General features: G+C 56.2%; 42 protein-coding genes (1 of these 42 running past the window's edge). 21 read left to right on the forward strand and 21 right to left on the reverse strand.

The features are described 5' to 3' along the window. Positions 1-29 precede the first annotated feature (29 nt). From PMI31_RS03640 to PMI31_RS03655, 4 genes are read right to left on the reverse strand one after another with little or no spacing between them, the layout of a single operon-like run. Complete coding sequence (locus tag PMI31_RS03640; RefSeq protein ID WP_008016309.1) at positions 30-1,643, reverse strand: MFS transporter; 1,614 nt, start codon at positions 1,641-1,643, stop codon at positions 30-32. Next, entirely contained in the window at positions 1,640-2,836 is a 1,197-nt protein-coding gene (locus tag PMI31_RS03645; protein ID WP_008016310.1) for a xanthine dehydrogenase family Fe-S subunit, read from the reverse strand. The genes PMI31_RS03640 and PMI31_RS03645 overlap by 4 nt, the downstream gene beginning before the upstream one ends. Continuing rightward, positions 2,833-3,675 (reverse strand): FAD binding domain-containing protein, encoded by an 843-nt coding sequence (locus PMI31_RS03650; RefSeq protein WP_008016311.1) that lies wholly within the window; start codon positions 3,673-3,675, stop codon positions 2,833-2,835. Before PMI31_RS03650 ends, PMI31_RS03645 begins: the two co-directional genes overlap by 4 nt. Beyond that, a complete protein-coding gene (locus PMI31_RS03655; RefSeq protein ID WP_008016312.1) occupies positions 3,672-6,056 on the reverse strand; it encodes a xanthine dehydrogenase family protein molybdopterin-binding subunit in 2,385 nt (794 codons plus the stop codon). Before PMI31_RS03655 ends, PMI31_RS03650 begins: the two co-directional genes overlap by 4 nt. A gap of 350 nt (positions 6,057-6,406) precedes the next feature. Between PMI31_RS03655 and PMI31_RS03660 the strand changes: the two genes are divergently transcribed. From PMI31_RS03660 to PMI31_RS03675, 4 genes are read left to right on the forward strand one after another with little or no spacing between them, the layout of a single operon-like run. Then, positions 6,407-6,715 (forward strand): non-heme iron oxygenase ferredoxin subunit, encoded by a 309-nt coding sequence (locus PMI31_RS03660; RefSeq protein WP_043302191.1) that lies wholly within the window; start codon positions 6,407-6,409, stop codon positions 6,713-6,715. A gap of 4 nt (positions 6,716-6,719) precedes the next feature. Then, positions 6,720-8,012 (forward strand): NAD(P)/FAD-dependent oxidoreductase, encoded by a 1,293-nt coding sequence (locus tag PMI31_RS03665; protein WP_008016315.1) that lies wholly within the window; start codon positions 6,720-6,722, stop codon positions 8,010-8,012. Continuing rightward, positions 8,005-9,294 (forward strand): aromatic ring-hydroxylating dioxygenase subunit alpha, encoded by a 1,290-nt coding sequence (locus PMI31_RS03670; RefSeq protein ID WP_008016316.1) that lies wholly within the window; start codon positions 8,005-8,007, stop codon positions 9,292-9,294. Before PMI31_RS03665 ends, PMI31_RS03670 begins: the two co-directional genes overlap by 8 nt. Continuing rightward, the gene (locus tag PMI31_RS03675; RefSeq protein ID WP_008016317.1) at positions 9,294-9,836 is read left to right on the forward strand and encodes an aromatic-ring-hydroxylating dioxygenase subunit beta; all 543 of its coding nucleotides are present in this window, start codon (positions 9,294-9,296) and stop codon (positions 9,834-9,836) included. Before PMI31_RS03670 ends, PMI31_RS03675 begins: the two co-directional genes overlap by 1 nt. A gap of 121 nt (positions 9,837-9,957) precedes the next feature. Here PMI31_RS03675 and PMI31_RS03680 read toward each other — a convergent pair whose 3' ends face one another. The 6 genes from PMI31_RS03680 to PMI31_RS03705 all read right to left on the reverse strand — a co-directional run bounded on the left by PMI31_RS03680 (position 9,958) and on the right by PMI31_RS03705 (position 14,833). Beyond that, a complete protein-coding gene (locus PMI31_RS03680) occupies positions 9,958-10,461 on the reverse strand; it encodes a MarR family winged helix-turn-helix transcriptional regulator (protein WP_008016318.1) in 504 nt (167 codons plus the stop codon). A 130-nt stretch (positions 10,462-10,591) separates the two neighbouring features. Beyond that, positions 10,592-11,209 (reverse strand): N-carbamoylsarcosine amidohydrolase, encoded by a 618-nt coding sequence (locus PMI31_RS03685; protein WP_008016319.1) that lies wholly within the window; start codon positions 11,207-11,209, stop codon positions 10,592-10,594. Then, entirely contained in the window at positions 11,206-12,252 is a 1,047-nt protein-coding gene (locus PMI31_RS03690; RefSeq protein WP_008016320.1) for a hypothetical protein, read from the reverse strand. Before PMI31_RS03690 ends, PMI31_RS03685 begins: the two co-directional genes overlap by 4 nt. 2 nt (positions 12,253-12,254) lie before the next feature. Continuing rightward, positions 12,255-13,094: an alpha/beta fold hydrolase gene (locus tag PMI31_RS03695; RefSeq protein WP_008016321.1), complete on the reverse strand. Its 840-nt coding sequence runs from the start codon at positions 13,092-13,094 to the stop codon at positions 12,255-12,257. Positions 13,095-13,103: 9 nt separating this feature from the next. Beyond that, complete coding sequence (locus tag PMI31_RS03700) at positions 13,104-13,856, reverse strand: maleate cis-trans isomerase family protein (RefSeq protein WP_008016322.1); 753 nt, start codon at positions 13,854-13,856, stop codon at positions 13,104-13,106. Positions 13,857-13,909: 53 nt separating this feature from the next. Continuing rightward, positions 13,910-14,833 carry an amidohydrolase family protein gene (locus PMI31_RS03705; RefSeq protein ID WP_202949431.1) on the reverse strand — a complete coding sequence of 308 codons (924 nt, stop codon included), beginning with the start codon at positions 14,831-14,833 and terminating at the stop codon, positions 13,910-13,912. A gap of 981 nt (positions 14,834-15,814) precedes the next feature. On the opposite strand from PMI31_RS03705, the gene PMI31_RS03710 reads away from it, so the two are divergent. Then, positions 15,815-17,158 (forward strand): site-specific integrase, encoded by a 1,344-nt coding sequence (locus PMI31_RS03710; RefSeq protein ID WP_008016325.1) that lies wholly within the window; start codon positions 15,815-15,817, stop codon positions 17,156-17,158. 73 nt (positions 17,159-17,231) lie between these two features. Continuing rightward, positions 17,232-17,771, forward strand: a complete 540-nt coding sequence (locus PMI31_RS03715) for a hypothetical protein (RefSeq protein ID WP_008016326.1) — start codon at positions 17,232-17,234, stop codon at positions 17,769-17,771. Between the two features lie 213 nt (positions 17,772-17,984). Here the strand turns inward: PMI31_RS03715 and PMI31_RS29420 are convergent, their stop codons facing one another. Then, positions 17,985-19,040 (reverse strand): YagK/YfjJ domain-containing protein, encoded by a 1,056-nt coding sequence (locus PMI31_RS29420; protein ID WP_052037641.1) that lies wholly within the window; start codon positions 19,038-19,040, stop codon positions 17,985-17,987. A gap of 271 nt (positions 19,041-19,311) precedes the next feature. After that, positions 19,312-19,650 carry a helix-turn-helix transcriptional regulator gene (locus PMI31_RS31685; RefSeq protein ID WP_338010031.1) on the reverse strand — a complete coding sequence of 113 codons (339 nt, stop codon included), beginning with the start codon at positions 19,648-19,650 and terminating at the stop codon, positions 19,312-19,314. A gap of 150 nt (positions 19,651-19,800) precedes the next feature. Here PMI31_RS31685 and PMI31_RS30690 point away from each other — a divergent pair, with 150 nt between their 5' ends. The 5 genes from PMI31_RS30690 to PMI31_RS03740 all read left to right on the forward strand — a co-directional run bounded on the left by PMI31_RS30690 (position 19,801) and on the right by PMI31_RS03740 (position 32,193). Continuing rightward, the gene (locus tag PMI31_RS30690) at positions 19,801-20,154 is read left to right on the forward strand and encodes a hypothetical protein (protein ID WP_157213258.1); all 354 of its coding nucleotides are present in this window, start codon (positions 19,801-19,803) and stop codon (positions 20,152-20,154) included. A gap of 68 nt (positions 20,155-20,222) precedes the next feature. Next, complete coding sequence (locus tag PMI31_RS03730; RefSeq protein ID WP_008016331.1) at positions 20,223-21,191, forward strand: DUF932 domain-containing protein; 969 nt, start codon at positions 20,223-20,225, stop codon at positions 21,189-21,191. A gap of 264 nt (positions 21,192-21,455) precedes the next feature. After that, positions 21,456-21,626, forward strand: a complete 171-nt coding sequence (locus PMI31_RS31025; protein WP_008016332.1) for a hypothetical protein — start codon at positions 21,456-21,458, stop codon at positions 21,624-21,626. Between the two features lie 428 nt (positions 21,627-22,054). After that, positions 22,055-29,521, forward strand: a complete 7,467-nt coding sequence (locus tag PMI31_RS03735) for a sacsin N-terminal ATP-binding-like domain-containing protein (RefSeq protein ID WP_008016333.1) — start codon at positions 22,055-22,057, stop codon at positions 29,519-29,521. Positions 29,522-29,541: 20 nt separating this feature from the next. Beyond that, positions 29,542-32,193 (forward strand): DEAD/DEAH box helicase, encoded by a 2,652-nt coding sequence (locus tag PMI31_RS03740; protein WP_043302180.1) that lies wholly within the window; start codon positions 29,542-29,544, stop codon positions 32,191-32,193. 232 nt (positions 32,194-32,425) lie between these two features. On the opposite strand, the gene PMI31_RS03745 is transcribed toward PMI31_RS03740, so the two are convergent. Beyond that, positions 32,426-33,082, reverse strand: coding sequence for an inovirus Gp2 family protein (locus tag PMI31_RS03745; protein WP_008016335.1), 657 nt, complete (start codon positions 33,080-33,082; stop codon positions 32,426-32,428). A 439-nt stretch (positions 33,083-33,521) separates the two neighbouring features. On the opposite strand from PMI31_RS03745, the gene PMI31_RS03750 reads away from it, so the two are divergent. The 9 genes from PMI31_RS03750 (at position 33,522) to PMI31_RS03790 (ending at position 44,593) form a co-directional block, all read left to right on the forward strand. Further along, a complete protein-coding gene (locus PMI31_RS03750) occupies positions 33,522-33,797 on the forward strand; it encodes a transposase (protein WP_008016336.1) in 276 nt (91 codons plus the stop codon). 308 nt (positions 33,798-34,105) lie between these two features. Beyond that, on the forward strand, positions 34,106-37,930 hold the full coding sequence (locus PMI31_RS03755; RefSeq protein ID WP_202949432.1) for an AAA family ATPase: 3,825 nt from the start codon (positions 34,106-34,108) through the stop codon (positions 37,928-37,930). Positions 37,931-38,452: 522 nt separating this feature from the next. Continuing rightward, the gene (locus PMI31_RS03760; RefSeq protein WP_008016340.1) at positions 38,453-38,782 is read left to right on the forward strand and encodes a hypothetical protein; all 330 of its coding nucleotides are present in this window, start codon (positions 38,453-38,455) and stop codon (positions 38,780-38,782) included. Between the two features lie 71 nt (positions 38,783-38,853). After that, complete coding sequence (locus tag PMI31_RS03765; RefSeq protein ID WP_008016342.1) at positions 38,854-39,822, forward strand: DUF932 domain-containing protein; 969 nt, start codon at positions 38,854-38,856, stop codon at positions 39,820-39,822. 80 nt (positions 39,823-39,902) lie between these two features. After that, the gene (locus PMI31_RS03770; protein WP_008016345.1) at positions 39,903-40,907 is read left to right on the forward strand and encodes a YqaJ viral recombinase family nuclease; all 1,005 of its coding nucleotides are present in this window, start codon (positions 39,903-39,905) and stop codon (positions 40,905-40,907) included. 105 nt (positions 40,908-41,012) lie between these two features. Further along, on the forward strand, positions 41,013-41,933 hold the full coding sequence (locus PMI31_RS03775; protein ID WP_008016346.1) for a recombination directionality factor: 921 nt from the start codon (positions 41,013-41,015) through the stop codon (positions 41,931-41,933). 52 nt (positions 41,934-41,985) lie between these two features. Continuing rightward, on the forward strand, positions 41,986-42,483 hold the full coding sequence (gene radC / locus PMI31_RS03780) for a RadC family protein (protein WP_008016347.1): 498 nt from the start codon (positions 41,986-41,988) through the stop codon (positions 42,481-42,483). Positions 42,484-42,695: 212 nt separating this feature from the next. Continuing rightward, the gene (locus PMI31_RS03785; protein ID WP_008016348.1) at positions 42,696-43,448 is read left to right on the forward strand and encodes a YaaW family protein; all 753 of its coding nucleotides are present in this window, start codon (positions 42,696-42,698) and stop codon (positions 43,446-43,448) included. After that, entirely contained in the window at positions 43,445-44,593 is a 1,149-nt protein-coding gene (locus PMI31_RS03790) for a hypothetical protein (RefSeq protein ID WP_008016349.1), read from the forward strand. Before PMI31_RS03785 ends, PMI31_RS03790 begins: the two co-directional genes overlap by 4 nt. Positions 44,594-44,693: 100 nt before the next feature. On the opposite strand, the gene PMI31_RS03795 is transcribed toward PMI31_RS03790, so the two are convergent. The 8 genes from PMI31_RS03795 to PMI31_RS03825 all read right to left on the reverse strand — a co-directional run bounded on the left by PMI31_RS03795 (position 44,694) and on the right by PMI31_RS03825 (position 57,117). Next, positions 44,694-45,389, reverse strand: a complete 696-nt coding sequence (locus PMI31_RS03795; RefSeq protein ID WP_008016350.1) for an OmpA/MotB family protein — start codon at positions 45,387-45,389, stop codon at positions 44,694-44,696. 6 nt (positions 45,390-45,395) lie between these two features. Continuing rightward, on the reverse strand, positions 45,396-47,543 hold the full coding sequence (locus PMI31_RS03800; protein WP_008016351.1) for a hypothetical protein: 2,148 nt from the start codon (positions 47,541-47,543) through the stop codon (positions 45,396-45,398). Next, a complete protein-coding gene (locus PMI31_RS03805) occupies positions 47,540-48,784 on the reverse strand; it encodes a hypothetical protein (protein WP_008016353.1) in 1,245 nt (414 codons plus the stop codon). The genes PMI31_RS03800 and PMI31_RS03805 overlap by 4 nt, the downstream gene beginning before the upstream one ends. Further along, positions 48,784-49,746 carry an ATP-binding protein gene (locus PMI31_RS03810; RefSeq protein WP_043302182.1) on the reverse strand — a complete coding sequence of 321 codons (963 nt, stop codon included), beginning with the start codon at positions 49,744-49,746 and terminating at the stop codon, positions 48,784-48,786. The genes PMI31_RS03805 and PMI31_RS03810 overlap by 1 nt, the downstream gene beginning before the upstream one ends. Before the next feature lie 187 nt (positions 49,747-49,933). Beyond that, positions 49,934-50,065, reverse strand: coding sequence for a hypothetical protein (locus tag PMI31_RS31615; RefSeq protein ID WP_008016356.1), 132 nt, complete (start codon positions 50,063-50,065; stop codon positions 49,934-49,936). 116 nt (positions 50,066-50,181) lie between these two features. Then, a complete protein-coding gene (locus PMI31_RS03815; protein WP_238539266.1) occupies positions 50,182-53,838 on the reverse strand; it encodes a helicase-related protein in 3,657 nt (1,218 codons plus the stop codon). 73 nt (positions 53,839-53,911) lie between these two features. Continuing rightward, a complete protein-coding gene (locus PMI31_RS03820) occupies positions 53,912-55,906 on the reverse strand; it encodes a hypothetical protein (RefSeq protein ID WP_008016358.1) in 1,995 nt (664 codons plus the stop codon). Continuing rightward, positions 55,903-57,117: a hypothetical protein gene (locus PMI31_RS03825; RefSeq protein WP_008016359.1), complete on the reverse strand. Its 1,215-nt coding sequence runs from the start codon at positions 57,115-57,117 to the stop codon at positions 55,903-55,905. The genes PMI31_RS03820 and PMI31_RS03825 overlap by 4 nt, the downstream gene beginning before the upstream one ends. 222 nt (positions 57,118-57,339) lie before the next feature. Here PMI31_RS03825 and PMI31_RS03830 point away from each other — a divergent pair, with 222 nt between their 5' ends. Continuing rightward, on the forward strand, positions 57,340-57,671 hold the 5' end (the start) of the coding sequence (locus tag PMI31_RS03830) for an AAA family ATPase (RefSeq protein WP_008016361.1). It continues 1,756 nt past the right edge of the window; 332 of the gene's 2,088 nt are visible here — the first part of the coding sequence; its start codon is at positions 57,340-57,342; its stop codon lies beyond the right edge, outside the window.

The following is a 57,671-nucleotide window of genomic DNA, read 5'->3' on the forward strand; positions in this document are numbered from 1 at the left end:
TCAGACATCGCCACTCTCCCGGGTCATGTTCAGTGGATGGCTGCGCCATCGTCTTCAAGGGATCGGCCCCGGGTTTCCGGTGCAAAAACCAACGTCACCCACAACCCGAATGCGATGATCGATACGGGAAACCACAGGCCAAAATAAGGATCGCCGTAGGCCACGTTCAGGGCCGAAACGATAAAAGGCAACATGCCGCCAATCCAGCCCGCGCCCAGATGGAATGGCAGTGAGAGCGAGGTATAGCGGATGCGCGCGGGAAACAGCTCGACCATAAACGCCGCCATCGGCCCATAGATCATCGCCAGATAAACCACCAGCAAGAGCATCAACACAAACAGCATCGGCCTGTTGACCTGCGCCGGGTCCGCGGTCGCCGGCCAGCCAGCGCTCACCAATGCCCGATGCAGATCCTCAGCGCCAGGGTCTACCAGCCGTTGCTGGCCGATGGTCACGATGACCGTCCCGGTGACCTCGGCGGATTGAGCCCGATAACCTACCCCTTGATCGGTCAGGTAACTGCGGGTGCGATCGCAGGCGCTGACGGGTGCAGAGAACAAGCGAAACTCACAGCCATCGGCAGCGACACTGATGGGTGTTTCCAGAAAGGTCTCCAAGGCCGGATTGGCGTAATGGGTCAGACCTTTGAAAATGGGATAAGTGGTCAGCGCTGCCAGCAGGCAAGCCGCCACCAGAATAGGCTTGCGCCCCCAGCGATCAGACAGCCAGCCAAAGAACAGATAGAGCGGGGTCGCGCATAACAACACGCAGGCCAGAATCAAATGGACGGTCTCAAGTGGCAACTTGAGCGTGCGATTGAGAAAGAACATCGAGTAGAAATGCCCGGTGCCGAAAATCGCCCCCAGTGCAGCGGCCACACAAAACAGCATCAACACCAGGCGCAGGTTACTCCAGCGCAGGAAGCTCTCGCGGATCGGCGAGCGGGAAGTACGCCCAGTGGCTTTCATGCGCTGGAACGTCGGCGACTCCTCAAGTTTGCCACGCACGTAGACCGAGATAGCCAGCAGCACCAATGACAACACGAAGGGCAAGCGCCAGCCCCATGCGCGAAAATCCTCTTCATTGATAAACCCCTTGAGGCTGTAGACCACCGCCAGCGACAGCAACAATCCAACCCCTGCGGTAATTTGCAGACTGCTGGTGTACAGCCCCCGACGAGCCATGGGCGAATGCTCGGCAACGTACGTCACCGCGCCGCCGACTTCCCCCCCCAAGGCCAGTCCTTGCAACAACCGCAACAGCACCAGGCAGATAGTCGCGGTGATACCGATGTGCTCAAAGCTCGGCAGCAAACCGATGCCGACGGTGGCCACTCCCATCAGTACGATGGTGACCATGAACGTACGTTTACGCCCCAGGCGGTCACCCATCTGCCCGAACAGCAAAGCCCCCAACGGGCGAACCAGAAAACCCGCACCGAAGGTTGCCAGGCTGGCGAGAAACGCCGCCGTGGCGTTTCCGGGGGGAAAAAACAGTACGCTAAAGTAGCCGGCCAACGCCGCATAAATGTAGAAGTCATACCATTCAAGCAATGCCCCGAAGGAAGAGGCAAGAATGACTTTACGCTCTTCACGGGTCATGCCGCGCGCCTGAGAAACCTTGGCAAGGGTCGCATTGTTCATCGGCCGAACCACCCTTTGATGCGATTCCAGATGATGCTCATCCCCAAGGCAAAGACATTCAGTTTGGCCGGTTGCGTCGACGGCTTGGCATTGGGATCCATGCGTCGTTCGACGTTGCGACCGAAGTCAAGAATCATCCGGGCCACGAAGTCCTTCACCAGGCCAGAGCGCGAAAATTGCGCCAAAGGCCCCTGCAACGAGTAGAGCATTTCGACTTCGACCAGCGTGGCCCCAGCGTTATCGGACAACACCCGGTAGGTAATCTCGCCATTGGCCCGCGATTGACTGATGGTGTCTTGACCGCCCCCCTTGAGCATGCCCGAACGCTGTTCCTCGTTACGCGTCAAGCGTGCCGCCCCGGCGAATTTGGCAGCCATCGGGCCGAACTTGATGGCAATGAAGCCCTTGACCCGCTCGCCGTCGTTTTCTTCCAGGTTGGCACCGGGAAGACATCCGGCAACCGCTTCCAGGTCGGCCATGAAAGCCCAGACCTGTTCTGGCGGATAGCCGACACTGAAGCGTCCATCCATCCGGGTTCCGCCCTTGATTCCAGCAGGCGCACGCTCGCTCGAGGGTTCTGGCGCAGGGCTGGCGGAAAGCTCGACAGCGGGTGTCTGCGCGCTGTGCTCGGCGGTAAAAGAAGCGAAAGACCCGCCACTGGTGGGTATCGCAACGCCATGGCCCGCCAGGGCCTGTGCACGGGCGGACTCGATCACTGGATCGGGCTGTTCACGTAACTGCGCAAGGACGCTGCGAATGGCTTCGACTATGCCCATGTAGCCCGTACAACGACAGATGTTGCCGGACAGCTCGACACGAATCCGATGCTCATCGGCCTCGGGCAAGCGCAGCACAATGTCGCGGGCAGTGGTCAACATACCCGGCGTGCAGTAACCACACTGCAAGGCATGATGTTCGGAGAACGCCTCACGCAGGAGCGCCATCACCGGGTCTTGCTCAAAGCCCTCGACAGTTGTCACCTGTCGGCCTTCACAGGCCACCGCGAATGTCGTGCACGAACGTACCGGCTGGCCGTCGAGCAATACCGTGCAAGCACCACACACGCCATGTTCGCAACCCAGGTGAGTGCCGGTAAATCGACCTTCTTCGCGGACGAAGTCGCCCAGGTGCATTCTCGGCGCGACCTCACGCTCGAGCAGATTACCGTTGACGTTGATACATACAGAAGTCATACCCGAGGTTCCTTGAATACTGAATCGAGACACCGGCGCAAGGCGGTGAGGCTTTGTTGTCGGTCTACTGCGTCTTTACCGGGTGTCACGCTTGCCACGGCTTTTGCCAACGCGGCAGGTTCAAGTGCTGCTGCTCCCAGTCGGGCGACCGCCACCGACAACTCCCCAAGCAGTGAAGGTGGGCCATCCAGCGCGCCGAGGACAATCCTGGCCAGGCCACGATCCGGGTCAAACACCGCCGCACAACTGGCTTCGGCGAACTCGCCGGTTTTTCGGCAAAGCTTGTGATAGCCCCAGGTCGCACGCGGCCCCAGACGCGGAATGCGCAGTCCGGTAATCAGCTCATCTTCAGCCAGCACAGTGGTATAGGCACCGAGCATGAACTCGGCCATGCTCAACCGACGTTTTCCACGAACACTGCGCAACTCCACTTCGGCGCCCAGGGTAAAAGCCACCAACACCCAGTCGGCCGCCGGGTCTGCATGGGCCAGGCTGCCAGCGAGGGTTCCGCGGTTGCGAATAGCCCTGTAGGCGATCTGCGGAGCCACTTCGGCAAGCAAGGTTCCACGCAGTGCGGCGAACACGCCATCTTCAATCTGCGAGTGGGTAATCGCTCCGCCGACCAGCAGCCACTCGCCGTCCTCGCTCACCTGTTGCATCTCGGTAAACCCGCTGACATCCACCACCTTGTTCGGACGTGCCAGACGCAGGTTGAGCATGGGGCCCAGCGACTGACTGCCACCCATGACCTTGACGATTCCCGCAGACTGATCGGCCAATGCCTCCAGCCCGACCGACAGGGTTGCGGGACGTAGATAATCGAACGCAACGGCTTTCATGCGGCCACCTCCTGCTTGTTGCTTGCTGTCCGGGCGTTGGCCAGCGCCTGTAGCAGCCGGCGCGGCGTCAATGGGGTTTCGGCGACTTCAACGCCAAGATCCGCGAGGGCATCGTTGACCGCATTGAAGATGGCGGCAGGCGGGGCGATAGCACCGCCCTCTCCCATGCCTTTGGCGCCAAATTCGGTATGCGGCGATGGCGTCTCCATGTGGTGAATCCGCAAGTTGGGTACTTCGGTGGGACCTGGCAGGATGTAGTCCGCCAGTGTCGAAGCCAATGGCTGACCATTGACGTCATAGGGCGTTTCTTCGTACATGGCAGTGCCGATACCTTGGGCGATCCCGCCATAGGTCTGCCCCTCGACCAACATGGGGTTGATCATCGTGCCGCAGTCCTCGACCACCACGTAGTCAAGGATTTCGACCTCACCGCTGTCGGTGTCGACGGCAACCAGTACCGCGTGAGTGGCGTAGGTAAAGGCACCGGTATCGACGGCTGGCTTGAAGCCCGTGGTGACTTCCAGCCCGGCAGGGTTAACGTCAGCCGGTAGCGTATGAGGTCTGATGTACCAGGCCGCCCCTACGTCATCCAGCGACACCGAGCCTTGATCACACACCACCCTGCCACCTTGCAGCATGACCTGCGCATCGGACACACCCAGCAAAAAAGCGCCTATATGGGTCAAGCGCGGTAACAACTCACGACAGGCGCGCGCGATGGCGCCGCCAGCCATGACCATCGACCGCGATGCATAGGTACCGGTAGAGAACGGTGTCTGTCCCGTATCGCCATGCAGCACCTTGATCCTTGCAATATCGATCCCCAGTACCTCGTGGGCCACCTGGGCGAAGCTGGTTTCCATGCCCTGACCGTGGGAATGCACACCTACCCGCACTTCAAGACCGCCATCCGGCGTCATGCGCACAGTCGCCTGCTCGTGGCCGGGTATGACAGGCGTACCCCAGGTCGCGAACACCGAAGTACCGTGGGCCGACTGCTCGGTGTAGGTGGCGTAGCCAAGACCGATGCGGCGACCGTCCGCTTCGCCCAGACGCTGGCGCTCACGAATCGCCGACGCTTTGATCAGCTCGGCAGCCTTGCGCAGGCTGGCCGGATAGTCACCACTGTCGAGATGCTTGTTGGCGACGTTGATGAAGGGCATTTGCTCAGGACGCACCAGGTTGTCCAGGCGCACGTCCAGCGGATCGCGCCCGACGGCTCGAGCCACCGCATCCATGGTCAGCTCCATGGCGAAGCAGACTCCGGTGCGAGCCACGCCGCGGTAAGGGACAAAGCCTGGTTTGTTGGTTGCCACGCATTCGGTGACGCAGCGATAACCCTGAAACGCATAGGGGCCTGGCAAATTGCCAACCGCCTGGCCCGGCTCCAGACCGATAGTGAACGGCCAGACCGAATACGCACCGCCATCGATGACGATCTTGGCATCGAGCGCCAACACCCGCCCCTTGGCATCCGCATGAGCGGTCATGACATATTCATGCTCGCGACTATTGGCCCCCGCCGTAAGGTGCTCCCGGCGATCTTCGATAAAACGGAACGGCTGCTTGAAGGTCATGGCCAGCCAGGCGATACATAGCTCTTCCTGCTGCAACACGCATTTGTAGCCAAAGGCACCGCCGACATCCGGCGAGATGACCCGCACCTGCCCCTGATCCAGCTTCAGACACTGGGCCAGGATGGTGCGAATCATGTGCGGCACCTGGGTGGCAGTGACGACCACCAGTTGATCCAGGCTGTGATCCCAGTAAGCCAGAACCGCCTTGCCTTCCATCGGCACCATGCATTGACGTGCCAGCTTCATTCGGCGCGTGACCGTCACGCTCGCCGTCGCCGCACGCTCGGTAAATTCCTTGTCGGCATACAAGGTGACGAAGCGATTGTCGTGCCAGTTGTCATGGATGAAGTCACCTGTAGCAGTGACGCTGCTGGCAGCGTCGGCATACACGGGCAGGTCTTCGTAATCGACCATCACCTGTTCGACCAGGTCTTCGGCCTCGGCACGGGTCGCCGCGCAGACCATTACCACGGGCTCGCCCACAAACCGTACCTTGCCACTGGCCAGCGGCGGCTGGACAGAGGGTTGATAGGTAGGAAGCGTCGAGTCGGCCACGATGTCGCTGGCACTGTTCAAGTCAGCGCGCACAAATGCTCGCCCCTTCAAGGCTGCCGGCACGTCTATCGAGGTGATCAGGGCGTGAGCCAGAGGGCTGCGCAGAAAAGCCACTTCCCGAAGCCCTGGCATGTGGTAGTCGGCAACAAACTTACCGCGACCGTGCAGGTGCCGTTCATCTTCCTTGCGCTTCACTCGGGCGCCAACACCCTGACCCGATTTGCCAGGGTACTCATTGACTTCGCTCATACCTTGCGGACTCCTGAGTTTGCGATGTTCAACCGGTCGGCATGCGCCACGAAATGACGAGGGCACTGACACTCGGCACCCAGATTTTTCAGGAAACGGCGAAGCTGCATGATCAGTGTCCTTTAAGGCTGTTTTTATAAAGTCGTCAGCTAACGTATGAAATTAATCAGTACACTTACATAATAATCATCCCCCAAGCCACGTCAACGACTAGCCGCTAAAAATTCACAGGCGGGCGTTTTCTTCCGTTCACGGGCTCAATGAGAATGTCGATACGGCGCTCAAATCATTTGACATATTAGTCAGTACACTGAATATTATTTGTGGGCATACTGACAAAGGGCAACCTAATGAGCTGGATAAAAATAACAACGGTGGACGTCCTTCAGGACGACCAGGTAATGGCCTTCAAATTACCCGAAGCGCACCTGGCGCTGTATCGCTGCGATGGGGAGTTTTTTGCAACGGACAACATTTGCACCCACCAGCATGCCTTGCTATCGGAGGGCTATCTGGAGGACGGCTGCATCGAATGCCCGCTGCATCAGGCGACATTCGATGTGCGCACCGGCGCGGCCCAATGCGCGCCCGCCACCGCCCCCCTGAAAACCTACGCCGTAAAGGTCGAAGGTAACGCTGTACTCGTGAACCTGGGTTAACGCCATGACCATTGAATGCATTCTTATCGTCGGTGCCGGTCAATGCGGCGCCATGGCCGCAGCATCATTGCGCCAGCGTGGTTTCAGTGGACGGATTGTGCTGGTGGGCCGAGAGTCTCATCCGCCCTACGAGCGCCCCCCTTTGTCCAAATCGGTGCTGACAGAGTCCACGCAAACGGTCAGTGGCCTGCACAAAACCGACTTTTATCGCGAACATGAAATCGAACTGCACCTGGGAACCGCCGTCCAGTCACTGGACCCGCTCAAGCGTACGGCTTTACTGGACGATGGTACCCTGATCGAGTGGGATCGCTGCCTGCTGGCGACCGGTGGACAGCCGCGTGTCCTGGAAAAATTCCCACGGACAATGGCCAATGTTCATTACCTGAGAACGGCCGACGACGCCTTCAAACTGCGCCAGACTCTCCAGGAGTCTAAAGGTCGACTGTTGATCGTCGGCGCCGGATTCCTTGGCCTGGAGGTGGCGTCTACTGCCCGCTCGCTGGGGGTCGAGGTGACTCAACTGGAAGCCGGGGAGCATCTGCTCAAACGGGCACTGCCCAGCGACATCTCGATCTGGCTGGCGGCGCGCGTGCGTGATTACGGCGTGGACTTGCGCCTGGCAACCAGCATCGATCAGCAGCACTCTGGCGAGCCAGGCGTGTACCGCTTGAGCGACGGTACCGACATTGCGCCCAGCACTATTCTGGTCGCCGCCGGCATGCAACCCGAGACCACACTGGCCAAAACCATTGGCCTGGAGATGGCCGACGATGGCGGCATCGCCGTCGACCCCCAATGCGCCACCAGCATTGCCGGCATTTATGCCGCGGGCGACTGTGCCACCCAGAAGGTCGCTCACTGCGGTCAACCCATGCGCCTTGAGTCCTGGCAGTACGCCAACGAGCAGGCACGCGTCGCTGCGGCCGCCATGCTGGGAGAGGACGACAGCCCCACCCCCCTACCCTGGTTCTGGAGCGATCAATTCGATTGCAACCTGCAGATGCTCGGGCTTCCCGAACCGGGCCTGACCTATGTCCAACGCACCCTGAGCACGACTGCCGAGGCCCCGAAATGGCTGAGCCTGGGTCTACGCAACGGTCAACTGAGGCATGTGGTGTGCGCCAACGCAGGCGGCGAACTACGCCCGCTCAAGAGCCTCATGGAGGCTGGCATCGCGTGCTCGGCCCAAGCACTGGCAGACATCAACCAGCCGCTGCGGCAGCTGGAAAAACAATTCAGGACCTCGATCCAGTCCACCTCTTCAGCCCCCTCTCAGGAGCCGCTCCATGTATAACTCGCAAGATGTCATTGCCCGCACCGGGGGCAACAAGGACCTCGCCCTGGCCGATTGTAAGTGGCCCAACGATGACCTTCACTATATCCCCGACTGGGTCTACACCAGCCATGCCGTCTACGATCGTGAAGTCGAACGCATCTTCCACGGCCGCACCTGGAACTTTGTCGCGCTGGAAGCCGAGCTCCCCAACACCGGGGACTACAAGCGCTCATTCGTCGGCCCGACCCCGGTGGTGGTGGCGCGGGCAGAAGACGGCTCGGTCAATGTCTTCGAGAACCGTTGTGCGCACCGCGGTGCAGAGTTCTGCCGACACAGTCAAGGCAATGCCAAGGAGTTTGTCTGCCCGTACCATCAGTGGTCCTACGACCTCAAGGGCAACCTGCAGGGCATACCCTTCAAGCGCGGCGTGAATCGACAGGGCGGCATGCCCAAGGATTTCCGCAACGAAGACCACGGCCTGAAAAAGCTCCACGTCACCACCTGGAACGGTGTCGTCTTTGCCTCCTACCACGCCGATGTCGAACCCATCGAAGAATACCTGACGCCGGAAATCATCGAAGATATGGGCAAGGTTTTCGATGGCCGCAAACTCAAAGTGCTCGGTTACTACCGCAACGAGTTGCCCTGCAACTGGAAGATGTACCACGAAAACCTGAAAGACCCTTACCACGCCACCTTGTTGCATTCCTTTCTGGTGGTCTTCGGTCTGTTGGTGGCAGGCAACAAGTCCGCCATGATTGCCGACCCGGTTCACGGCCGTCACGGCACCATGGCCTCGGCCAAGAGTGAAGACAAATACGCGGCCGTCAGCGACGCCAACAAGGCCGAAATGCGCTCCTACCATGAAGGCATGCGCCTGCTCGACGAGCGCTTCCTGGATTACATCAAGGAATCCGACTCGCCATGGTCGGTGACCATGCAGACCATCTGGCCGAACCTGATCGTGCAGCGGGAAATGAACACCCTGGGCGTACGGCAGATCGTACCCAACGGCCCGAACAGCATGATCATGCAATGGACGATGTTCGGCTATGAAGACGACACCGAGGAGATGACGCGCCATCGATTGCGCCAAGGCAACCTGATGGGCCCTGCCGGATTCCTCGGCCTGGAAGATAATGAAGCGATGAAGTACGTCCAGGAAGGGCTACGCCGTTCCAGCAGTGACGTCAACATCCTCAAACTTGACCACGGTCAGGTGGGTACCACCAACTCCCTTATTTCAGAAGCCGCGATCCGCGCCCTCTACCGCCACTACCGCGAAATCATGGAGCTGTAATGAACGCCTTTGCCAACGAACTGAACCGCCCCTACCCCCTTTATCGCCCCTGCCGGCTTGACCGGGCCACCGCCCTGCGCCTGCGACTGGAGATCGAGACCTTCAATGCCGACTACTGTGCCGTGCTGGACGACGGCCTGATCGAGCAGTGGCCGGATTTCTTCACCAGCGATGCGTTGTATCGCGTGACATCAAGGGAAAACGCCGAGATGGGCATGCCCGTCGGCCTGATCTACGCCGAGGGCCGCAACATGATGCATGACCGCGCGGTGGCCATCTCTCGCACGCAAATGTTCGCACCACGCTATCACCTGCACCTGCTGGGCAATACCCGCGTGATCGATGAGTCAAGCAGCGGCATTATCACCGCCCAGGCCAACTTCATACTGCTGCAGACACTGGTGGAAGGCCCGACAACGACTCACATGGCCGGCACCTACCACGACCGCTTCCAGCGAGTCGACGGCGAGCTGCTACTGCTGGAGCGCCAGGTGATTTATGACAGCACACTGATCGCCAACGACCTGGTGTACCCACTGTAATGCAGGAGCGAGCTTGCTCGCGAAAAACTCGAGGGCACCGCGTTCATCCCGGTAGCCCTCGTCATCGTTAACGTCCATCGCGAGCAAGCTCGCTCCTACATATTCCCGAGCCAGCCACCCATCAAAGCCCGCGCAATACCGTTCGACTGTACTGGTTGTTGGATTCCACCAGGATGGCCAGCAACCCCATGAACTGCTTCTTCTGCGCCGGACGCAATGGCTGGAGCATTCGCTCCTGAGCCCTTGCCATGCTTTCATGCATGACGGCCACAACCTCTCTACCCTGCGCAGTCAGAAAAACGTTGCGCGTACGCCGATCGTGGGGATCCGGCTGGCGATAAAGCAACTCGTTGGTTTCGAGACGCTTTACCACATCAGCGGTATTGGTCCGATCAAGACCGACCTCCTGGGCCAGCGCTGTCTGATCCAACCCGGGCATGACCGAAAGGGTCGTGAGAATGGCATATTGAACGGGGGTGATATTCATCCCTTTGCATTCTTCGAAGAACAATGCGACATGGATCTGGTGCAGGCGGCGAACGAGAAAACCCGGACGCCCCCAAAGAAGCTCTTTGGCCGGATCGTCCAGCTCAGAGTCGGGTGTCGTATTACCAGGGGCTGTCATGAAATTTCCTAGTCATAAATGACGCAAGCATAACCGTACCATGGGGTTGTTGGCACGGTCACGTTGCTAGCAGGGTCTGTCATCAAGTCATTTTGCACGAGGCTATGATAGATGACAGCCCCCTGTTCGATCAGCCCACTGTCGCCAGCGCTTCCTCCAGCGTCATCACTGCCGCGTACTTTTGCGCCATGTCGAAGAGGTTGGCCTCATGGGGCTCCAGCGCCCGATCACCGACGCAATCAGACACCACGAGCGGGCGAAAGCCATGGCTCATGGCGTCGACCACACTGGCGCGTACACAACCGCTGGTGACAGCCCCGGCCACCAGCAGCGTACGCACGCCATTAAAGTTGAGCCAGGCGGCCAGGTCCGTACCGAAAAAGGCTGAAGGCAGGGTCTTGCGCACCACCAATTCGCCCTCGACCGGCGTCAACGACGGCACAATGGCACTTCGATGCGCATGTTCGAGCAAGGTCAGCATCGAAGGCACTTTCAGCGTAAATACATTACGGTCGGCCCCATCATCGGCGAAGACAATGCGGCTGTGGGCTACCGGCCAGCCTTTATCGCGCGCGTAGTCCAATAGCGGCCGGGTACGCTCAATCGCCTCGGGAATATTGCCGCCGCCGAAGATTGCCGGGTCGGCAAAGCCTTCAACTAGGTCAATGATCAACAGCCCATAGGGCCCCGGCAGCCCCATCGGCGTGCCAAACCCCTGGCGCTCGTAGGTGTGTAGTTTTTCGTTCATTGCATGTCCTCTCGGTCCATTACCCGGCCTTTGTCGACGACCACCCGATCATCCAGATGCACTGTGCAATTACGCAGCGGTATATCGATGTGACAAGCCGTGGTGCGCTTGCCGCCTGCTTCGTTATTCGGGCCCATGGAGAACAGGAAGTTGCCTTCGTAGGCTCGGGCATCCATCCCGATATGGGCCTCCCGATCGAGCAGGCCCAGGGTCGACCAGCGTGCACGGGGTTGCAGGCCCCAGCCGATATGAGACAGCGCATACGCCTCAGGATCGTTGAACACTTCCATGTAGTCGCGCAACAACGCAGCCTCCACGCCACCCTCGATGCTGGTCACGTAGCCATTTTTTACCTGCAGCTCAATCGGATCCTGCACATAGGACTTATGGGGCAACAGGATATCGCCGCGATCGATCACAATCCGCCCATTGGCCCCTAGTTCGTTGGGCCAGGTCAGCACGAAACCGCTGGGCCAGTGATCCCAGCGGCCAGGGGCATCGACAAAGCCGTATTCACTGATCGCCGGGAACTCACCCAATGGACAGGTCAGCGTTGTACCGGCCGCCGAGGTAACGTGCATCTGACTGGCGCGTTCAATCAATGCCGCCGCCTTCAGTACACGTTCTCGATCCGCGACGGTGGGCAGCAGACGCACCAGAATTTCCGGAGGTTCCACCGCCAACAGTATTCGGGTACCACTGGCAAGAATTTCGTGTTGCTCGGGTGAGAACAGCAACGTCATCAGGTCCAGTACCAGATCGCTGGCTTTCAATGCCGCCAGCGCTGGCGCATTTCCAGTCAATGGAGTGACCCCCAGGTACGCCAGGGAATCCCGGCTAAGCGCCTTCTCCCCGTTTACCGGTGGCAGATCGAGCCGATTGACAATCGCCCCCAGGGCCTGGCAGGCCACTTGAGCCGTGCGCAACGTTTGCGGATGAGTATCGGCCCCCGTCAGGATGGTCACACTCTGACCACGCTGCAGATCGCTGAGGGTGAGCACGTGCTTCCAGGCTTCGATCAAATCATAATCGCTGACAGCCATGTTTATTCTCCACTGACTGAGGGCAGCGAAGCCCCCAGAAAATTGTCGAACGCCCGATAGAAACCCTCTTCGTTGTCCCAAGGGATCATATGCCCGGCATCGGCCACCCGGACGACTGCCACATCGCTCATCAACCCCTGGATTTCAGCGATATCCTCATCCAGTATCACCCCGCCTCTCTCGGCAACCATCAGCAGTGCCGGGCAGTTGACGTGGCGCAGATCGGCATGGAAGTCTTCGCTGTGAAAAGCCTCGAAGCTGGCTTTGATCGCGCGCTCGTCACAGGTGTGCAGCCACTCGGCGCGCAGTGACAATTGCTCATCGGTCCAGGTCGGGCAGAAGCTGCGCATGTCATCAGCACTCATTCCGGCTTGAGACAAGCGAATCGAGTCGACATACCACGGCAATTGCGACGGGTAGGCGCGTCGACCAGGGCCCGAGACGGGTGGGTCGACCAGCACCATGCGCGCCAGACTAGCGCCACTTTTGCGCGCCATCCGCGCGGCAATGCGCGCGCCCATGGAGTGCCCGATCAAACTGAAGCGGGAAAAACCCATGGCTTCGGCGAAAGCGCTGACATCAGCAGCCTGCGCCTCGACGCCATAGTCCAGATCCGCACCGGACTCGGAAAGGCCCCGCCCCCGCACATCCAGCACATAGGTGTCGAATGCCTGGCCGAAGCGCTCGGCGACGAAAACCCAGGTCACCGCCGGACTGGTAATACCGGGAATGATGATGACCGGGTCACGTGTGGCCCGCTCACCGCTGGCGCCGCCAAAGCGCAAGTAATGTTGACGGATATCATTGGCGCGGATGTTGGCGCCATAGAGAAATTGGCTCATGACACTTCCTCAGTAGGCACCGGACAGTAGAGCACCGGCACCGGGAACGATCGGCTCGAGGTCAAGCGCCTTGAGCATGGCGTAGGTCGTGGCGATGGCTGCGGTCACCACCGGCTTTCCGGTTTGCGCCTCGACCGTAGCCACCGCGCTCAACGAAGGCATTTGCACACAGGCCGACAGGACGATGGCATCCACACCCGTGAGGTCCAGATTGGCAACGATGCCTGGAAGGTTGGCCGGATCATGGCGAGCGACCGCGAGGTTGTCCTGGATTTCCAGCGCGTGCCAGACTTTGACTTCGATGCCTTCGTGCTCGATATAGTCGACCACCAGTTCCGTGAGTGGCCGCATATAAGGCGCCACCAAAGCGATGCGCTTGGCGCCGAGCACTTTGATTGCGTCCACCAGGGCACCGGCACTGGTAATCACCGGTGCCGGCGCATCGTTATCCTGGGTCACCTTGCTCAAGCGTTGTTGAGACTCGCGGTGGTAACCCTTGCCCATGGACATGATTGCCACCAGGCAGGCGTAGCCGAGGACATCGACACGGGCATCGGACAACTCAAGGGCGCAGCGGTCGGATTGAGCATCCATCGCCGCCAACTCTTCCTTGCGCACATGCTTCATGCGCATCCGGCTGGAATGAAAAGTGAAGCGCTCAGGCCGGATCAACTGGCGGGCGGCGAGCATCGCAGGGATTTCGGTTTCCATGGTGGTATTGGAGCTGGGCACAATTTGCCCGATGCGCAGGAGCTTGGTCATGATTAAGGTCTCGGTATTAGCTGATTGACGTGGTCAGAGTGGCGTTGGCAGATTCAGAGCTTGAATAGGTGTTCGGCGTTGCCATGACAGATCTGGGCACGCACCTCTTCCTCAATATCAACCGAATCGATGAACTCGACGGCAACGGCAGTAGACTCATAGGGGTAGTCGACGGAGAACATCACCGCTTCTGCGCCCAACTCCGCCAGCGCACATTTCAAGGCAGACGGAGAGCAAACCCCTGATGTCGTTATAAGGATATTGCTGCCGATGTATTCCGACGGCGCTCGCTCCAGATGTACGCCATGGGGGTAAACCGCGAAGCGATTGTCGAGGCGCCACGGGATAAACGGCAGGCCTTCGCCCATATGGCCCAGAATGACCTTGAGGTCAGGAAAACGATCGAACACACCACCGAACAGCAGGCGTAAGGCATGACTGGCCGTTTCAACACCCCAGCCCCACGCCGCTCCACGCATTTGCGGATGGCCGTCGAACACCTGGGGGAAGACGAAGGCGTCTGCAGGATGCAGATAAAAAGGTACGTCAAGCGCCTGCATGCACGCCCAGAACTCGTCATAGGAACGATCGTCGTAATACATGCCCTGGGTATGACCATTTACCAATGCACCCTTGAACCCCAGGTCCTTGACCGCACGGGTGAGCTCGGCTGCCGCCAGTTTCGGGTCGTGCATGGGCAAACTGGCGAAACCGCCAAAACGCATAGGATGACGTTGTACCTGTTGAGCCAGGTAATCGTTGCTGCGCTGGGCTTGGGCCAACGCCAGCTTGAAGTCCTGCTCACCTTGGACCCCGGGACCGGTCTGCGACAAGATGCTGAAATCGATGCCGTAGCGATCCATTTCACTGAGTCGAAGCTCATCGAAATCGCTCAACTGCGCGCTCAGCCTGGCGAGCATTTCAGGTTTCATATGTTGAATGAAGCTTTTGGAGTACCCCTCGAAACCCGGGGTCATGAAATGCTCTTCGAAAGTTATCTTTCGGGGTTTAGTGGTTTTCATTGTAAGGCCCTGTCAGAAGGTTCAGAACTCACCGCTGCTTCGCCTCGCATCCCGGCAAATTATGATCAGCATGCTGATCATTTAAGCCAGCCGGATTGATGCATTGATCGACTCTGGAGGCGGAGCGTTCCCAGCTATCAGATGTTTTTTAGCAAATGCCAATGTGCTAAATTCAATCAGTACACTGACGAAATTATCGTTGCAGATGACAGATTGATTGTCAAAGTATTTGGGATATGAAGGTGCTGAAAAGCCAGGCTCTCAAGGCTGTCTTTAGACTTGAACCAGGTGGGCACGTCGCGGCAGGAATACGGCGTGGTGCCCAACAACGAGCGCGGGAAGTGCATCAATAGCTAGATTCGATGCGAGCGAGCAAAGTAGCATTTCTCTCGGGCAAATCCGAAGTGCTGCCACCAGGGAAACAAGCACTTGCGCTTACAGCTCGGCGGGCCGCTTGGACGGCTTCTGCAGGCGAGAATAAAGTCCAATCAGCACCGGCGAGAGCCAGCTATCGGCCAATTAGCGTCGGCAACGTGCGACAGGAATGTACCTAAAAAACCGTCGGCAACTCGGTTATCAATCTGATGCTTAAGCCCTGCTGGGGACTAATCCCAACCCCGACCCAAGCTGAAAATTCCACCCAGAGCCAGTCGTTTTGCTGGGGCAAAAAAGACTTAAAATAAAAAAGGGTCGCGAGATAAAATCTCGCAACCCTTTGAATTATATGGTCGGGACGGAGTGATTCGAACACTCTACCCCTAGCACCCCATAAAGGTGAATATTTATCCAAAGCAGTCCTGACAAATCTAGAAACACCCTCACAACCCTCTAATATAGAGGACCTTAGCTATTTGACAGTCCAAACGCATCCGATAAAATTCCGTAGAAGCCAATCTCAATTGGCAACGAATTGGCAACTGGAGCAGCGGATAGACAATGGCAAAGATCACCGACCGGCAGATGACCGCAAAGCCGGGCAGCAATGATAAATGGCTGAGCGAGGTTGCCATCTGGGGGCATGGTAGTTTGGTCGCACGCATCACGCCCAGCGGTGAGCGTCTTTTCTACTTTCGTTACTCAAACAGCAGCGGTGACCGCGTCACCTACCCAATTGGTACCTACAGCCGCGATGGACTGGAAGGCACCATGACACTCGCCGAAGCAGGCCAGCGAGCCAAAGAGCTCGCTGGCCTGCATAAAGCTGGATCTCGTGATATCCGTGAGCATCTGGCCGCTGAAGAGGCCTCCCGCATTGCTGCCCGCGATGCGGAACTTGACCGTCTAGCCTCAGAAAAAGCTGATAAAGAAGCAGAGCAAGCTCGGCAGGCTGCGAGGAAAAGCGTCACCGAGCTATTCGAGCATTGGGCCAAGGTTGATCTGATCAACCGTAAGGATAAAGGCGCAGAGGTACGTCGTATGTTTGAAAAAGACGTCCTACCGCTCTTAGGAAGTTTGGCTGTAGCTGACATTAAAAAAGGTCACATCACAGTAGTCACTGACACCATGCTGGCTCGCGGAGTCAATCGCGCGGCGAAAATTGCCTTTTCTCTGATGCGCCAAATGTTCCGTTTTGCAGTAGATCGCGACTTAATTGAATACGACCCTACCGCCAGCATCCGTAAAGCCAAGATCGGCGGCAAGGATGTCGAACGCGACCGAGTTCTAAGTGATGAAGAAATTCACACCTTAGCCAAGGTAGCCCCTGAAGCCGGTTTGCTGCGCTCTACCGAGGCGGCGATTTGGATTGCGCTTTCCACCTGCTGTCGTATTGGGGAGCTTCTTACCGCGCGCTGGATACATTTAGACCTTATCAAAGGCACTTGGCTAATTCCTGCTGAGAATAGCAAGAATGGCAAACCTCACAGCATTACTCTGTCGTCGTTCGCCATCAAGCAGTTCGAGCTTGTTCGAGCAATTAACGCTAACTCCACCTGGTGTTATCCCAACACCGATGACAGCGGACCAGTTTGCTCTAAAACAGTAACCAAGCAACTCGGTGACAGGCAGCGCCAGCCAGAACAGGGCACAATGAGTCGACGAAGCTCTAAAGCCCAGGCATTGCTGTTGCCAGGCGGAAAATGGACGCCTCACGACCTACGACGCACTGGCGCCACGGTTATGACCGCACAGGGAGTCCTACCTGAGGTAGCAGAACGCTGCCTGAACCACACGGAAGAAAACAAAATAAAACGCACCTACCAGCGCCACAGCTATACAACGGAGATGGCAGAGGCTTGGTATAAGCTTGGCAAACATCTGGAGCTGTTGATGCCCCTCTGACTTTCGCTCTAGCAGTAGTGGTGGCACTATTGGTTAAACCAGTAAATCACCGCCAAAAAATCTAAGGAAGAACATGCCAGTCCGTGATCAAAATTTTGAAACCCATAACTTGAATTCCACAATCGAGAAGACACTTGGCATATTGAGTTTATTATTCCACCGACTAGAATCAAAGTTTGACCTATCGGGACACATGTCAGGTATACACCAAGCCATCATGGATGGCACCATCAATACTGAGACCATCGATCAAGAACAAGATAACCATACCATCCAGAGCAAAATAAGAGCTCCTTACAAAAGCCATTTTCATCATGCCTGCGTTTACACGGAACTCGCAAAAATTAAACAAAGAGAATGTGATGAAAATGCTGCCTGGTCGTTTATTGCGCAGGCAAACTACCAAGCCGGATTGACCTTCGGGATTCTGAGTACATATCTAGGAGTAGATGAGGAGGAGGTACTGAGCAAACATTGCAGCAAAGCCGCCCGTTCAAGACATTCGATACATGACCCTGAGCGCAAGGAGGTTGTCAAACTACTCTCCTACCCTTCTTCTGGCGGATGGAAAAGCGAGAAGGAGGCATTGGAATGCCATCATCGGACCACTTAAGAACATCACTCTCCAAAGTTTAAAGACACTAGGTGGGGAACGCTTTCGCCTAGTAGAGCCCGAAGAGCTTGAATCCGCAGTCAGGCGCTGGCTCAGGTACGACAAGAAAAAAGCGAAAAAAGGTGAACCTCAAGACATGGTTCGCCAGACGTATGAAAAATACTCGTACGATTGGCTGACGAACCCTAATAATCAATGAGCAAGGACACAGTATCAGGCCACTACTCGTGGCCTTCCACGGCGTATGGAAGGTTTTTTCGGACGCATGCTCTTTCCAAAGCATCTGACTCCTGGCACTGATAGCTTGAAGTATTCATCGAGCTTGGTCATGTATAAGACGATTTCCCTTATCCCTTCGCGCGCCAGCACATTGGTGTGAGATACCATACCAATTCCACAGCGCTCGTAGTTCCCCTTGGAAGCATTACAGTTGTAATAGCTCCCGCGCCCTTCGGTGACTACCGTATTCCAGTGCTCACCGATCATCCGAGCAAGCACGACATCTTGTCGAACCTGCGCCCCATCAAAAAACAAGAGCAGATGGTAGTGCAAGCCTTTGCGCTCCCCTTTTTCAAGTTTCCATGCATAGCCCAATAGATGGCCAAAGCCCCCCTTATTCAGATCCTTCAGCAGACTGCTGCGATGCTGCCAGGCATCATCGAAAGTGATACCACCCTCTCCACGAAACGTCTTCAGGTAACTTAAATCAACTCTCAGCACTAGCATGCGCGCATGGAGATCGAACAGATCGTTCACATATGAACTCAGTTCCTTGTAGTTTTCCGTTACGGATCGTCGATAACTCTTAAGTCGCTTCTTGAACGCAACACTCTTAACCTCGCGCCTTATATCGTCTACGCAAGCATTGAGCACGCGCACAACTTCCTTTACGCGCCCTCCCCACACACTGTCAATCAAGCCAATATTATTAAGTAAATCGTACCTATTAACACATGAGCTGAAGACCTCAAAATAGGGATTCAGGCAATATTCCGCATTATCAGCGATTTCCAAATACTCATTGCGGATATACCTGAGGAAACGTCGACCTAGTAACGTCGACTTGAGTTCATCCCAACGATCATCATCCGAATCAATCGAAAACAATCCCTCATCAGAGGCGATTACCTCTCGAACCAATGGAAGTATCTTAAGAGCCAGACCAACCCTGCGATCATACTCAACACCTGACACTAAGTCTCCGCTTCTTGTTCGATCGTAGCCCTCTATCAAAAAATAGCTTTCGACAAGCTTCCTATCTTCATCCACTGGAACCCCCCACACACTCTAAATTATTTCAACAAGAGCCATTACATCGACCTACTTGGTCGCATCACACGCAACACTTAAATATATTCACTTCATATTGATATATTATAAACTCCATTAATATTTAGACAACAAAGATCCCTCAACCCCTTACAGAGACCGAGACACAGAACAGAAAGCTCATTATCAACTCCGAAAAGTTAGTGTATTTTTAATACCACAATATTCAATGCATGCCACCGAGGACATCCTGACCATTGTCGAAGATCCACTACGCAGCGAAGCAACTTTCAATCCATTCATTAATGCTGCTTTCTAGCCAACCGATGGCCGACAAGCCAATTTTCATGGGCTTAGGAAAGGTACAGTCATAGCGTGGCGAACGCGGATTCAATCGATCATAAATCGTCGACCGGCTTAGCCCTGTCCGCTCCTGTACCTGCCTGATGCGTAACACTTTCAGCACACGATTTCTATCTGCCATTTCGTCTCTCCAGACCTGCCTGAACGTAGGATTAGTTTGGCAAATGTAGGTATGCGGTGCATTTGCGCCTGCATGCAGAAATCTGTCACATGCGCGCATTTTATGCTTGACAGCACTTAGATGCATGGTTTGAAGACTGTTCTTTCTCGCCCTAACCGAGCACAGGAGGTGCTGGGAACTAACTTCCTGGTGGTGGGTACCAACTTTTGCCCTTCCCCCCCTTAGTCTCTCGATTGCACTTTCTTTCACATCTATATCACTGCACTGAACCCACTCATGGAACCCCAAACCATGTCATTACAGTGCTTCAAATACTCTCCCCCCAAGACCTTTCCGCTCGCTGCCGCTGTGAAAATCGCCTGCGCCATCGTTCCACTCTGCATCACTCTCCGCAGTCTCGGGCGCCCACCACTCGGCAACCCGCTCGTGTCGACCGCAGGCTTGCTGGCCGATCCACTCCGCATTGCGCTGGACGTGTTGTCCAGCACACTCCACGACCACCTGGCTAACCGCGTTAACCGTCAGCAGGTCGGTGTTCAATCGCTCACTACTTCGGCGAATCGTGTCTTGGCAGATAGCCTCTGGCTGAGTGACGACTATCACTTCAGCCAGCTTTATCACACAACCTGAGCGAACCTCCCCCCTACAGTCTGCTGTGCTGCGCTTACGCCTGCTCGCCCCAATAAGGAATAACAACCATGGCTCATCAAATCGAACAAATAGCCTATGTCGGCACCACCCCATGGCACGGTCTGGGTAACAACCTTCCCCCAAAACAGCCCATCGAAATTTGGCAACGTGAAGCCGGCATGAACTGGCAGATCAAGGAAAGCCCGGTTCATTTCCAATCGGGCACCGCTGGCCACTTGGGCACCATCCACACCTTCCCCGAACAGAAAGTGCTCTACCGCTCCGACACTAAAGTGCCGCTCTCAGTGGTATCTCAGCGCTATCAGATTGTGCAGCCACGGGAGGTGCTGGAGTTCTACCGGGACCTCACCGAAGTCTCCGGCTACAAGCTGGAAACTGCTGGTGTATTAAAGGGCGGTCGCAAGTTCTGGGCGCTAGCGCGCACGGGACAAAAAGCAGTGCTCAAAGGCAATGATCGGGTCAACGGTTACCTGCTGCTGGCCACGTCCTGCGACGGTACCCTGGCCACGACGGCAACGCCAACCACCGTACGTGTAGTCTGCAACAACACCCTTACTGTCGCCCTGGACGGCGCTGCCCATGCGATTAAGGTGCCTCATAACACACGTTTCGATCCTAAAGCAGTGAAAAAGCAACTCGGCATCGCTGTCTCGCAATGGGACGACTTCATGTACCGAATGGGCGCGCTGGCCGAGCGCAAGGTGCAGTGGCATGAGGCACTGGGATTTTTCATGAGCGTACTATGCGAAACCAGCCCCACTGCCCAGATGCCGGAAGTGCTGCCCAACGAACGCGCCCTGCGCAAAGTGCAAAGCTTGTACGAAGGGCATGGACGAGGCGCCACCTTGGCATCAGCCAATGGCACCGCCTGGGGATTGCTCAATGCCATGACCGAGTTCGTTGACCATGAACGCCGAGCACGCAGTACAGAGTATCGCCTGGACTCGGCTTGGTTCGGCCAGGGGGCGCAGATCAAACAACGTGCTCTGGACGCTGCCCTGCAACTGGTTGCATGACCGCCTCTATTTTTCTCAATCCACAGAGCCCGGTCAGTCTCGCGCTGACCGGGGTTCTCTAAACACGCAAGGTGAGCTCTATGAAAGAAAATCCATTAAACAACAAGGACAAAATTGTTAGTCAGCATAAAAGAGGCGGATGACCGCACGCCAAAGGATACGCTCTATCTGCTTAGTATCCGGGGGCATCTAGCACCTCCTTCCGGAACTCTTCCGCTCTCAGCCAGAGCTCAATATTATTAAACGGTTACAGGAATAAATTACATGGCCACCCTACGCGCTCTAACTTCAATATTCGCCTTCACCGGGGTTCTTGCAGGCTGCATCGCAGCCGTTTTGTTACTGGCCTTGATGTGGCGCTTCCCAGCTCTGTTGCTGGCTGTCCTCGCAGCGCTATGGCTTTTCAGCCTGCTGCCTGAACAAAGCGGGAGCTGAACCATCTGCGCAGGATAGCTACCCCCTCTTACAAAAAATCGTACCGCAGCTCCTTCAGCGCCGTACCTTCAACTATTTACTTGCACAAGCTCACGCCGCGATGGCTACCTCAATTCGATTTGGACTATGAACAATGATTAAACACTGTTTGTTGTGAATCCGGCGCCATCCTGACCAAAGATGCCACAGTAGGCATTGTCCTGTTGGTGGGCATAACCGAAGGATGGCTACAGGCTACCCACCAGAGTAATCCGAGCTTCGACCCGACTATCACTTTCAGGGGCTGCTGAGGCTATCGGGTGACCTCGCCGCTGAGGCGGGCAAATTGGGCAATCGTCGCCTATGGTTTGAACATCGAGGAAGTTCCGCGAAAGTAAAAAAGGTCATGCCACTTCACTCCAGATGTGCAGAGCTAGGGACGAGAAGATATGAAGGGCTTCGCCACAAACTTCGTTAACCTAATTGCGGACAACCTGCGTGACCGCTACGACAGCGGTTTCCCGATCCTGAAAGAGCTAATCCAAAACGCCGACGACGCTAACGCGCGGGACTTCGTCTTCGGGAGTCATCCTGGCTTCCCAGACGCGAAACACCCGCTCTTGCAAGGGCCCGCACTGTGGTTCTTCAACGACGGGAACTTCAAAGCAAGTGACTCCGAGGCTTTGCGCTCCTTTGGCATCAACACCAAGGCCGGTAACAGTGAGAGCATCGGCAAATTCGGTCTAGGCATGAAGAGCGTCTTTCATCTCTGTGAGGCTTTTTTTTACCTAGCGTGGGATGGCCGACACCGTCACCAGGAAGGATTGACGCCCTGGAAGCGTGAGGCGAGTACCCTTCACTCAGATTGGGACAATACGGACGAGGTCGACTGGACGAGATTAGAGACGGTTATCCGAGAACTGCGACCAGCCACAGGAGCGGGCAGTACCTCGGAGTGGTTTTTATTGTGGATTCCCCTGCGGAAAAAGCGTCACCTGTACGATGCTCAGGGAGAAACCGGCTCGATTATCGCTCGCTTTCCCGGAGACGATCCTAGCCAAGATCTTGCCTTTCTCGAAAAGCCCAGCTTACAGGTGGAGGTGGCTCAGATAATGCCCCTACTCCATCACTTGGAGCGGATCGAACATCGCACTGGATCTTATCCTTTTGTGGTGCAACTCAAGGCTGATTTGCGGCTGCTGCCCACTACGCATTCTCTGGGTTCCGGGTGCGAAACCGACTGGAAAGCCAATGGGGTAATAGCAATTAGCGGGAGCGAAATAGATCTGAGGTTCGCAGGTGCTCGGCGGGAAAGCCAAGAGCACGGCGACATCTTCTCCCGTCTAAAGAAACTTCCTGAATGGCCGCATACCTGGTATCGCAACGAATTAGGGCACGAATGCAAAACCCCGGACAAGGCACGCCCCGAAGCTGCCGCAGTGTTTTGTGACGGCGATGACTCCAACGGAGGACTGGACATCGAATGGGCCGTGTTTCTACCGCTGGAACATGATCGAAACATACGTCGCGACAAATCAGGGAAGCTGCATCGTCACCTGGTACTTCATGGGCAATTCTTCATTGATGCCGGGCGTAAGGGGATTCATGGTTTCGAACATCTCGACGAGAGTCCGAAGCCCCTCCCAAACAACGCCATCGACGACGCAATGCTTCGTACGACCTGGAATCAACACCTCACCCAAAGTGTGCTTCTACCGCTAGTCCTGCCAGCCTTAGAACACTACGTCAACTCATCCCAGCTTACCGAGAAGCAGTGCGAAGCCCTCACGAGCTCACTCGCCAATACACAGTCGCTCATTCGCTTCCGCAAATTTGTCTGCGGCAGAGCTGCCTGGGTGAAAATGCTGGAACACGGAGCCAAGCCAACATGGAAACGCATTGAGGCTGATTGCATAAATCGCCTTCGGCCTCTGCCGGCTCCACCTCCATCCGTCCCCCAACGTCCTTGGGACGTCTTCCCGAACCTCAGTCGACTAGAAATTCTGCCGTTTGACCGAGAGGCCGCTAGATTGGTTGCAGAGGAGCCCCAATGGCGAGAGGACGAGATCCAAGATTTGCTCGCTAATGTTCCCAATGTCTTCAGCGAGGCGCCGCGCATCCATTATCTGTCGCAGTTTTTGCACAATTGCGCCGCCCCTTACAAAGGTACAGAGCTGCTGAGAAGTCGGATAATTGGGATCATACAAGAGGGCTTCCAGCACGCCGGCTTGCAGAAACTGGGGCGCCACGGTGCGGCAATTCGCCAATTAGTAACTTTCATACCAAGTCAGTATCGCAGTTCTATCCCAGAGACGCTCCCGGACGATCTCACTGCCCGCCTTTGGTCAATAGATTCACCAGTCCTCCTGGTACCCAAGGAGTTGGACCCCGACGAGTCTCCGGGCACTGCTGTTCCTGACGGGGATATCCTGACCAAGTGGCTAAGTATCGTCGATCAAGCGCTGGACCTGTCTCCTGCATCTGCCGAGCTATCTGCCATCCTCAACTTTGCTCAGGGACTACTCAAATCGCTCGACAATGATACACGCGGGAGATTTGTACGGACCCACAGCCAATTGCGAGTTCTCGCAGTGCGCGACGTTCGTACCGGTCGCGACCGCGCGGTTTCGTTCCAGGATATCGAACGGGTACGAGGCAGTGGATCCCTGTTCGGTTTCGCCTCTGGCGCCCGAGAAGAGGACAGGCTCGGTTTAATGCCTCTACTGGTTCAGGCTCTGCCTACCGCAGAGGTCTATGTGGTCCGCGCCGAGATTTACAGGGATCTGTTTCCTGGGGAGCTGGAACCTCCCCGGGCTGATGACAGGCGCGCATGCCTGGTATCAGTGGGTAGAACCACAGGCGCACTGGGAACCATTGCTCACCGCCGCGCACTTCTGGAAAAGGCAAACGACGCGACTGCAGACGCCAGCGCGAGGCGAGGGTTTCGCTATCTGTTGCATGGTTCTCAGGCCCATCGGGCCGACGACGACTCGCCTTTGTGGATTCCTGGTCATGAGCAGCATCCTGCGTGGGCCAAGCTGTGGGGAAAAGTTCAGGGCGAGAGCAGGCAGTGGAGCCTGATCGATGGACGTCTGGCCGATATCATTTCGCGCGGCAGCTGGAGTCCGGCGGGCATCAAGGAAGTCGACGCACAGAACCTAATTGGTGAGCTCCAACGACTCGATAAGAGCATCGGCGATCCCGGCGATTTCAGTAGCGACGAACGAGACGAGATTCTCGCCCATATCAAGGATGAGAACCTCTGGAAGAATCTACCGTTACACATGAGATGCGACGGCAAGCTGGCATCGGCTACCGGGGAACGGACCTACTACACCCCTGACGGAGAATCTCCTGAAGACGCACTGAGCCGCGAGGCAACGCTCATAGCATTCAGTCGCCACCCAGTGGTCGCAGACCAGCAGAAAAAATGGCTCAAACCTTTCAACTACAGCGCCCGGATTGAGATTGCCCTCGGCACTGCCGAGCCTTTCAAACACTGGCGGGTGATTTTAGACGCCTTGGTGCATCTAGTAGGTAACCCAGTTCCTAACGAGCTTTACTGCGTAGCTTGGCTGCCAACCCGGCAAGGAATTCCGGTCAAACCAGAGGATTTGATTGACATCCCCCACATCCAGGAAGAGGTGCAGCGGCTAGTTGCCGCGCACCGGGCCCGCCACGGGCCGTGTTTCGCAGCAGAGGCCGACCTTTCACCAGAGCTACTTGAGCAGCCTGGCTTTGATCAGCTTAGAGCGCTTGCCATCGCCAAGGATGAAGATGGGCTCGCGCGATTGGCGCTACTACTTGAAGATTTGCCTGAGTATCACATCGGCACATGGCCTGGAGAACCTGGCAAGGAGAAGGTCGCACTGCTCCGCAAATGCGAGCGGCTTCCGGGCTGGCGACTGTTACACCAGGCGGCTCAGCTACCACTTAATGTGGAGACGGCGTGGAAGCACTTGCGGCCGGGCATCGCCCGCCCTTTGACTCGTGAGCGGCTGTTTGAAGTGTTGAATTGGTTCACGACCCAAACCGACCACTGGGATGTACTAAAGGCGACGTACGACCAATACTTATACCAATACATCACCCCACCCGACATCGCCTCCAGCATCCTTAAAGGGCTGCACCTAGCTAACCAGAACAAAGAGTGGCGTCCGGCGAATGATTTGTGCGCCGGTGCTCACGGAGTGGACGCAGCATTTCTGTTGGACAAGCAACAAACGCAAATTCTCAGCGCCGTGGTGCTTCAGGAAAACCGCCCCAGCAGCGAGTTCACATCCCCTGGAGGTACTAGTGCCAGGTTCAACCTAGCGCGAAAAGCAACCCCAAATCTGCTGAAGAACTTCTTTCAACCCTGGGACAGTGGTCTGGTGCCCGCCCCCATGCTCGGCGCACTGGTAAGTCTGCTAGGCCAAAGTACACGTGAGTTGGCGGAGACCTGGCTATACCCCCATAGCTTTAACTGGTTAAAGCAGCAACTGCCCTGGAGAGATCCGGGGGCCGATGATACGGCCCGACTGGAGTGGATGGGAGGCCGAACGGTCGCCCAAGCCCTAGACCTCATCGGAGCGGCGGTTCGGGTGGTCAAAGGTACGCACGTCGAGGCTCTGAACTTGTTGGGTGAGCCTCGACGTGTACCGTTGAACACGCAGCCCCTCAATCTGCTGGCTGGCCCCCTGAATTGGCGTGGGGGATTCGGCGTCGAGATTCCCCTTCGTCGCATTGATCCAGCTCGTCACACTCCCGAGGAGCTCAAGGACCTCCTTCGCGGAACAACAGAGTGCCTTTATAGCGACCTCTATAATCAACACCCAGCGAGTCTGGACCCACTGTGGACAGAGTTGAATCGCACAGACCAACTCGAAATTGGAGTCGCACGCCGGCTGATTTTAGACTCCGCACCCTTTTATCTGAGACAGTTGCCGGTAGACAACGATGCGATCAAAAAGGCACTACGCGCCTGTGATAATGAACGCAGGAAGGTGGCCGAAGCGGAAGCGGAAGCGAATCAGAGGGATGCACCCGAAGCCCGTGCGGCTCTGCGCAAGGCACTGGAGTCGCTGGCGGAACTCATCGACCAGGATCAGGAGATACAGACCACAGTTTTGCGTGGGGTTCGGAGCAAGCTCATGGATTATCAGTACGATCCGACGAGCATCCCCTTCGAATTGTTCCAAAATGCCGATGACGCCGTCATAGAGCTCGGGCAAATCGAGGCATTTCCCGATGAGGGCATTGAGGTCCGGGACGCCTCCCGACGACTGGTAGTTGAAGCAGAGGGCGACTCGCTCCGTTTCCTTCACTGGGGGCGCCTCGTCAATGCTCGGGGCCCTGTGGATTTCGATGGCGAGGCTCGCGGCTATGGCCATGACTTGGAGAAGATGCTGATCCTGTCGGCCTCGGATAAGCAAGAATCCCAAAACGTTACCGGCAAGTTCGGGCTGGGCTTCAAGAGCGTACTACTGGCCTGCGACCGGCCGCGCATTGTCAGCGGCAGAATCTCGTTAGAAGTAGTCGCTGGTATCCTCCCTCAATCTTGGAAGGTTTCCAGTTCCGCCCGCGAATTCCTGGACCGGCACAGCCTCGAGCGACGGTTGCCTGGTACCCTGATTGAGCTGCCGCTGGTTCCAAATACGCAGCCAGACAAGATCCTGCAACGCTTTAGCCGGCTTGCCGGCCTCCTTTGTGTGTTCGGCCGCGCCATCCGGTTTATCTCTCTTAATAGAGCAGAAAGGGAAGAATTCGATTGGACCCCGGATGAGGTTGTCCCTGGGTTGGAGTGCGGTCGGCTTGCAGTGACTGACATAGCATGGGGCTTGGATACAGACGCCCTTTGCCTGCGTAGTACTCACGGCAGCGTGCTACTGGCCCTCGGTCCCGACGGCTGCAGGCCGCTGCCTGAGGATCTTCCAGCTCTCTGGGTAACGGCCCCCACGCACGAGCAAGCCCACCTGGGGTTCGCGGTCAATGGCGCTTTTTCCCTGGACGCCGGTCGGGGGCGGCTCGCCGGCAACAGCGACAGCAACCTGAGCCTCGCGACAAACATCGGGCTTCAAGCGGGGGATGCCCTGAGCAGGCTCTTTGTCGAAACGAGGGCGAATTGGCCGGCGATGCGCGAGCGGTTGCACCTGGCGGCGGATCTCACCGAACATGATTTTTGGCTCAGCCTCTGGAAGCTGCTAACTCGAGGCGGGCTAAATCGGGCACGCGATGCAGCGGGCGAGTTGGCCCGCGCCGCCGCCTTAGGGTTGCTGAAACGCCTCAGTGATATGCCAGAGGCAATCCCAACCGGGCTTCCCATACCAGTCCAAAGGCTTGTTTCAGCCAAGGATATCCAATATGAGTTGGCGGACGAACTTGCCACGTCCGAGGTGCTGACTCTCTTATTTGGCTGGAAGCGTTTCAACCAAAGGTATCCCTCCGTCGGATTGGTATCACGGGAGGTCGGCGCCATCCTTAAGCATGGGGCAATGGCCAAGCCGGCGACTTTAGGGATAACGGCGCTTCTCGACCTGTTTGATCCGCCTCGCGTTGAGCCAGAGGATGCTCGGGTGCTGGGGCGCATCATTTCGCGGGATTCGATCGCATCCCAGTCAGACAACAGAAAGTTGAAGGAGCAACTGCAAAAACTTCAGTTCCGCACCCAGGCCGGCAGTTGGGCAGAAATTGGGCGCCTGCTCGCCAACGATGACAACTTCATCGAATATGAGGAGTCACTGCGCCACAGTCTCGCGCCATTGCAACTACGCCTGCATGAAGACTACTACTCAGGCGATGACGACGCCCACGCGGTAGAGTTCTTCTTACTTTGCCGCGTGCGCATGGAGGCGCCAGCTGAGGAAGTGGCGAAGTGGATTCTGTCATCTGAAAATGAGGAGGCAAGAAAAGCCGCAGTGTGCTACCTCTGCAAAGGCAGTCTTCGACTCGACGTTAGTTGGAAAGTACGCGGCCAGGGCTGGTTGGCCGAAGCGCTAAATGACGAGACACTGATGGGAGCTTTGCAGCAGGACGAGCTCAGCGAGCTGAAGCGACTCCTTGCCACTGATAAACAGATCGATCATGCCTTCATAATCGATAGAAATGAGTACGGGAGAACGTTTCGATCTCCCTTAGGACTGCCTACTGCTTTGGCCCGGATACACGAATGGTGGTCCTCCCCAGAAGGGGCTGCTTACGGAAGAGAATATCGTGAGAGCCTATATCCCCGTGGCATCGTTGATTTTAGAGAAGATCCAGAAACCGGTCGGTTCGACCGTTCCTCTTGGATGACTCTTTTCGCTGTCGGGGCTTTTCAGAGCATCGGCCAAACTACAGAAAATCAGAATCGCGGGTTTATTGAATACTGCCAGCGACGCGGTTGGTGGAAAGTTATTGTGGAGAAGAACCCAAAGGAGAAGCCAGACGACTGGATGCAGATCATCGTGGATTACGCTGAGAGCCAGCATGACGATGAGAAGTGGCTCCTTTGGATCGGCCAATTCCCGAAGCTATATCGACTCGCTCGTTGGATGGACGATTATGTTGAATTATTCAAATCAGTAGACAAGTACGCCAAACCCTTCTCGCTAGAGCAACTGCAGACACCGAGGACGAATGCCATACATCAAGGCGGCGGCATCGACGCCCCGCCTATCAACCGCACCTTGAAACTCGGTGCTCACTTGGTGGTGCGTGAGCTGCTCCACCATAAGATCATTCGCAACCCCGTTGCTATCCCTCATGCTTTCGCGCCGATTGAGCGCACCAGGAATCTATTCGAGTCTTTCGGACATCAGATCGTTTCATCGGAAGAAATCTACAAACTCCTGCGAGAGCACCTTGGAGTCGAGAGAGCCACTTTCGACAACTCCTATGACATCCCTCTGCGCATAGTCGCCGGGGACGGTGATCTGCAATCCCAGCTGTTCGGTTAAGACGGAGCACGAAGCCCACTATGTTCTCGACAGACCAGCAGATTCATCATCCTCGCTTCGGCACAGGCAGCGTAATTGTGGACCAGGGCGAGACGGTCATCGTCCGTTTCGGCGACCGCATTGAGTCCTGTGAGGCTGCGCTCCTCACACGCCGCATCGGACTGGTTGAGGCAGTCCGCATGGGGCAGTGGTCTCCTTCGCTCGACGTCGTGCTCAGGGCCCAGGCTGCAGCCATCCGATCGTTGAATGACTCTTGGGGGGTGTTCTCCCGCTCGCGCATAGACCTGCTGCCCCATCAGCTTTGGGTCTGCCACCGGGCGCTGCGGCAATGGCCAATCCGCCTGCTGATTGCCGACGATGTGGGCTTGGGCAAAACGATTGAGGCAGGACTAATACTCTGGCCCTTGCTCGCCAGCGGCCAAGTGAGGCGCCTACTAATCCTGACTCCGGCTTCCTTGGTAGAGCAATGGCAATACCGACTACGCACCATGTTCGATATCCGCTTGGGCATGTACCGCCCGGAGGTCGATACCCCCAGAGCCGACTTCTGGAGCACCCATAACCAGATTGTCGCTTCACTGCCTACCCTGCGCAGCGACCGTAAGGGCCGCCACGACCGGCTGCTAGATGCGCCACGCTGGGACATGTTGATCGTCGACGAAGCTCATCACCTCAATGCCGACGAGCAGACCGGCAAGACACTGGGCTACCAACTGGTGGAAAAACTGGTCGCGGAAGACAAGGTCGAGTCCTGCCTGTTCTTCAGTGGCACGCCCCATCGGGGCAAGCCTTATGGCTTCTGGTCACTTATGGCGCTGCTACGCCCTGATGCATTCAGCCCTCTTCGGCAGGAGAAGGAACAATTGCCGCTGCTGCGCCAAGTACTCATACGCAACCTAAAGCAAAAGGTTACAGACATGGCGGGCAAGCGCCTGTTTCAGCCAGTGACACAACACCCCGAAACTTATAGCTATTGCGAGAAAGAGGAAGCGTTCTATCAGCTTCTGACCCGATTCATCTTAGCCGGCAATGCTTATGCTTCAGGGCTGGACAAGGCCGGCCGCAATCAGGTCACACTGGTACTGATAGCAATGCAGAAAATAGCCTCAAGCTCGGTGGCGGCGATCCGCGCTGCCCTGCGCACACGGTTGGTACGTATTCGAAAGGACATTACGAAAATGCGTGCCGAGCAAGTCGGCATCACGCGGGTAGACGAGGAGGAGGACGCGGACCTGTTGAAGGCCTTCGATGACTGGATGAGCCAGACCAAGTTCAAACTCATGGAGGACGAGATTCCCCACCTAGAGAAACTGCTTGAAGCAGCAACCGCCATCGTTGATGAGAGCAAAATCCTGCGAATCGGAGCGATCATCGAGGAGAAATTTCCGGGGCGCTCGATCCTTTTGTTTAGCGAATATAAAGCCACTCAAGCCCTGATGGTCTCCACCCTGATGGCACGCTTTGGGGAGAGTTCAGTGGGTTTCATCAATGGTGATGATCGGCTGGAGGGAATACGCCTGCCGTCGGGACAAGAAGTGACCCGGACGGCCAGCCGTGAGGAAACCGCTGAATCCTTCAACGATGGGCGCATCCGCTTCCTGGTTTCCACTGAAGCCGCGGGAGAAGGCATTGACCTTCAGATGCAGTGCCACACGCTGATCCATATCGACTTACCCTGGAATCCGATGAGACTGCACCAGCGGGCGGGCAGGCTCAACCGCTATGGCCAGCACCATCCTGTGGAAGTCGTGACGATCCGTAATCCAGGAACAGTGGAGGCACGGATCTGGGGCAAACTGGAGCAAAAGCTCACGCACATAATGGAAGCGCTGGGGCACGCTATGGACGAGCCGGAGGATTTGATGCAGATGGTTCTAGGTATGGCGGGGCCACGTTTCTTCAATGAACTGTTCTCGGAGGGACAACAAGTTAATGCCGATAGGTTTGCGGACTGGTTTGATGAGAAGACTCGCAGTCTTGGAGGACGTTCGGCGATCTCCACCGTCACGGACCTGGTAGGGCACTGCCAAAGTTTCGATCTCTCTCAGCTCGATGATGTACCAAAAAAGGATCTTCCGGATCTGATCCCCTTCTTTCATGGCATGCTGGTGCGTAATCGTCGGCGACCCGATCGGGAAGATGGGGTATTTAGCTTCATCACACCCGATGCGTGGCAGACATCGCCAGGTGTCCGCTCCCGCTATGAAGGATTGATCTTTCACCGGAATCCCCGTGATGGTGACGAAGCGAAAAAGATTGTCGGCGTCGGGCATCAAGCCTTCGATCAAGCCCTCGCTCAGGCTATAGAGTGGGAACCTGCTTTGGCCATAATTGATGAAGGACGCGCGCCGCTAGCACTCTTCCGGTTTCAGGATGCGGTCACTAGCCAGACCGGGCAGGTGCGTCAGGTCGTAGCGGGCGTCACGGCCAACAGCAACGGAATCCTGCGCTTGGTGCGGGATGAGGAGGTGCTGGAGATATTGAATGGATTGAAATCGTCGTCAGGCGAACTACAATCCGATTCGATCGCCATTGCGCCTGAAGCAATAGAACTATGGTTGGATAAGGCTCGGCAACATGCCATCGCTGCCGCCGAAACACTTAACCTGCCATTTCGCAAGCCATTACTCACCGACCTGATCCTGCTATGGCCTGTGGCATGCGAGTTGTAGAACGTAATGGCCGATAGAAAAAGAACTGAGGAGGGGTAATCCCACCATTTTTAGTGTCTACCAGAAGTAGAGCTCAGACAGCGAGTGCCAACTTCTGTTTTGGGGTGATGCCTCTCTGTATGCGGCCAGCACACCTTCCTGATTCCATCGACTTTGGCGTCGGGGTGAGGTGTGTTGGCCAGACGATTACCTTACACAATCAATTATTTTTTTCGTGATCTAGCGGTCGTACTTAGCTTCGACTGCAGCCAAAGCCATGGCTGCCATCCACAAACACTTTGGTAGTCGACTTGCAGAGATAACTTGTTCGACGGAAGAACACCGCCTGCCCAACTATGTCGTCATGATTTAAGTGATAGTAAGGATTACTCGGAATCTCAACCAAGCCGCTAACAGCTTCTACAGATAAGCCCAAGGCGCTTGCCCATGCCTCCACCAGACGGTTGAACATGTTGTCCCTACCAAGCTCAAACTTACCCAGCGAGTTGAAGGCATCGTAGTTCAACAGGATAGCCAGATGGTGGTGCGGCTTGCCGTGCTGGCCTTGCTCTCGCGCCCAGACGTATCGGACCTTGCTGTCGTGGGCATAGGGATTGGATTGGCGAGCTATGTTGCGGTTATGTCGGATCTTGGCTTTAAAGGATTCGATGAAACGCTCAATGACCTGATTCGTGTACGCGTACTCAGGTAGCTGAATCCCCACAGGCAGTCGTAGATCGACTCGGAAGGCAAACACTCGCGGGTATTGAGCAAACGCACACTGCATCGTCTGTTGGAGACGATTCAGATACTGCTGAATGAACGGACCTTTGTCCTCTTGAACAGGCCAGTTCTGAAAGCTACTGTCGCTGTGAAGGATCAGGTTGGTGTTGTCAGGGTGACGGATCATGTAGGTACTCCAGTGCTTAGGTTCATACCTTCAGCATGGGTAGTACTTATTTACCGACGGTCCTGCGCTGCTTCCTTGCAATTAGGCCTCAATGGGCCTAATTCATTATCTAGACTCACTGGAAGGATCTTTGATCTCGGGTAGATGAGGTGCTATGAAGGCATACTACCAATACCGAAAATCCATCTACTGTTTCACAGAAAGAAATACCCGCAGATAGCTACTTAAAGCATTTAGAATCAAGGAATTTATTACTCTGGGAAAATATCATCGGGATCAAAGGATATCGTCGCTTTTTGATTCATTCAATCAATACAGCGTCCCCCATAACCTCCTTCAGTAAGCGTCCAACCAATACACATTCCGAACTCCAGCATTAAGGGCGATGGTATCCGCGTATTTTTAAGCAGACGCGATCGCCCTTAATATCAGGATTTCCATGCGCCAACGAAGCTCTTACCCCAAACCGTTCAAAGCCCAAGTTGTTCAGGAGTGCCTGCAACCTGGTGCGACCATCTCCAGCGTTGCCATCACTCACGGCATCAACGCCAACGTCATTCGCAAGTGGCTGCCGCTTTACCGGGATCAGTCAGCAGCGGCGCTGCCGGAGCTTGTTCCTTTGAGGGCTTCGCCTAAACGGCCGGCTGAGGCGTTAGCGATCATTGAACTGCCCATTGGTGAGCAATCAATCACGGTGAAATGGGTGCTAGCCTAGCTTACGCAAGGTGACTTCGGCAGACACTTACCCTCATTTGGATGCCTCGCCGTTATGTTATCGCTGACGCGGCCATGGCGTATTTTTCAAATACTAAGACTGCTCTTGCCAATAGCGGACCGCCGAAATGGCCAACCGATCGATCTGTTTAGACTACGCTCAATCATTCGAAGCGAAGCCGTTCGAACGGTGGACTCAAGCAAAAATCGGGTGCTGGTGGCGATCAACCCTAGGCATTGACGAGGCTAAATAACGGCATCATTGAGACATTCAGCGAGGGATACGAAGTGATTCAAGGCGCACGTGTTATGCCTGTTCAACATTTAACTATTCGGGTGCCTTGGCACGACTCCGGCTGGAAGGGTACTTTCTGCCAAGGTTGCACCGCTAACACCAGTTGTACAGTGCTTCCGCGTATCGCCACCAGTCGCGACGACGCATTTGAAATGCTGCATGCTGGCGAAAGCTTTGAGTCGTTTGATCGTTCCCAGCATCCGCCATGCGTTGATGAGCATGGAGCCTTCATGGCGAAGTTCCCGCTCTCGATGCAAAAGAAGCATCCCTACGCGGAAAGTGCCAAGACCACACACGGGCACTTCGCCGACACCCCATACACGATCCGCCCGTTTTCGGCCGCAGGAATCCCGTTTCGTTGGATGTTGCGCGAGCAGGTTGAAGGGAACAAAAAGTGGGGCGTTCCCAGCCTGAAGGAGAACCTACAGCTCGGCTACCAGGCGGAACGTGAGCCGGATCTCACTGCAAATGAAGGCTGGGGAAAGGACAAGAAAACCTGGGTTCAGGAGGGCACGAACCAGCGCATCATCCTCGATACGTTTTTCAGCGTGGCCAAGCCAAATGAGTCGCTGGTGTTCTTCTATGCCAAGCGCACGCCATTGGTCGAGGATGCTCGCCGCGTGATCATTGGAGTGGGGCGCGTCAAGTCAGTGAGTGCTCCCATTGAGTATCACTACTCGGACGGCCAGAAGCCAAAAGACAACATCAGTGGCTACCTCTGGGAGCGGAACATCGAACATTCGATCCGCCCGAAGGACTCGGACGGCTTTTTGCTGCCATACCAGCAGATGCTGGAGGCTGCGGAGATAGACGACACCATAGACCTTACGGCGTGCACTGCATTCGCGCCGGATGAGTACTTTAGTAGCTACTCCTACGGCACCGAACATCTGGCACACGACGGTGCCATTTCATCGCTGCTGGCCATCGAGAAAGCCATCAAGACGATGCGCCTGCACTTGGCAGACGAGCCATGGGACAAGCATCTGGCGTGGATCGATGCGGAGCTGAACCGGCTCTGGGAAGTACGTGGTGCCTTCCCAGGGTTGGGTGCAGCCCTGAACGCATTCGGATTTCCACATGGCAACTTGCTAGCTTGGTACCTAGCGATTCAGGGCGATGAGAAGTTTGACACTTGGTTTGCCCTGGCAGCTGCGCTCAAGAAACCAGAGGGGCTGCCCGCTTACCTGCGAGATGGCATCGGCGACACCCTCCGAAAGAAGTGGGAGAAGCTGCCGCCTGAGCGGCGCGCGCTATTGATGCTGCTTGCGCGGTTCAATCTGGCCGATGCTCAAGCCTTGCGCTGGTATCAGCCGACGGAACGTACGAAGGCCGGGATCAATCTGAGCGATGCAGCAATCCTGGCTAATCCCTACTTGATCTACGAGGAAGACCGGTTACAGGCCGATCCGGTGGCCTTTGAGATCGCAGATCGTGGCATCTTCCCCCCCGAGTCGATACGTACGGTATCCCCACTTCCAGCACCAAGTCTCGTGCGCGAAGCCATCGATGAACGACGGGTACGCGCGTTGATGCTCCTGACGCTGGAAGAGGCAGCTCGAACCGAGGGTCATACCTATCTCATGGCAACGTGGGTGGTTCAACGGATTCGCGATCGTACGCTGCAGCCCGACTGTCCGCTGGACATGGATACGCTTTCGATCATGGAAGACTGTCTGGCACCCAAGATTGAAAACATCCCGGCCAAAGACGACCTCCAGGCATTCCAGTTGGATCGCTACGTCGAGACCTCAACACTGATCAGGTCCAAGATCAGCAAGCGCAAGTCCCGCAGAGCCAACATTGGGGAGCACAACTGGGCAGCACTGGTCGACACAGCTATTGATTCGACGGAGGACAAGGGTGCCCCCAAGTCGAAACCGAGCAAGCGTGACCTCGCAGCCCGCAAGGAAAAGTCGGCAGCCCTGGAGGTACTCTACAAGGCCGGTGTCTCGGTGCTCATGGGCGCCGCTGGCACAGGAAAAAGCACTTTGCTCAAGGCACTGTGCAGTATTGAAAGTGTGAAGAACAATGGGATCCTGCTGCTCGCACCCACAGGTAAGGCTCGCGTGAGACTGGAACAGACGAGCGGCATGACCGGCCAAGGAAAGACGGTCGCACAGTTCTTGAATGGATTGGACCGATACGACGGAAAGACAGGACGATACTTCGTCAATAAGGATGCCGACCGCTCGGCTATGCATGCCACAGTCATCATTGATGAATGCTCCATGCTAACCGAGGAGCAGCTTGCGGCACTGCTTGATGCGATCGAGAGCGTGGATAGGCTGATTTTGGTGGGTGACCCGAAGCAACTACCGCCGATCGGTGCAGGCCGGCCCTACGTGGACATCGTCAATTTATTGATGCCAGCTAACATCGACAGCCTGCGAACCCGCGTTGCGGGCTGCTTCGCGGAACTGACCGTTACGATGCGCCAAGGTGCTGAGGAAAGCGTTGTTCGCGACGATGTGCTACTTGCTCATGCCTTCAGCGGCCGGCCACTAGATGCGGGGGCCGACGAGATCTGGCAGACCGTAGCGTCTGGGAAGTCGAACTTCGTTAAGCTGGTCCGATGGAACAGGCCAGATCAGCTACACCAGCTGCTGCTCGATGAGTTGAAAACTGAGTTGAAGCTGCAGTCTATCAATGATGAAGTGACCTTCGAGGAGTCCCTGGGCGGCGTCTATTCCGAGTACGACGGTGGCTCAACCATGTTTTTCAATACCCAGTACAAGGATCGCTCAGGAGCGTCCAAGAAGGCTGAGGCGTGGCAAATCCTTTCGCCGATCAAACAGCATCAAGCTGGTGTCACCGCCATCAACCGCGCCCTGCAGCAGCAGTTCAGGAAGTCCTTCCTTAAGATGGCTACGCAAACAGGCTGGACGAAGAAGATCCCAAGCCCTGCGGGCCCAGAGGGAATCATCTATGGCGACAAGGTCATCAACGTCATCAACAAGAGCAGGCGTGAGACCTACCCCGAAAAGGATGACGCCTACGTTGCGAACGGAGACATAGGCATCGTGACCGGCCACCGCAGGACCAAGGTAAAAAGCTGGTCGCCCTACGAAGTCGAAGTTGAGTTGGCTTCACAGCCCGGAATTTCCTACAAATACAAGCCTTGGGAGTTCGACTCGCAGGAAAGTACTCCGCCTCTAGAACTGGCCTATGCCCTGACCGTGCATAAGACGCAGGGAAGCGAGTTCGACAAGACCTTCGTGGTGATTCCCAACCCCTGCCGCAACCTAACACGCGAGATGCTCTACACCGCTCTGACGCGCCAGAGGGACAAGATCATAATCCTGCATCAAGGCGACTTCAGAGACTTAATGCACTTCAGCCAAGAGGCTGCATCGGAAATCAACAGGCGGATGACAAACCTCTTCTCGCCGTCTGCGCCAGTAGAAATCAAGGTACGAAACAAGTCGGTTTTCCTAGATGAGAGGCTGATCTACCTCACGGAGAACGGTGACCTGGTCCGCTCAAAGTCTGAATGGATCATTGCCGACAAGCTAAAGGCTGCTGGCATCAAGTACCAGTATGAACAGCCACTCATTCTGGATGGCGTTGAACGCCTCCCTGACTTCACGATACGAGACGAAGACGCCGGTACCGTCTGGTATTGGGAGCACAACGGAATGCTTTCGGATGACGATTACAAGAAGCGTTGGGAGCGCAAGGAAGCTGCCTACCGCAAGGCGCAAATTCTTCCTTTGCCGCTGCCTGAAAATGACGATGGAAGGATTGGGACTCTACTGGTAACCGAGGAACACGAAGGTATGGGACTGGATCTGAAAGCGATTCACGCCAACATCCAACTCATACTAGGGCGAGACTGATTGAACTCCCGCGACGAGGTTTCCATCCTAGATGTCGTTGGGTCATGACAAAAGTCAAACGGTGAGGACACCTGACCTCTGAGGTCGCTCTTGCTGCAGAGCGGCCGTCGGGAACACCGTACTGAAGGCAGCAAAGGATTGTTGTCTGCCGGTCATGACCACGAAGAGGTAGGTGGTCTCTGATCCCTGATGCGCGGCACTGTGGTGGAGCAGATAGCGTGCCGAGCAGTCGCACGGAATACCGAGACATGCAGAGAGCAAATTCAAAACGCGCTTGTGTATTGGTGGACTCATTGAACTGACACGTCAGCGATGCTCTCTCAATTTCCAGCTCCTGGTCCACGGCTAACACCTGGAAGACCTCGATTTTCCGCCTGATTTCAACTTATTGCCATTTGAAATCCCATTCAAAAAAATTTCAGACCTATATCACCTCTGTGAACGCTCACCGCACCAACTGCGGTAGGTATTTCGCGTGCCTGCTTTTGGCTCAGCACACTCATCACTTCAGAGGATCTGCGTATGTATAGCCCTTGCCCAAGCTGTAACTCTGGACGCGTCGTCACGAAAAAAATCGGTAAGCAAACAGGTGGTTTGATTGGTGCCGCAGGCGGTGCGGCCAGTGGTGCCGCCGGAGCCCTGTCGGGCGCTGAAGTCGGTGCGGTGCTTGGAGTGGTCGGCGGGCCAATAGGCATCGCTATTGGCAGTATTGCTGGCACTCTTCTCGGGGGGCTGTTTGGCGGAGTGGCTGGCGGGATAGCCGGGTCCACGCTGGGCGAACAAATGGATGACAAGGTGCTGAATAACTACCAGTGCCTGCATTGTGGTTACAGCTTCAGCGTCAACCGTTAAGCCGTTGTGAACAGGCGTCGCTTGTTGATGAGACGGCGCTCTTTTCCATTCATTCGCAAGGAATCATTCCCATGGCTCACCTCGTTGAACAAATGGCTTACGTTGGCGCTACGCCTTGGCATGGTCTGGGCAGTCGCCTCTCCCCCAAACAACCCTTAGAAATCTGGCAGCGGGAAGCCGGGATGGACTGGCAGATCCAGGACAGCCCGGTCCACTTCAAGGCGGATGCCATCGGGCACCTGGGAAGTATTCATACCTTCCCTGAACAGAAGGTACTCTACCGCTCCGACACCAAAGTGCCGCTGTCTGTGGTCTCCAACCGATACCAAGTTGTGCAGCCCCGTGAAGTCCTCGAATTCTATCGGGATCTCACCGAAGTCTCTGGCTACGAACTGGAAACTGCTGGTGTATTAAAGGGCGGTCGCAAGTTCTGGGCATTGGCCCGTACTGGCCAAACCACTGCTTTAAAAGGCAACGATCAGGTCAATGGCTACTTGCTGCTGGCCACCTCCTGTGACGGCACCTTGGCCACCACCGCAACCCCCACCACCGTGCGCGTAGTCTGTAACAACACGCTGACCGTCGCCCTGGATGGCACCACTCGCGCGATTAAGGTGCCGCACAATACCCGCTTCGATCCGCAAGCTGTAAAGAAGCAACTGGGCATCGCCGTCTCGCAATGGGATGACTTCATGCACCGAATGCGAATGCTGTCTGAACGCAAGGTTCAATGGCATGAGGCCTTGGGGTTTTTCATGAACGTATTGTGTGATGCCAGCCCCAACAGTCCACTACCAGCAGTACTTCCTAGCGAGCGGGCGCTGCGCAAAGTGCAAGGCCTGTATGAAGGTCAGGGGCGCGGATCAACACTGGTGTCGGCTCAAGGAACCGCCTGGGGCTTGCTCAACGCTGTGACCGAATACGTTGATCACGAGCGGCGTGCCCGAAGCACTGAGTACCGCATCGACTCGGCCTGGTTTGGCCAAGGGGCTGTCATCAAACAACGCGCCCTGCAGGCAGCAATGCAACTCGCCGCCTAGCTCTACTCACTTACTCAACTATTAAAGCGCCTGGTTAGCTTCTGCTGGCCGGGCGTTTTTATGCCACACAGGAAAACATCATGGGCACACAAACTCTGCAGCAACCCAGAAGCAAACCCCGTCCTGCCTTACGTCTGGTGGGGACTAAACAACTGCCGCGCGAGGACTGGTTGGCCGTGCGCAAACTAGGTATCGGCAGCTCGGATGCCGCCGCTGCCGTGGGTCTGAACCCTTACAAATCCCAGCTGGAGCTGTGGCTGGAGAAAACCGGGCGTGACATCTCACTACCCAAGATCGATCCGCAAGATGAGGAGAGCCCGGCTTACTGGGGCAACATCCTAGAGCCGATTGTCGCAACACATTACACCCGGCGCAGTGGTCACCGGGTGCGGCGGGTCAATGCGGTACTGCAGCATCCTGATCCCAACCTGACCTGGATGCTGGCCAACATCGACCGTGAGGTGATCGGCGCGTCAGAAGTGCAGATTCTCGAATGCAAAACCGCCGGCATAAACGGCGCACGCCTCTGGAAGGAGGGTGTGCCCGAGTATGTGCAGTTGCAAGTCATGCACCAGCTTGCCGTCACCGGCAAGCTGGCCGCTGATGTTGCGGTATTGCTCGGCGGTCAGCACTTGGAAATCCATCGTATCGAACGCGACGAATCACTGATTGCTCGGCTGATCGACTTGGAGCGGCTGTTCTGGGATTACGTCGTCAGTGATACCCCGCCGCCGGCAGACGGATCTGCCTCAGCGGAGCAGGCGTTGCGGTGTCTGTATCCACAGGACAGTGGGCAGAGCGTGGACTTCAGCCAGGATATGCTGCTCTGTACGACCTTTACCGCACTGCAGAGCGTGCGCGATTCAATTGCTCTGCAGGAAAAGCAGGAAGCCCAACTCAAGCAAACGTTACAACAGGCCATGGGCAATGCCAGTCGGGCGACCTTCGCCACCGGTTGCATTACTTGGAAGAAAGCCAAAGACAGCGTGAGCCTGGATATCCCGCGTCTGCTGAAAGAAAAGCCCTATCTGCAAGTGCGCTACTCGACCACCAAAACCGGCAGTCGGCGTTTCCTGCTGACCTGAACACTCGTTCGCTCTTCCCTTATTCCCTTGCCCTTTCACTCCAACGCCACCTTGGCCGTTTGCGCGGTCTCGGTGGCATTTTATTTCAGTTACAGGAGAACACCCATGCTCAAAGGTCTGGCTATCACCCCGCCCGTGCTCGGGCGCATTTCCATTGGCAAGGTCGTCGAGAAAAACGGCAAACGTCTGCCGGAGAAAGACGATCAATTCACCCTGACATCCCAAGTACAGAGCCGTGACGGCTGGTTACTGCATCCCCTTAACGAAGAACTACGCAATGGCAAGGACGGCAAGTTGCGCAGTATTCCGATCCGGCTGCTGTTCAACGAGCCGGATCTGAATTTTCGCGCTGACTACAGCTTGTTCGACCGAAACACTGGCAGGCCTTTGTGCGTAGGCAATGGTGAGACCTGCAAGCGCCTGACCAAGGACGGCATCCAATCGTTGCCCTGTCCTTCACCGGATGGCTGTTCATTGGCTCAAGGCAATGCCTGCAAGCCTTACGGCCGACTGAACGTGGTGATTGGCGATGACGATCCGTTGGGCAGCTTTGTCTTCCGTACTACGGGCTACAACAGCATCCGTACCTTGGCAGCGCGTCTGCATTACCTGCAAGCCATCTCCGGCAATCGTCTGGCCTGTCTACCGCTGGAGCTGCGTCTGCGTGGCAAATCCACCCGCCAGAGCCATGGCACGCCGATCTTCTACGTGGACATCACAGTGCGCAGCGGGCTGAGCCTAGAAGACGGCTTGCTAGAAGCCAAGCAATTGGACGAAGCCCGGCAAGCCTCCGGTTTTGACCAGAGCGCCTTGGATCATGCTGCCCAGCAGGGCTTTAACAATGGAGCCTTTGAGGACAGCGAGGAGGACACCGGCGCCGTCGTCGAGGAGTTCTTTCCCGCCCTGGAAGATCAGTCCAGCCCTGTAGAGCCCAAAGCCCAACTGGCAGCGCCTGCGAAACCCTCACTCGCTCAAAAGCTGGAGTCGCAAGCCACGCAGCACAACAGCAGACATTTGGCCCAGTAACGCCCGTCTCAACCTCCCCAGCGTGCCCCCTCATTCGTACAGGAATACCGTCATGAAATATCACAAACTTCGGGCTGGAGAAGAATCCGGCACCTATGTCATGGAGTCACCGGTCACTGAGGCCGACATACTGCAGATGGCTCAACAGCTAGCAATGAGTCGTCTGTCTAAAGGCCGGGCACTGACTGAGCCGAAGCAGGTTTTCAGCCACCTGCAAACTCTGCTGCAGTACCACGAGTACGAAGTCTTTGCTCTGCTGCTGCTCGACAGCAAGCATCGAGTTATTGCCTTCAGAGAGATATTTAGAGGCACGCTAGATGCAGCCAGCGTTTACCCACGCGAAGTAGTCAAGATTGCGTTGGAACACAATGCAGCAGCCGCGATTCTGGTACATAACCACCCCTCCGGCGACCCGGAGCCCAGCCAATCTGATCGCACCCTGACCACTACCCTCAAGAACGCCCTCAACATGGTTGGTACCCGGATATTGGATCACGTGGTAGTGGGTCGTGAAGGCAGCGTGTCGTTGGCCGAAATGGGTTATCTCTAATCTTACGCCGTCCGATAGACTACCTCGGCTCAAGCCGGGGTGGTCATCAACAATGTGAGCTCGCCCTTATTTTTTTCATGATCCGCGCTTGTACTCAGCTCGTAAAACTGGCGAACGCAAGTGTTGGTGAGCTGATGCTAGGGCTATGGAATCGGGCGCCAACAGCGTCAGAAGTACTTTTACGATGCGTGATTTTAACCAAGGGGGAGTAGATGTCTGAAATAGATATTGCCGGTGACGAGCCGTTGCTTGCGCTGCTGCTGGCAGCCGAACCGGATGACGTTTGTTTATTGGTCGATTACATCACGGACGCAGGGAAAGGCCGGATCTCGCTTGCCGGTACAGTAAAGGAATTTCTGCACCAGGCTCGTGAGGACAAGTCCTTTGACAAAGATGTACTGGCATTGCTGGTTCACGAGCTCCGCATGTTTGGCGGTAACAGTATTACCAATCTGTTCCGCAGTGGAGGCGTGACGTATAAAGAGATCGCCATCGACGTGCTTACCCATGTAGGTGGAAAGAAGACCGATTCAGACGATCTCACCACGATTGAGCTCAAAGTGTTGCAACGCTTACTGGACAAGGCCTGGGACAAGATGTCCAAGGAAGCTCGTGCGCAATTTGCAGAGAAGTTTGGCGAGTCTGATGCCGCCAATCCTTTCTCATTCACCCACTTCTTGAACCGTATGGGCTTTGGGCATGCGGCAACACTGGATGTGACCTCATTTGTTTCCGCCTCCCTGGGCGCCAACCTTCTCGGTGCAGGTGCTGTGTTGGGAGCGGAGATGCTCATGGGCAGGTTGGCAGGCTTGGCCCTGGGTCCAATTGGAGTCGCTCTGGGTGCAGGTCTGGCAGGCTATTCTCTGGCGTCCCCTGCATTTCGGATCACCTTGCCTTGCGTGGTTCAAATCGCCTACATCCGACAGAAAGGCATGCAGCCTCGTTTACCTGGAGGTAAACCATGACTGTTGAAATTACTCGCATCAAAGGGCTCGCCAAACGGGACGATGGTGAGCAATGGCTGGTTGGCTCGAGCGAAAATGCTCCTGTGCTCTCGGTAAAGGCACTCTCGCTGCCAACTGCATCTGATCACGGTGACAGCAACCAGGTAGCGCAACTGGGTTTGAGCCGACTATCGCCCCTTCTTCAATCCATACCCAACTTGATCACTACGGGCGTTGCAAACTCGAATCAATATTTTCGAGTGGAGATCAATGGCCCATTGGCAGCGGCGAAGGATGGCAACGGTCTGCGTGCCTTCTCCAGATCTGCCGACGGCAAATTTACTGAACACGCCAGACTGTTTCAGGACAATAACCTGACAAGCCTTGTCAATTCGGCTGCGTTATTTCAGATTGCCTCCGCCGTCGTCGCCCAACAGCACCTGGCAGACATCAGCGCCAAGTTGAGTGACATCCTCGCCGGGGTAGAACGCATCGAGCAGTTTCAGCAAAACAAGCGAGAAGGCCAGATCACCGGCAGCATTGATTACCTGCGTCAAATCGCACCCGCGCTTTTGAACGGGAAACTTAATGACTCAGTCCCTGCCCAGCTTGAAGCTAAGGAAGTGCAGCTTGGGCAAATCCAGAAGCACCTGGAACTCGAACTTGACGACATAACCAACAGTATTCGCACGCTGAATTTTTCCACCACCTTCGGCACCAGCAAGTTGAAAGCGGCGCTGGAAAAAGAGCTGGAAAGGTTCAGTCATGCGCTCGAACAATCACAGCTCTGTCTAGCTGCCCGGATGATCGCCTGCCGCTTGCTCGATACCTTTCCAGGGCAAGTGGAGTGGGTGCAAATGCGCCTTTCCGCCCTCGCCAGGGTCGCCGAAGGGTTCGAGGGCAAACAGGGCTTCGTCGAGAAGTTTCGCGAAGCTTACAAGGAAAGAGCCAACAAGCTGTCAGCCCTCACCGAGTCCAATGCGGAGCTCAATGCGCGACGGCTATCCTTGTTGAAGGCCCAGGATAAACGACTGCTCAAACTCACGACAGACAGCAGCGGGCGTTTGCGTGATATCAGCCAGGCCGTGTTGGACACGCGCAAGGTCATTCTCGAACTGAAGATGCAGGGTAACGAGTGCGTGGGGGTTGCCAGGTTGGCGAATTGAACGTTCGAATCTTGATTGCCGACTCCCCAAGCAGCAGGCCGTCGGCAACTATTCTGTTCACGGGCACGTTACAGGCGTGACGTGCCCTGCAAGAAAAAGATTAGCGTCCTTCGAGCGTGCGATCCTCCTGAGACACCACCAACTGAACTTCCACCCGCCGATTTTCTGCGCTTGCCGGGTTCAGGCCGGGCTTGGGTCTGGAATCACCGTAACCCGCCACAATCACTCGCAGTGATTGCTGCCCGTCCAACGCCAACACCAACAACTTGCGTGCCTCCCGTGCCCGAGCAGCAGAGAGCGTGTAGTTATCGTCATAGACCGTGCAGTACCGCGCATAATCGATGACCGGTCGACTTACCGGAACGTTGTCGGTATGCCCCTCGACCAATACCTGGCCCTGGCCGTAATCGTGGATGAAAGTAGCGACGCGAACGCTCAACTGCGTCAGCGCCCGCTTGGCCTCATCGGTAATACAGGCGCTACCGCGGCCGAAGGCATTATCAGGCAAAGTCAGGCGCCGGTTCTTGATATCGACATCGATCAGCCCCCCTTCACCGCCGTGTGCCAGATCCGCCTGCATCGCTTCAAGCAAGGTACTCAGGCGTGTTTGTTGAGTTGCCGCGCCTTGGGCTTTTTCAGCCTGACGCGCCGCTTCCATCTGTTGCTTTTCGACTCGCATTGCCGCTTCGGCCGCTTTGTTCTGCAGCACCGAAACAACAAGCATGAGCATCACGACCGCCATGACACCCGCCATGAGGTCCGAGATGGAAATCCATTCGCTGGGTTTTTCTTTCATGGTCGATTACGCCAGCTGAGCTTTATCGGTCTGCAAACCACTCGCAGGCACAGGGTCATAGTCCGTCGTGATTCGGCCAAGCAATGTCACGGTCGACTGTGCCGCGTCGCTGAGCACCTGGAGTCGATTGGCAAACTGCTTGTCGATATTGGCCGCCATCTGTTCAGGCAGAGCGCTAATGGCTTGTTGGCCTTGGCGATGCGAGTCCGCAAGCGCCTTCACGTCCTGGACGACTGGAGGCATCTGTCGTGCTAATTCACACAATTGCTCAAGCAGTTTGACGCTTGCACTCAGAGGGGTCAGCCTGGCCGGCAAAGCTTCCAGCGCCTCCTGGGTTTTAGCACCCTGGTCAGTCATGGTTTTGAACTGCACATTGAGCGCAGTGAGCTGTTCGGCGAGTTGCGGGAAGGTCACCAGTTTGCTCGCCACCGCATCCATCTTGTGTCCAGCCTTGGAAGCCTCCTTCAGGCCTTCCGAAATGCTCTTGCCGAGCTCATCCATGTTGGAGCTCATCGTTGCGATCGCTTCGTTAAGCGTGGTGCTTGTCTGCGAGAACTGAGAGCTGGTTTTCTTCTGCATATCCTTGGCGCTTTCTGTCGTCACCTGAACTTCCTTGACCACCGTGCCGACATGCTCTGACAACTTATCGACCGCAGTGGAAATGTTGTCGGTCGCACCTTTGAGGTTGGCCGCCATGTCCTGGGTGTTCTGGGTAAAGTCCCGGCTCATCGTGGTAATGGTGCCGGTCAAACTCCCCTCGATGGTCTCCATGACAGTGCCCAACCGGGTGATGTTGCCATCCATGCTCGCCTTCATTTCTACCAGGTGCCCGGCGAAGTCCTCATTGAGCGACTCGATCGCACCGCTGAGTTTTTCCTGCATGACCTGCACGCTGCCTTTTAGCAGCCCTGCCGAATCTGCCAGTAGCGTGGCAGATTCGCCCATCAACTGTACCGCCGCCTCCTGGCGTTGCAGGTTGTCGGTCTTGGCCTCTACATACCCTTGCAGGCACTCACTCGACGTCCTCGTGCTGTCCGCCACTTCGCCCAGTCGAGTCTCGACCGCCTGCAGGCCTTTGAGGCACTCTTCGACATTAACCAAGCGGCTGAGCTGCGTACTCATCTCGGCGATTTGTGGAAGGTTTTCACTGAGTCTGGCGATCTCGCCGAGCTGTTGATAATGGTCGGCAAGCCGGGTATCCAGCGCATTGAAATGGCTCTCGGCCTGTTTACCGTTCTGGAACTCAACCGCCTTGAGCTGCTTGAGCTCGGTCGACAGCTGCAGACCCTGGGCGTTGAAGGCCTCAATTGCCCGAGTGCCGACATTTTCCAGCGCAGCCCGGTTCGCCTGCTCACTTTCGGTATGCAGCGCCAACGTGGCTTTGCGACCGAGATCAATGTCGGCTGCCAGACTGGCAAGTCTTTCATCCAGCGTAGTGAGCTGGCTTTCGGATTGTTTACCGTTCTGGAACTCAACTGCCTTGATCTGCTTGAGCTCGGTGGCCACCAGCAGACCTTGGGCATTGAACGCCTCTACCAGCCGGGTACCGACACTCTCCAGGGCAGCCAGGTGCACTTGATCACGTTCGGCATGCAGTGCAAGCGCGGCTTTGCGGCTCAGATCAATCTCAGCCTTCATGTGCTCCAGGCACCAGTCCATGCGCTTGCTTTCCGCTGACCACGGCGCGGCTTCCCACAGCTTGATCACGATGAAGGCAATGATGCCCCAAGTGGAGGTTTTGAACTTGGTGCCCAAGTCTTTCATCATGCCGGTGAGCTGAGTCAGGGAACCGCTCATGGCGTTGAGCGAGTCATCGTGCCCCTGAAGGATGGTCGAGGCCTTGTCCAACGCTAGGCCCAGCCCCAGAAATGTGCCCAACAGCCCGATGATCAGTAGCAACCCCGGCATATTGGAAGCAAAGCGCTCCCAACCTGAAGCGACAGCGTGGCTCAACTCACCGATTGAACCGTGCTCAATGTCCAGCGCATTGATGCGAGCCCCGCCGCGCCAGTTTTTTTCCCACTTCGCCGGTTGGCCGAAAACCTGTGAAGTCATCAGCGACAGCAGCAGACCGAACGCGATGATGCTGAAAAAAAACACTTCTAGCGGGTTGCTCAGCGAGGGGGTCAAGAACTGCAGGATTTCGTCAATCATGCCGCAACCTCAACCACTTTGAACGCATCCGTCCGTTTCTTGCAGTCGGCCTCGAAAATATTGGCGAAGCTGACAATCAGCGATTTCTCCTCCGATTCCAGGCTGTCCCATTTTTCGCCGTTCTGTGCACAGCGCACTAGAATCTCGCCAACCTTGCCGCCGTGGTCGATCAAATACTCCTGATCGTCGGCCACGATTTGCTCCTCGCTTTTCTCAAGCAGTTGCAGAAAACCTTCCGCAGCGAACACATAGTTACGCTTGGCACGTGTCTCGTTACCCAGCGCTTCAAGTTGAGCTTCGTCACGCGGCAACAGCTTGCGTAGGTCATCCAGCACCAACGCCTCTTCCGGCTCCAGTGGTTCCAGCTCTGCCTCCAGTTCCAGACGTCGCTTGAGCACTCGGTCCTTGACCACGCGTTTATTGAGCTCTTCCCAGGCGGCTTGAGCGTTTTGCAAACCCAGGCCCCACACCAGGATCATTTCCTCGAACACAAACGGGATCACGGCCTTGCCGAAATGCTTGACGGTCATATCGTCCAGGCGCTGTACGTCTGCATCGCTCAACTCCGCCCGCGCTTCGATCAGTTGGGCAGCGACATCGATAATGAACAGTGGCTCCTGGCTCAGGGACACGACGTCTTCCAGCTGGGTCATTTGCTCTTCGTAAACTTGCAGCAGCTTCTGCACGGCGCGAACCCGCAGGTAATGGTCAAAATCCACGAACGCTTCTGTTTCGATGAGACGATTGGTCAATGCCTTGACCAAGTGATAGCGGTTGGTCAGAGCGATCGCCTGGAGTGCTTCGCGCTCTGCGCCCTGGGTTTTGGCCATGGCCGCGTTCAGATCTCGTTCCCGCGCCTGTGCTTCGGCGATCTCCTGCTCATCCAGCAATTTTTTCTGCCATTCACGGGCACGAGCAATCACCCAGTCGATGGCCTGCTGCACCTTGGCTGCCAGCGGGTGGGTGTCCAGGTGCTCCAGCACCGCCAGGGCACGCTCCAGACCAAGACTCAAGGCCTTGACCCATGGCCACGGCACATGGGTTGCTAGCGTTCGAAGCCCCACGCGCATGCTGGAAATGTAGGGCTTGGCTGCCTGGTAAAGCCGCTTGACTTCTCCGACAAAAGTTTCTGCTTCGTCGGCAAGCCATTTGACGGCTTTGCTGACGGTTTGCTTGACAGCACGGAACGCCGACGATGCGACGTTTTTCACCGTACTTACGAAAGAATCAAACCAGCCCATTAACTATCGCTCCTTTGATGAATGCCCAATGCTTTACGGTTCGCCGCAACGGTGCCGAGATCAACCTCGGGCCGCGAAGCGTGAATGTCTTGACGCGCAGCCAGCAGCTGAGCGAGCGCTTCCTGAAGATGAGCCTGCTGCAGCACACGAGTGCCTTGGGCCAGCAGCGGCTTGGGCAAAGCCAGTCTCAAACAGGTGCGTATTTCACGACCCGATAGTCCCTCGGACGCGGCGGCGAGGACGTCAAGCACCCCTTCCCGCTCCTCTGCCAGAGGAATACCCGGTACCAGCATGCGTGCCCATAGGGCTCGACGCTCACCTTCACCAGGCAGCTCGAAACGGATGTGCTGAGAAATGCGGCTGACAAAGGCGCTGTCATAGTTGCGCGCAAAGTTGGTCGCAAAAATCACTACCCCCGTGTGCTTCTCCAACTCGATCAGCAGCGTGGAGCGCATGGCATTGACCTCGTTATCAATGCCTTGGGTGACGGAAGACAAACGTTTACCCAGCAACGTGTCGGCTTCGTCCAGGAACAATACGGCGTCTTCGGCACGCGCCGACTCGAACAGCTGAGCAATATTCTTTGATGTATCGCCCATGAACTTGCTTTCAAGGTCGGCAATGCTGGCGCTGATAAGTCGTTTGCCGATACTCCCGGCAAATGCCTCGGCCGTCAGCGTCTTCCCAGTACCTGGCGCGCCATGAAAGTTCAGGATCGTGCCGCTGCCACAAGGGTCGACTTCAGCGAAGCCCCAGGTGACGTAGATGGTGTGATGGTGGTGAATTTTCACCAAGGCCTCATCAAGCTGTTGCTTGACTGCAGGTGACAGTACGACGTCCCGCTCCAGTGTGAAACGAGGCAATGTGCTTCGCGATGCGGGCACAGCCTTGGCAGGAGGTTCTTCGGTGGCGGCCAACAGCTCAGGCCGTAACTTCTGATAGAGATAGTCTCTGGAGGACACTGTAATCACCAGTCCATTGATTTGAGCTCTTGGGCTTTGCAGCCATACAAGAGGAGCTTGCGAAAGCCCGAAGGCAGTGTCTTGGTTGAGCCGTTGGAAACCCAACAGCACATCAGAAAGCTATCGGACAGCAGACGTCGAACTTGAAGTTTTTTTAGATCCATGAAAAAGCCGGGCAATCCGCGCATCACTCCCCGCCGGAGGCCGACTTGCGCCAGGTATCATTCTCTCGTTCCATCTGTTTGTACTTCAGATACAGATCAAGGCTCGCTTTGAGCACCACGGCCAAACCGATGGTAGCCAGCACGTTCTTCAGCATTTCGCATCCCTCTCTTGTGGTCTGTGCTCAGCCTACGAGCCGATCGCGACAGATTGTGTCGGGGCTGAACAGCAGATTCCAAAGGCACGAAAAAATACTCACCCTGGCGGTGATACTCAGTCGTCGTCCCCGATTTCCCCTTCTCGCCCCATCAATACGTGCTCCAGCCTGTCTGCCTGAGATGCGACCTGATGGGCGATGTGCATCAACTCTTCATCATTCAGATGCTGCAGTGGATGACACGCCCGCACGCTCAGCTCCTCGTCCTGGTCGACATGGAAGTCCACCAGATCGAATCGGCAATTGCGTCCAAGCGTGTGCTCCACCAGCGGTGACTGGCTGAACTGTTTGAACATCGCCAATTTTCTGGTCCATTTGTGATCGACAACCTTGGAGGTGAACACCACGTACTGGCCCTTGAACCCCCACCGGACCAATTGGTATCGCCCCTCCAGTTTGAAATGGAACTCAAGCCTCCACGTCGATAGCCGCCTGACGCTCATGCGCTCGGTGTCGTGTACGAGTCTGTCTACCATCCCGTGGATGCGCGCGACCGTTTCCTCGGTGCGTTTGCTGGATGTAGAACTCGAGCCTGAGACACGCCGATAGACGTCGAGAATTTCGTCACCGACTAGAACACCGTCGCTGCCCGCATAATTTTCGGCGTTGTACTGCAAAGCGAATCGCTTGGTTTTTTCGGCTGTCGGCGCCAGCAACACCCGTCTGAAGGGGTCTGCTTGCAGGGTCTTGAGGAAGCGGACGCGGCCGATGGGGCTAAGGATATCGCCTGGTTCGTCGATATCGCGGGGTATCGTCGCGGCTACCAACAATTCAGCCATGCCAACAGCGCTGCGCACGGTAACGCTCGGCGTGTCGAAATCCGCCGTCGACAGATGCCAGCCGTCTCCAGCGTCCCTCACGAAAGCCTGCGGATCGCCAGTCAGATCTCTGAGCGTGGTTCCCAATTGGGTTTTGACATGCGCCAAACGCCGCGTCATGACACTGGCCTGATTGCTTATCGCCTCACTGCGGTCATCGCCCTGAAGGTCTTCGTCAGTGATTTCATAATGGCTGGTGAGAAAATCGAGGATCTGCGGCTTCACGGGCGCCTGGTCCACCAACTCCTCATGCAGCTCCACTTCGCGCTTGAACCGGGGTCCCTGGTGGCCCACGGCATGCAGCGTTTGAATGAATGCGTTCATGTTGGCCGCAGCCTGGCGTACCTGATAGAACTCCATGCTTTGACGGATGTGCGGAAAGCCCACCTGAATGAAGTGCTCAGCATAACGGTTACCGGCCGAGAGCATGCGCCGATGTGCCAATGAACCGACCCGGTCAACACGACCGACCTTTTGTTCCAGAGCGATGGGGCTGGAGGAGATACCGTAATGCACGACGCTGTCGCAGAAGGTATGCAGGTCTTCCCCTTCTTGAAAGACATCGGTGGATATCAGCACCCGTGGATAACCTGGCATGCGGAACAGCGTGGCAATCGCTGTCCGGCTGGCGCTGTTCTCACCGGTCGCTCCGCGAATCGGTGAAGTGGAACGGACCTGGGTGACCAGGTACTTGGTCAGGCCACTGACCGGCCTTGAGTAGATCTCCGGAAAGTTGAGTTTGATCAACAAATCCAGGTTCAAGACGGTATCGCGCAATATCTGATAGCTGCTGAACGGGCTGTGGTTCGCTCGCTGAACGTCCAACAGCCCGACGAGTGCCTCGATGAACAGTCCGTCGGCGTCACCGTCCTTGCGAGCGTTCCTGAGCGAATACAGATCAATGAAAGGATGATCCACGCGGCACAGCGCGCCCAGCAGCTCCTGATGGGTACTCAGTCTGCGTAACAGCCGATCAACGGCGCCATTGTTCAACGTGGCAAGTTGGTTGAATACCTCTGGGCTCCATTCGGGTGCCAGTACGTCAAGTTCGCCATGGCGCCGCAAGCTATCCCAGAGCGTTGAACGCTCCAGTTCACGGGCAAGTGCTGAAGGGTCAGCCAAGTCACACGTGGCCTGAAACCCTTCGAACAACACATGCAACACGCGCTTGGCGACTGTCGCGGCTTCATCGTCACGCATTGCGACGGCTCGCAGATACGCATATTGAGCCAATCGATAACGTTGACCGGGACTGGCGACTGACTCGCTCCTGCCGATCACGCTCCAATCGATTTTCAACGACGTCACGGCAGGCATGCCCGGCAAAGATAACCAGTTAGCCTCGAACAATCGGCCCTGCAACAACGTGCTACGGAAGTTGTGGGGCAACGGCCCCAGGCCCTTGATGCTGCCCAACTCCGGATTCTGGCCTCGGTAGAACCAGGTAAAGAAATTGTCGCTGCTTGCCGATGCCTCGAACACGTCGGCGACATCGCTTTCGACGAGGGAGTGGCTACGTTCGACCGTGCGCGTTCGGTATAGCTGGTAACTCCTGGCAACAGCACTGTCGCCGACGATGTAGTCACCAATCCAATCGTCGTAGGCTTCTTCCAGCTTGAACTTAAGCTCGGAAACGCTGCGCACACGGCGGACGAAAATCAACTGTTTCTTGCCTTCGACAAACGCCAGGTGGTGCGTCTGTTGACTCACGCTGTCCATTTTTGGATGCGGTGGCCTGCGTTTGAAGGCGCTCTCGTAATCTTCCACCAGATATTCAACGACGCTGCGGTCTGCCGCATCCCGTAACGAATCGCCTTCGCCCGCGGCCTCCTGACCATCGAACTCTACCGGCCGGTTTTTTTCGCCAGGCAGATAACTCTCGAACGACGCCAGCATCCCCAGTTCAAAACGATTGGAGCAGTTCTCCTGCAAGTGCTCGCTCACTTTCTTTTGCAGCAAAGCGGCGAACAATTTTTGTGCTACGGTCATCTTCACTTCCGCAGCCTCGCCGCTGCGATGCTCACGACGATACATGTTGCGGGTGTGAGCCACCTGATCAAGCTTGAGCGTGTTCAGGCGTCGTACGAACAAGCGACTGAGCGCCGCGTGCATGTCGGGGGCGGCCGGATCGCCGCCCTCCGGCAGTGCCGCATGTCCCTGGAAGCCGAACAACGCGAGTTGGTTGCGCAACTGGTCAAGATGGCGGTCGTAGGGTGTTGCCGACAGTAGCAACAGGCGCTTGATACGCTTGTTGTCGCCCAACAAGGTCGCCAACAAGCGGTTGCGGTCGCTGCTTTCACGGCCAGCACGCAGGTTGTGTGCTTCGTCCACTACCACCAGATCGAAGCGGGGCAACATCTCGCCCAACGCCTTCACCCAGACATCCTTGACCTGCCGCTTGAGTCCCCCGGGATTGCTTCTGCCGTCCATGGCGTTCAACTGCTTGACGATCTTTTCCAGAAGCTTGCGATGTTGCGGCATCAACTCCTCAAAGCGCTGGGTCCAACGCAGCATGTCAGCAACGGTATTACCCATGGCAAAGCTGAAGGCCGATGTGCAGATAAAGAGATCGCGCTCGTTGCCGCTTGCCACTGTCTGAACCACCTCAGACAAATTGTGACAGGCTCTGAACGGCGTGACCGGCTCGCCACCCAGGCCTTTGACCGCCATATCCTCAAGCCGATAGTTGCTATGGACAAACGCCCGATAGTCCTTGATCCATTTGTCGCGGACGTTGTTTTTCGGCAGCAGATACAGGACACGCAAACCGGGGTTGAAATGCCGCATCAATGCAGCGACACCAAGGCCGATGTAAGTCTTGCCCATCCCCACTTCATCGGCGAGGTACGCCACCCGATGGTCAGCGAGTTTGTTGTACAGGGCGACCGCGCCCAACAGTTGCTGCTCAGCCAATCCCTTGAGTTCAGGGTTGCCGCCGGAAAAATCGATTACGGCCTCGGCCGTGGCCTTATTGATCCGCTGCATGGGGGACATCCTTCTTCCGTGAATTTGCAGCGGTCAAGGGACGCTGAAATTGAGTCCTGAACCAGTCGAGGAAACGCGTACCTTCGGCCTCGTCGAGATGACGCAACAGCTCGTCATTTTCCAGTTCGGTAATGAGCGCCTGTACGCGCCTCGTCAAGGTCGCGCAGCTGTGCTGCGGATATCGGGTCAACAAGCCGTGCATGCTGAGCAGCGTTAAATAGCGTACAACCACCGTTTCCTCATCACCGCCCCCTTTCTCCACGCTTTCAAGCAAGGCCTTCAAGGAGTCGGGCTGACAGCCCGCGAGGTAATACGCGAGTTTTTTTGCGTTGTTCTCGTCTGCCGCCAACGCAAGGCTGCGTTCCAATTGCCAGAACGCGCCATTGACCTGCGAGAACTCCGCAAAGAAGCTCTTGGCCTCTCCCGCGTCCACCATTTCCGGCAGTTGTTCATCCGCTGTACCAGGCGCGGCGCGCATGTTCAGCATCAGTTGAGCCAGTTCGCCGAACTGGCTGATTTTTTTGCTCAACCGCATCTCAATGAATAAACGCAGAAGGCTTTGCAAGTCCATGGCTGGCATTTGGCTGGGACGGGAGTAAATGTTGCGCTGCGACACCATCAGGTAACGCTCCACGCACTCGGCACCTGACTGCCAGCGCACCCTGACCAGAGAAGAGCGTTCCAGATGGTCGCGCAATGTAGGCAGCAACTGCGTGCGCGAAGTTGTCTGTGCGAAAACTATCGAGCCAAGGCTTGGCGTCGGGTTGTCCAGCAATGTCAGCTCACCGCTGATCGAATCCTGTGCTGTCACTTCCAGCCATTGACTGTCCCAGTCGTATGCCAGGCGCAAGACCGGCATTGCCAGTCCTTCCGAAGCTTCAGCGCTATGCAAATCCGAGCCAGGGGCAAACTCCGAAGGCAGGGCCGTCAAAGGCTCCAGCAACGATGTGAAATTACTTCCTTGCAGAAGAAAACCAGCCTCGACATTATCCCGGAATGCCTTGTGGCTGAAATTCACTGATCCCACAAACTGCCAGGATCGTTTTCCTCGCCCCTGGAAAATTTTTGCATGTACCCGGCGAAAGGGGGCTCCGATGACCTCGTGGCTGTCGTGCCAGGCGGAGGCCCAGCCGCACCATTGCCCGGTATGAAATGTTTTAAATACCCCAGGATCGACAAGTGCCCGCTTATCCTCATCCCGAGGCAGCAGCAGACGGACTGTCGAGAACAGGCTCATCAGTTTCTGAGTATCACCACTGTCCGGTTTCTCACCGAAGAAAGGGCTGACAATCTCCAGCGTGGCCGCGCCCTTTGCTGCGGGTAATGTGTGGGGGTGCTGGCCAATGAAATCGAGAAAAGCCAAACGGCCAGAAGCTGCCCCGGAAAAATAGAAGCTGCAATCAGGGTCATCGGCGCTCGCCGACCACTGCGCCTGTACATTTATGATTTCATCCAGGACTGGAGTGGGCGCGACTGCCTGAAAAAATCGCAGTGCACGGCGCATGGGTTCAAGAATATTGGCAGGCGCACGAGTCGCTTGCAGCTCGACAAAATGACCAACCTCGATATTTTCCCACCACCCCGCTCTGGTCAGGTTGAACGACCCGGCCACCAGCAAAATCGTCGGTGTCTGCCCGACCTTTTCCTGCAAAACCAATATTGCCATCTTGGCGTGTTGGCACCCCCTGCCGATCCGCACAGGCAAATAATCGACATCAAGACGACTGCCTGCAGTAGGGTTGAATACATCCACGTCATGCACCACGGCAAAGCGCCGGCCCTTGTCCTGCATCAATGCCTGCAACTGGACTGAGCGAATATCGATCTGACTTGAAAGTGCCTGATCGCCCAATAGCAGCGGGATGACTTCCTGCTCAAAGAAGTCTGGCTCGAAGCTGTAGGTGGTGAAAAAGGCCGAGGTCACTTCGCGCTCACCAATACAGGCCCTGAACGCGTCACTGATGGTGTGTGCTTTCATTGATGGCCGGCCTTGGCAATGGTCAGGAAGGAATGAAGAAAAAAGCTGTAATCCCAGGTTTTGCCGCAGTGACCGGAAAGATCCTCAGGCAACCAGGCGCGATCCACGGGAACCCGAACCCTGAGTTTGTCTGCCTCCCAGTGAAGCCAGGCGGCCCCGCCTCTCTGCTCCATCACGGCGCTGTTCTGGATGACGATCTGCTCGATTACCGAAGCGGCATCTCCGCCGTTGGCCGCCTCCACGACCCTCTGCAGGAACGATGAATGTGGCAAACCCGGCCTGCTCCAGCCCAATGGTAGAAATGGCGCCGCGAGCCGTGGACTCAAGTCGTCGATCAAATCGCTGCGGCTGCGGCCTTTCTGGCTTTGCAACCAGGCAACAAGCGTATTGGCAAACACCAGCACGGGTTGCAGCAGCAAAATCTGTTTTAGAACATCCTGCAATTGGGGGTCGACACTCTGCTCGGTCAACGCCCACTGAATGAAATCGCGCACTGAAGATTTATCGCCAGGCAACAGGAGCCACACGTTGACCGCCTCGAACAACGCGACTTGCATGGGGCCAGCCTCTTGGTAATTCAGCAGCGCCAGGACGATGTGCTTGCGTACGTTTTTGTCATTGAGCAGCGCGGCAAAGTCGTGCGCCAACAGAGACAGTTGCGCTTGGATCACATTGTTCCGGCCGGCAAAATCCTCGAAACGTTGCCACCGCGACTCACCAAACACTTGCAACATAAGGTCCGTGAGCGCCACACCTCGGTCAGTCAACCGTCTTTCACTGCCTTTGATGAGGCCCGCTGCCTGCAGAGCAGAGGAATAGAGACCCCAAAGCCCATAACTGAGTTGGTTGCTGAGAATCTGCGCCTTTTTGTGTATGCCCAATTCCATCGAGTCGCGCTTGAGATTGGCGATAGCAAGCTGGCTTCCCAGTGGTCCTGCTTTAACAGAATCATGAAGTCGCAGGTAAGCCGACAATTGTTCGGCGCGTGCGTACCTTTGCTGGACATCTTCAAGAGGCCTGGATTTGTTGCCTTCATGGGCGTATCGGCAGGCCAGCAGCGCGACCATGAAATGGCTCATGCGGCTTGTGACCGTTGTCAGGTTACCCACCGCCTTTCGCCCCACCGAGCTCCAGATGGACTCGATGGCCAAGGGATCTCGTGATCCTTTAGGACGAAGCCTGTTATCCAGCAGAGATAGAACGGTAAACATGAAAACTCGATCCTTGAGAGGGGTAATGGCGGACTGAACAAGGTGCTCAGATCAGCAATATCACCAGGCACCGACAAAATGCGTCGTCTGCAGTGATCTGGCATCTAGTGGCCACCGAGAGCGGCAGGCAATATGCCACCACTCAATACACACGACAACCACGACACATTCTGACCACTGCTAGCTCTACCCTGCCGCCTCCACAGCATCAGGAGATCAAGCATGGGAACCCGATTAATCCCTTTCGCACACGGCAGTCGCCGCGCCGTTGACACCTGTGCGCTCTCGCTGAAGTGGAGTTTCCAGCTGCTGCTGGACCTGGGGGGACATCGCACCTTTATCAGCCGACACGGCCTCAATGATGAGGATCTGGCTCATGAACTCGGTCTGGCCAAATGGATAGACGACGACAATTACAGTCCCGCACTTGCTCTGGCGACACTGCGCAAAGGTGCTCGTAGCTTCAACGCCGACCCTCTGCATGCGCCCTACCCGGACAGCCTGGCGACCAATCTTGAGGCAATGGGTGAATTGTTGGGTTTAGTCGACGCAGA

The sequence above is a fragment of the Pseudomonas sp. GM55 genome, assembly GCF_000282395.1.
Taxonomy (GTDB): Bacteria; Pseudomonadota; Gammaproteobacteria; order Pseudomonadales; family Pseudomonadaceae; genus Aquipseudomonas; species Aquipseudomonas fluorescens_CC.

Excerpts from the sequence above, each read along its gene's own strand:
- PMI31_RS03705 (WP_202949431.1), bottom strand. The coding sequence starts at position 14,833 with ATGACCCCGGGTTTCGAGGGGTACTCCAAAAGCTTCATTCAACATATG.
- PMI31_RS03700 (WP_008016322.1), bottom strand. The coding sequence starts at position 13,856 with ATGACCAAGCTCCTGCGCATCGGGCAAATTGTGCCCAGCTCCAATACC.
- PMI31_RS31615 (WP_008016356.1), bottom strand. The coding sequence starts at position 50,065 with ATGCTGAAGAACGTGCTGGCTACCATCGGTTTGGCCGTGGTGCTCAAA.
- PMI31_RS03695 (WP_008016321.1), bottom strand. The coding sequence starts at position 13,094 with ATGAGCCAATTTCTCTATGGCGCCAACATCCGCGCCAATGATATCCGT.
- PMI31_RS03655 (WP_008016312.1), bottom strand. The coding sequence starts at position 6,056 with ATGAGCGAAGTCAATGAGTACCCTGGCAAATCGGGTCAGGGTGTTGGC.
- radC (WP_008016347.1), top strand. The coding sequence starts at position 41,986 with ATGAAATATCACAAACTTCGGGCTGGAGAAGAATCCGGCACCTATGTC.
- PMI31_RS03640 (WP_008016309.1), bottom strand. The coding sequence starts at position 1,643 with ATGAACAATGCGACCCTTGCCAAGGTTTCTCAGGCGCGCGGCATGACC.
- PMI31_RS03750 (WP_008016336.1), top strand. The coding sequence starts at position 33,522 with ATGCGCCAACGAAGCTCTTACCCCAAACCGTTCAAAGCCCAAGTTGTT.
- PMI31_RS03825 (WP_008016359.1), bottom strand. The coding sequence starts at position 57,117 with ATGTTTACCGTTCTATCTCTGCTGGATAACAGGCTTCGTCCTAAAGGA.
- PMI31_RS03770 (WP_008016345.1), top strand. The coding sequence starts at position 39,903 with ATGGGCACACAAACTCTGCAGCAACCCAGAAGCAAACCCCGTCCTGCC.
- PMI31_RS03715 (WP_008016326.1), top strand. The coding sequence starts at position 17,232 with ATGCCAGTCCGTGATCAAAATTTTGAAACCCATAACTTGAATTCCACA.
- PMI31_RS03665 (WP_008016315.1), top strand. The coding sequence starts at position 6,720 with ATGACCATTGAATGCATTCTTATCGTCGGTGCCGGTCAATGCGGCGCC.
- PMI31_RS03790 (WP_008016349.1), top strand. The coding sequence starts at position 43,445 with ATGACTGTTGAAATTACTCGCATCAAAGGGCTCGCCAAACGGGACGAT.
- PMI31_RS03755 (WP_202949432.1), top strand. The coding sequence starts at position 34,106 with ATGCCTGTTCAACATTTAACTATTCGGGTGCCTTGGCACGACTCCGGC.
- PMI31_RS03800 (WP_008016351.1), bottom strand. The coding sequence starts at position 47,543 with ATGATTGACGAAATCCTGCAGTTCTTGACCCCCTCGCTGAGCAACCCG.
- PMI31_RS03760 (WP_008016340.1), top strand. The coding sequence starts at position 38,453 with ATGTATAGCCCTTGCCCAAGCTGTAACTCTGGACGCGTCGTCACGAAA.
- PMI31_RS03670 (WP_008016316.1), top strand. The coding sequence starts at position 8,005 with ATGTATAACTCGCAAGATGTCATTGCCCGCACCGGGGGCAACAAGGAC.
- PMI31_RS03645 (WP_008016310.1), bottom strand. The coding sequence starts at position 2,836 with ATGACTTCTGTATGTATCAACGTCAACGGTAATCTGCTCGAGCGTGAG.
- PMI31_RS03675 (WP_008016317.1), top strand. The coding sequence starts at position 9,294 with ATGAACGCCTTTGCCAACGAACTGAACCGCCCCTACCCCCTTTATCGC.
- PMI31_RS03785 (WP_008016348.1), top strand. The coding sequence starts at position 42,696 with ATGTCTGAAATAGATATTGCCGGTGACGAGCCGTTGCTTGCGCTGCTG.
- PMI31_RS03740 (WP_043302180.1), top strand. The coding sequence starts at position 29,542 with ATGTTCTCGACAGACCAGCAGATTCATCATCCTCGCTTCGGCACAGGC.
- PMI31_RS03745 (WP_008016335.1), bottom strand. The coding sequence starts at position 33,082 with ATGATCCGTCACCCTGACAACACCAACCTGATCCTTCACAGCGACAGT.
- PMI31_RS03775 (WP_008016346.1), top strand. The coding sequence starts at position 41,013 with ATGCTCAAAGGTCTGGCTATCACCCCGCCCGTGCTCGGGCGCATTTCC.
- PMI31_RS03685 (WP_008016319.1), bottom strand. The coding sequence starts at position 11,209 with ATGAACGAAAAACTACACACCTACGAGCGCCAGGGGTTTGGCACGCCG.
- PMI31_RS03820 (WP_008016358.1), bottom strand. The coding sequence starts at position 55,906 with ATGAAAGCACACACCATCAGTGACGCGTTCAGGGCCTGTATTGGTGAG.
- PMI31_RS03710 (WP_008016325.1), top strand. The coding sequence starts at position 15,815 with ATGGCAAAGATCACCGACCGGCAGATGACCGCAAAGCCGGGCAGCAAT.
- PMI31_RS31685 (WP_338010031.1), bottom strand. The coding sequence starts at position 19,650 with ATGCATCTAAGTGCTGTCAAGCATAAAATGCGCGCATGTGACAGATTT.
- PMI31_RS03795 (WP_008016350.1), bottom strand. The coding sequence starts at position 45,389 with ATGAAAGAAAAACCCAGCGAATGGATTTCCATCTCGGACCTCATGGCG.
- PMI31_RS03730 (WP_008016331.1), top strand. The coding sequence starts at position 20,223 with ATGGCTCATCAAATCGAACAAATAGCCTATGTCGGCACCACCCCATGG.
- PMI31_RS03690 (WP_008016320.1), bottom strand. The coding sequence starts at position 12,252 with ATGGCTGTCAGCGATTATGATTTGATCGAAGCCTGGAAGCACGTGCTC.
- PMI31_RS03650 (WP_008016311.1), bottom strand. The coding sequence starts at position 3,675 with ATGAAAGCCGTTGCGTTCGATTATCTACGTCCCGCAACCCTGTCGGTC.
- PMI31_RS03735 (WP_008016333.1), top strand. The coding sequence starts at position 22,055 with ATGAAGGGCTTCGCCACAAACTTCGTTAACCTAATTGCGGACAACCTG.
- PMI31_RS03805 (WP_008016353.1), bottom strand. The coding sequence starts at position 48,784 with ATGGGCTGGTTTGATTCTTTCGTAAGTACGGTGAAAAACGTCGCATCG.
- PMI31_RS03680 (WP_008016318.1), bottom strand. The coding sequence starts at position 10,461 with ATGACAGCCCCTGGTAATACGACACCCGACTCTGAGCTGGACGATCCG.
- PMI31_RS03765 (WP_008016342.1), top strand. The coding sequence starts at position 38,854 with ATGGCTCACCTCGTTGAACAAATGGCTTACGTTGGCGCTACGCCTTGG.
- PMI31_RS03660 (WP_043302191.1), top strand. The coding sequence starts at position 6,407 with ATGAGCTGGATAAAAATAACAACGGTGGACGTCCTTCAGGACGACCAG.
- PMI31_RS30690 (WP_157213258.1), top strand. The coding sequence starts at position 19,801 with ATGGAACCCCAAACCATGTCATTACAGTGCTTCAAATACTCTCCCCCC.
- PMI31_RS31025 (WP_008016332.1), top strand. The coding sequence starts at position 21,456 with ATGGCCACCCTACGCGCTCTAACTTCAATATTCGCCTTCACCGGGGTT.